The sequence below is a fragment of the Pseudaquabacterium rugosum genome (assembly GCF_038066575.1).
Taxonomy (GTDB): domain Bacteria; phylum Pseudomonadota; class Gammaproteobacteria; order Burkholderiales; family Burkholderiaceae_C; genus Pseudaquabacterium; species Pseudaquabacterium rugosum.
In genome coordinates, this window is sequence record NZ_JBBUTF010000004.1 from 1 (window position 1) to 57,671 (window position 57,671).

Below are 57,671 nucleotides of genomic sequence, written 5' to 3' on the forward strand. Positions count from 1 at the left end.
CGGCCGCGTCCACGGTGTCGCGGCCGCCGCCACGGCCGGCGAAGGCGGCGCCGGCCTCGGGGCCGACCGGGCCGCCGGGGGGCGGTGCCACCGGCAGGCCGGCGTGGGCGGCGGCCGTCGCGGCCGTGTCCGCCGGGCGTCCGGCGGGGCCGGTGTCCGCGCCGGTCTCGCGGCCGGGGGCGTCGGTGGCCGCACCCGTGGCCGCGCCGGTGGCCGATGCCGTGTCGGCGGCCGAGGGCGAGAGGGCGCCGTCGCCCGCCGACCCGGACGCGGCGGCGGCCATCGCCGAGGTCGATGCCGAGGCCGACGTCGACCCGGCGACCGCCGCCGTGCCGTCGCGGGCGCTGCCGCGGTCCGCCCGTCCGGCGCCCGCCCCGCGGCTGCCGCCGCCGTTGCCGTTGCCGATCAGGGCCGCGGTGGCCGTGGCCGCGTCGCCGGCGGCGGCGGCCGCATCGAGGCCGGCTGCGGCCGTCGCGGCCGTTGTTTCCGTGGGCTGGCCACTGGCCAGCGCCTGGCCGATCAGGGCCTGCATCTGCAGCGCCTGGTCCAGGGCCGTGCTGCCGTCGGTCTTCAACGCGTCGTCGGCGGTGGCGGGGGTGTCGTCGGCCGTGGCGGTGGCCGCGGCCGTGCTGTCGCTGGCGGCGGCGGCGGCGGTGGCGGCCGACGGGCCGCTGGCCGCGGCGGTGCGCGCATGGGCGGCCTGGCGCGCACTGGCGCCCGCGTCGTCGCTGCGCGCACGCGGGGCGGGGCGGCCGGTCTGGCGGCTGTTGCGTGTCGATGTCGCGTCGTCGGCCGTCGGCTCGGCGGGGCTGTCCGCGGTGGCGGTGGCCGACGGGGCGGCGGTGGCGGTGTCAGGGTCGACGGTGCTGCTGGTGTTGGCGGCGGCGGGTGCGGGTGTGTTCGCACGGGCGGTGGCCGGCACGGGGCCCGGCGGCAACCCGGCGGGCCGGCTGCCCGTCAGGCCGGCGGACCCGGTGGAGGGGCCGGACCGGGAGGCGAAGGCGGGCGCCGCCGTGCCGTCGCCGGAGGCGCCGCTGCGGCCGCTGGCGGCGGCTTCGCGCGTGGCCAGCGCCAGGGTCGAGCGCGCGCCGGGGGCCGGTGCGGCCGTGGCCGTCGTCAGCGTCGTGGCCGCGGCCGTGGCCCGTGGGTCCGCGGCCTGGCTCGCCTGCTGCAGCAGGCCCTGACGGCTTTCCGCCAGCAGGCGCAGGAAGCGCTGCGTGCCGGTGTCGCCGCTGTCGCCGGGGGTGCCGGTGGCGGCCGTGGCGTGGGCACCGGTGGCGCCCGTGGTGCGGACGCTGGTCAGCAGGAAGCTCGTCGCGATCGGGGTGGCGGACATCGGGGCTCTCGTGGGCGTGTGGGCGTCAGGGTGGGGCAGGGCGGGCTCAGCCGTGCAGGCCGGCGATGTCGCGCTGCGGCTGCGGTTCGCGCGTGGCGCGGGCGCGCTGGGCGGCTTCGTCGGTCTGGCGCTGGTCGCGGCGGTCGGCCTGCAGCCGCAGCTCCTGCTGGCGGCGTTCGATCAGCTTGCGCACGGCGGCCACGCGGCGTTCGCGCTCCAGCAGCAGGTCGGCCGCCCGCTGCACCCGGTTGCCCAGGTTGCGCACCTCGGTCTGCTGCTGGCCGATGGCCAGGTCCAGCCGCTCGCCGAAGGACTGCCGGCAATGCAGCAGCTCGGGCGTGCCCTGGGTGCGGAACTGGCGGGTCCAGCGCTGGTCGTAGTCGCCCCGGTACTGTTCGAGCTGGCGGGCCTGGTGCTGCGCGCGTTCCACCATGGCCTCGGCCTGGCGCAGCGCGGCGCTGGCGGCATCGCGCTCCTGTTCGGCACGTTCAAGCAGGATCTGCAGGGCGGCGATCGGATTCATGAGGGGATTGCAGCGCGCGCAGGCTTGCCGCGGCGGGTGGAGTTGGGGGCGCGTGGCGGTCCTGTTCGGGCCCATGTCGCGGCCGGCCGCGGGTGCCGGCTCCGTGCGGCGCGGCGGCTCAGTTCAGCAGCTGCTGCAGCTGGCGGCGGCTGTCGTCGAGCCCGGCCCGCTGGTGCATGCCCTGCTGCAGCAGCTGCAGCAGCTGCGGCTGCAGGCGTACGGCCAGATCCAGCTCGGCATCGTGGCCGGGGGCGTAGGCGCCGAGCGCGATCAGGTCGCGCGCCTTGGTCAGCTTGGCCAGCAGCGCGCGGGTGCGGCGCGCGGCCTCGATGTGCTCGCGGTCGGCCACGCTGGTCATCACCCGGCTGATCGATTTCTCGACGTCGATGGCCGGGTAGTGGCCCGACTCGGCCAGGTCGCGGCTGAGCACGATGTGGCCGTCCAGGATGCCGCGGGCGGCGTCGGCGATCGGGTCCTGCTGGTCGTCGCCCTCGGACAGCACGGTGTAGAAGGCGGTGATCGAGCCCACGCCGTGCAGGCCGTTGCCCGAGCGCTCGACCAGCTGCGGCAGCTTGGCGAAGCAGCTCGGCGGATAGCCCTTGGTGGCCGGCGGCTCGCCGATGGCCAGCGCGATCTCGCGCTGGGCCTGGGCGAAGCGGGTCAGGCTGTCCATCAGCAGCAGCACGTGGCGGCCCTCGTCGCGGAAGTGCTCGGCGATCGCCGTGGCGTAACTGGCGCCCTGCATGCGCACCAGCGGCGGCGCGTCGGCCGGGGCGGCCACCACCACGCTGCGCTGCAGGCCGTCCTCGCCCAGGATGTCCTCGATGAACTCCTTGACCTCGCGGCCACGCTCGCCGATCAGGCCGACGACGATGACGTCGGCCGCCGTGTAGCGGGCCATCATGCCCAGCAGCACCGACTTGCCCACGCCGGTGCCGGCGAACAGGCCGATGCGCTGGCCGCGGCCCACCGTCAGCATCGCGTTGATCGCGCGCACGCCGGTGTCCAGCGGCTGGCGCACCGGGTCGCGGTCCATCGCGTTGATCGGACGGCGGCTCATCGGCTCGTCGCGCACGCCCCGCAGCGGGCCGGCGCGGTCCATCGGCTCGCCGTGGGCATCGATGACGCGGCCGAGCAGGCCGTCGCCCATCGGCAGGTGCAGGCCGCGGTCCTCGGTGCGGCGCCACAGCGGGTTGTCGCGGCCCAGCAGCGGTGGCGCGTTGGGCGTGGCGCGCGGGCTGACCTTGGCCCCGCTGTGCAGGCCGTGCACCTCGCCGGTGGCCATCAGGAAGGCGCGGTCGCCGTGGAAGCCGACCACCTCGGCCAGCACCGGCGGGCCGCTGTCGCCGCGCACCTCGCAGACCGCGCCCACGGGGGCCAGCACGCCGGCGGCCTCCATCACCAGACCGGTCACGCGCACCAGCGTGCCGTGGCTGGGCAGCTCCTGGCGCCAGCCGGCGCGGGCCTGCAGATCGTCGAGAAAGTGCTGCCAGCGCTGCAGGCGCGGTGAGGCGCCGGGGTCCAGCGGGGATCCGGCGACCGCGTCGGGCGCGAGGTCCGGCGCGCGATCGAGATCGGCATCGAGACGGGCCTGTGGGTCCATGGGCTCAGCGTGCATCGGCGGGGGGCGGATCGGCGGCGGTGTCGGCCGGTGCGTGCCACGGTGTCTGGCCGCCCATGGCCTGCACCGCCTGCGCCCATCGCTCGCCGATGCGCGCATCGACGGTGCCGGCATCGGACTCGACCAGGCAACCGCCGCGCTCGACGGTCGGGCTGGCCACCAGGCGGGCGCTGCGGGCCGTCAGCAGGTCGGCACAGCCGGCCTCGACCAGCGCGAGATCGTCCGGATGCAGGCGCACGCGGATGTGGCGTGCGCCGTGCAGCAGGCTCTGCAGCGCCTCTTCGGCGACCTGGGCCACGCGCTGTGGCTGCAACGCCAGCTCGGCGCGCACCACCTGGCGGCCCAGCTCCAGCGCGATGCGGGTGACGGCGGCGGCCAGCTGCTGTTCGAGCGCACCGAGCTCATCGTCGAGCTGGGCCACCAGACGACCGAAGTGAGCGGCCTGTTCGGCCTGCAGACGCTCGTGCAGCGTGTCGAGCTCGGCCAGCACCTCGGCGCGCACCGCCTCGCGCTGCCCGGCCTCGCCTTCGCTGCGGCCGCGGGCCAGGCCCTCTTCGAGCCCGGCCAGCCGGCCGTCCTCGCGCGCCTGGGTGCAGGCCTCGGCCAGGGCCTGGGCGTGGGCCGCCTCCAGCTCGGCTCCGAGCTCGGCCAGCAGTTCGGCCGCCAGCGCCTCGCGGGGGCTGGGGCGGACCTCGGCCGGGCCGGGGGGCGTGGCCGCGGCGGTGCCGGCGCCCGCACTGGCGCCCGCACCGAGACCCGCAGCCCGGCCTGCGCCGGCCGCCGGGGCCGTCGCGTCCAGGTCGAGCGCGTCCATGTCGGCGGCCCCGATCAGGCCGGCGGCGCGGGCGGCCGCGGCCAGCGCGGCCAGATCGGGCATCTCGCCCGGCAGGCGCGGGCGCGTCAGGGTGGTGGTGCCCGCCGCGGCGCCGAGCTGCGGCAGCAGCGTCTGCTCGCTGGGGCGCGGCCGGTGCTGGCCGCCGAGGTCGGCGATCGGCTGGCCGTGGTCGACCGCCAGCGTCGCCGGCTGGGTGAAGCGGCCCGGGAGCCAGGCGCGGCTGGACAGCTGGCGCAGCTCCTCCTCGGGGATGAAGTTGCCGTAGCTGATGCCGCGTGCGGCGGCTGCGGCCAGCGCCTGGGCGGCCTGCGGATCAGAGGAACTCATCGGCGCCTCCGGTGGCCAGCATGATCGTGCCCTCGTCGACCAGGCGGCGGACGATCTTCAGCATTTCCTTCTGCTCGGACTCGACGTCCGAGACCCGCACCGGGCCCCGGCCGTCCAGGTCTTCCTTGAGCGTCTCGGCCGCGCGGCTGGACATGTTGCGGAAGACCTTCTCGCGCATCTCCGGCGTCGCGCCCTTGAGCGCCAGCACCAGCGATTCGGTCTGCACTTCCTTGAGCACGGCCTGGATGCCCTTGTCGTCGAGGTTGATCAGGTCGTCGAAGCCGAACATGTTGTCCATCAGCTTCTGCGCCAGATCGGCATCGCTCTCGCGCACGAAGTCCATCACCGTGGACTCGTAGCTGCTGCCCAGCAGGTTGATGATCTCGGCGGCCGACTTCACGCCGCCCAGCGTCGACTTGCGCATGCGCTCGCCGCCGGCCAGCAGGTTGCTCATCACCTCGTTGAGGTCCTTGAGCGCCATCGGCTGGATGCCGTCGAGCGTGGCCACGCGGATCAGCACCTCGTTGCGCTGCCGTTCGGTGAAGCACTTGCAGATCGCGCTGGCATGGTCGGGATCCAGGTGCACCAGGATGGCGGCGACGATCTGCGGGTGCTCGTTGCGCAGCAGCTCGGCCACCGTCTGCGGGTCCATCCACTTCAGGCCCTCGATGCCGGTGACGTCGTTGCCCTGCAGGATGCGGTCGAGCAGCAGGTTGGCCTTGTCCTCGCCGAGGGCCTTGCGCAGCACGGCGGTCAGGTACTCGTCGGTGTCGGGCACCAGCGCGGCCTGCTCGATGGCCACCTGCGAGAAGCGCTCCATCACCTCGGCCAGGCGCTTGCGCGGCACGATCTTCAGCCGCGCCATCGTCTCGCCGAGCTTCTGCACCTCCTTGGGCGCCATGTGCTTGAAGACTTCGGCGGCCTCTTCCTCGCCGAGTGACATCAGCAGGATGGCCGCGTCCTCCACACCCTTGTCGTCCATCGTGCGTGCTCCAGTGCGGTCTGTCGGTTCGGTCGTCTCGGGGCCGTCGGGGCTGCCGACCTTGCCATGCGCGCGCCGTCCGGGGCGCGGCGCCTCTGGTCGGCACCCGTCGGGAGATCAGGATTGCGGGGCGCCCGGCTGCTTGCTCAGGTCGACCTCCTCGCCGGCCATCCAGGCCTTGAGGATGTTGGCCACCGCCAGCGAGTTGTTCTTCGCCAGGTCGCGGGCATTGACCAGCCGTGCCTCGATGATCGGCGCCTCCAGCGCCATCGGGTCCTGGGGCTGTTCGTCTTCCTCAGGGGCATCGTCGACGATGGCCTCGAGCTGGGCGATCTCCGGTTCAGGCTCGGGCTCCGGCTCGGGTTCGGGCTTGAGCGCCGGGCGGATGACACCGAAGATCATGACCATCGCGATCAGCGTCAGGGCCGCCGGGATGGCCCAGTCGCGGAAGGTCTGGATCGCCCAGGGCTGCTGCCAGATCGGCCCGCCCACGCCCACCGGGACGTCGACGTGGAAGGGCAGGGCCTCGACCTTGACCGAGTCGCCCCGGTCGGCGCTGTAGCCCACGGCCTCCTGCACCAGCGCGGTCAGCTTCTTGAGGTCTTCCTCGCTCGGGGGCGTCGGCTTGGGCTCGGTCTTGGCCTTGGGGTCGGCCACCGGCGGGCGGTAGTTGACCAGCACGGCCGCGGTCACGCGGCGGATCTGGTGGCCCTGGCTGCGCACGTTGCGCACGGTCTTGTCGACCTCGTAGTTGATCTGGCTCTCGCGCTTGAGGTTGCCGCCGGTGCCGCCCAGCGGCGCGCCCTGCAGTGGTGCCGAGGCACCGGTCAGCGGCGCGGCGGCGGCCGTCGGCGGCTGGTTGCTGGCCGCGCCGGGCACGCCGGTCGGTGCCAGCTGGCCATTGCCCTGGGTCTCCAGGCTGCGCTGGCTGCGCACGGCCGCGTTCTCGGGCGCCTGGTTGGGCTTGTAGACCTCGCTGGCCTGCTCGCTCTCGGAGAAGTCGATGTCGGCGGTCACCGCCACGCGCAGGTTGTCCTTGCCGACGGCCGGCTCCAGGATCTCCTGCACGCGCTTCATGTAGGTGGCCTCGACCTGGGCCACGTGCTGGCGCTGCTTGAGCGTCAGGTCCTCGCGGTTGCGGGCGCCGTCGCCGGTCAGCAGGTTGCCGTCCTGGTCGATCACGTTGACGCTCTTGACCGACAGGTCCGGCACGCTGGAGGACACCAGGTGGATGATGCCGGCGACCTGGTTCTTCTCCAGCATCTGGCCCTGGCGCAGCGTGACCACCACCGACGCACTCGGCTTGACCTGCTCGCGGTAGAAGCCGTTCTGCTGCGGCAGCGCCAGGTGCACGCGGGCGTTCTCGACCGCGGCCAGCGTGCTGATCGTGCGCGTGAGCTCGCCCTCGAGCGCACGCTGCAGGTTGGTGCGCTCCTGCTGCTGGCTCTGGCCGAACTTCTGCGTGTCCATCAGCTCGAAGCCGACCACCGATCCCTTGGGCAGGCCGGCCGAGGCCATCTTCATGCGCAGCTCGCCGGCGCGCTCGGCCGGCACCGTGATCTGGCCGTCACCGCCGACCTTGTAGGGCACGTTGAGCTGGGACAGCGCGGCCACCGCGGCGCCCGAGTCCTTGTCCGAGACCTGACCCGCGAACAGCGGGGCATAGGGCGAGGTCTGGTTGTAGCTGACGAGCGCCACGACGACGGCCACCAGCGCGGCCAGACCGGCCGCGGCCTGCCACTTGCGGCGCGCCGGCAGCTCGCGCAGGCGCTGCAGCGGGCTGGGGGCCAGCGGCGGCGTGGCGTCCGGCGGCAGCAGTTCGAGGCTGCCGGCACTGCCCGCGGGCAAGGTGGAGGCGAGGGCTGAGGCCATGGTGGCGCGGCGTCGGCGAGAGTCGGCGGCAGGACCCCGATCCGGTGGCCACGGTGGACCTGGAGCAGGGCATGAGGGGTATGGCGCCGGATTGTTCGGCCGCGACCCGGGCGAACAAGGGGTGAACAGCCCGCAGTTCCTGCTTCAGTTCGCCGCCACATGGCCGAGCGGGTGCCCCTACAGTCTCGGCAACGGGAGCCCTGCCATGAACGTCTCGCTCAAGCCCTTCGATTTCGCGCGTGCCACCGCGTTGGCGGGCCTGGGCACGGACGGCCGTCCGCTGAAGACGACGGAGGTGGCCCCGACCGAGCAGGGCAGCTTCCAGACGGCGATGGCCGATGCGGTCAAGGCCGTCAGCGACGCGCAGCTCGAGACCTCGGCCCTGCAGCGGGAGCTGCAGCTGGGCAACCCGACGGTCAGCATCGAGCAGACCATGGTCGCGATGAACAAGACGCAGATCGGCTTCCAGGCGGTGCTCAGCGTGCGCAACCGCCTGGTGCAGGCCTACTCGGACATCATGAACATGCAGGTCTGAGGTCGGGCGGCCGTGGCCAGCGCCGCTGGCCGCGCTCGATCCAGTGCTGCAGCCGTCGCCGGTCGTCGTCGCCCAGGTCCACCCAGGCGCAGCCCAGGCGCCGCGCCGGCGCTTCACCGCCCACGGCGGTCACATGCTGCAGCTGCAGCGCCGCGTCGAAGCCGGTCATCTCGTCGAGCGCGATGCGCACCCCGTGCACCCGGATGCCCAGCGGCAGGGGCGGCACGTCGTCGGGCAGCAGCAGGGCGCAGCCGCCGAGTCCGATGTCGACGATGCGCAGCGCCAGCTGCATCTCCGGCCAGCCGGGGTGACGCAGGCGGGCCATCGCGGTCGCGCCGGCCGGGGCTTCGAGCCGGCGCCAGGCCCGGCGCGGAAAGCGGTACACCGAGCGCGGAACCGCCGCCTGCAGCGACACGGCCCGCGGCCGGTGCACCAGCAGCAGGCCCCTGAGGTCGAACTGCAGGCGAACGGCCTGCAGATGGCCGACGACGGTGACCTCGTCGGCGTCGATCAACGCGTCCAGCCCCGGATCCGTCACCTCGACATCCAGGTGCAGGCGGCCGCGTTCATCGTCCAGCGCCCACAGCGTGGCGGGCAGCGGTGCCCCCTGCGGGCCGCACAGCGCCAGCGCGGCGGCCTCGCGGTGCAGCGCCCCGAGCCAGTCGCGGATCTGCTGCGGGTCGTCGCAGCGGAAGGCCGCCCGGGCGTCGAGGGGGTCGTCGGCTGTGCTCATCCGTCGGGACCGTGGACCATGGGCCGGGGGTGGGGAGATCCGGGAGACCGCGTTGCCGCGGCTCAGTGCAGCGTCTTGGGCCGGCCTTGCAGCATCTTGTCGATGTCTTCCAGCCACGGCTCGGCCAGGTGCCGGACCTCGGCATCGTTGACCAGCACGCGTTGCAGGATGCGTGACTTCAGCTGCGCCTCCTCGCTGCTGAGCGCACTGCTGCGTGCGGCGTTCTTCAACTGGCTGATCAGCAGCACACAGGCGCCTTCGAGCTTGATGACATGGTTCCAGTCACCGGCCCGGGCGGCCTCGAGCATGTCGGCGCTGGCCTTCTCGATCGCTTCGTAGTAGCTGAGCAGACTCTGGGTCATGGGGTGTCTCCTGCGCGGACGGCGGGGTCACAGGGCGGCGGCGTGCACGTGGCCGACTTCGTCGGCAATCGCCATCCAGGCCTCGTGCAGCGGTGTGATGAGCGAACAGGCTTCGTCGAGCGCCGTCTCGTCGTTGCGCAGGTTGGCCTGGGTCAGACGCAGCGCGACGTAGGCATACAGATCGGCGAGATCGGCCGCGAGCTTGCCCCCCGCCTCGATGTTCAACGCGGCCTTCAGGCCCTCGTCGACGATGCGCACCGCATGCCCGATGGCCTGGCCCTTGAGGGCCATGTCGCCGTGACGCATCGCGCCGCGGGCCCGCGCCACCGCGGCGAAGAAGCCTTCGAACAGCAGCGCCACCAGGCCATGCGGCGTGGCCGTCGCCACCTGGGCCTGCACGCCCACATGGTGGTAGGCGCCGGCGAACTGGCGGGCACGTGCGTTGGGGCTCATGGGGCTGGCGCTGAACATGGTGTCGTCGGCTGGAAGTGATGCGGCGTGTGGCTGTTTTATCGACCTGCCACCCTGTGACTTGAGTGCAGGCTGCGGGCGCTGGCGGCACCGTCGACGCCCGTGCGGCCACGGTTCCGGCGGGATGGCCGGACGCTGCCGGGTGCTGCCGGGTGCCGCCGGACGGCGGCCGGCTTCCGCGCCGGGGACGCGCCGGTGAAGCGGCGGCGGTGCGGCGGCGGTGCGTGTGGCGGGGAACAGGCGGGGCACGGGCGGCCCCGCGGCAGGCCCGGGGTCGGGCTCAGGACGACGAGGTGAACAGGCTGCTGACGTAGCCGCTGGTCGTGCGCATCTTCGTCATCGTCGAGTCCAGCGACTGGTACTGCTTGCGCAGCCGGGCCTCGGTGTTGTTCAGCCGCTGCTCGGCCGACTCCTGAGACTTGGTGTTGTTGTCCACCGCCCGCTGCAGGGTCTGGTTGCGCGTGGTGATCGCCCCGTCAGAGCCCAGCACCGCGTCGCCGATCTGCTGGAAGCGCTTGGCGAAGCCGGTGCTGGCCGTGCTGTCGCCGCTGTCGGCCAGCAGCTTCCGGAGCTCGCCCAGATTGCCCAGGGCATCGTCGAGCTTGCCGGCGTGGGTCGACAGCGTGCCGTCGGTGCCCATCGTGATGCCGATCTGCGACAGCGTGGACCAGCGGCTGGTGTTGCTGTTGCCCTGGTTGATCGCCGCCCGCAGCTGGGACTGCAGCGACAGCACGCCCTGGTCGCCCTGCAGCGGCCCGCCGGTCTTGGTGCCGGCGTTGTAGGCGGTGGCGGTGCGGATGTAGCTGGCCAGCGTGTTGAAGGTGCTGACGAAGTCGGTCACCGCCTTCTTCACCGCCTCGGTGTCGGTGGCCACCGTGATGTCCACGCTGTCGTCGGCGGCGGTGGTCTTGCGCAGCGTGAAGCTCAGGCCCTCGATGACCTGGCCGAGCGTGTTGCTGGCCGAGCTGACGGCGATGCCGTTGATCGTGGCCGCGGCGTCGACGGCGGTGGCCGTGCGGGTCATGCCCGAGCTGCCGCCGGCGTCATAGGCCAGGCGCGACAGGCCCGCGGCGGTCTCGCCGTCGTCGACCGTCTCGGCCACGCTGACGCGGAAGGCGTTCTCCGCGCCGGTCTCCTTCGAGCGCAGCGACAGCCGGGTGCCGGAGGCATCGGTGACCAGCGCGGCGACGACACCGGCCTCGGACGTGTTGATCGCGTCGCGCACCTCGGCCAGGGTCGATGCCTCGGGCGGGATCTCGATCGACACCGCGCTGCTGCCGGACTTGGCGCTGAAGCTGCCGTCATCGGCATAACGGCCGAGTTCGATCGTCAGCCGGCCCGCGCCCAGGGTCGCGTCCTTGCTGTCCAGCGCCGCGCTGGTCAGCGTCTGCGTGCTGGCCAGACGCTCGACCTTGACGGCATAGCTGCCGGCCGTCGCGCCGCTGCTGGAGCTGACGCTGACGCTGGAGGCGTCCGCGCTGCTGGCCGTCGTGCCTTTCCACAGCGTCAGGCTGCTCAGCGCCTGCGCCTTGTCGCGCAGCGCCGAGAAGTTGCTCTGCAGCTTGCCGACCTCCGACAGCGTGGTCTTGAGCTTGCCGGCGCGCTCCTCCAGGCTGTCGAGGGGGCGGCGCTCGATGGCCATCAGCTGGCTGACGATGGACTCGACATTCAGGCCGCTGCCGATGCCGGCCGAGCTGAGCGTGCCGGTGACGTTGGACAAGGCGCTGAGGTTGCTGGTGGCCATGGTGGCTCCCCGGTGCGTCCCGAGACGGGACCGATGCTGGGTGAATCGGCGGCGGGCGGCCTGACTTGAACGCGGCGTGGCCACCGTGTGCCAGCGCCTGTCAGGAAAACGACAAGGGCCCGGCAGTGCCGGGCCCGATGGACGAGAGGCGGGCGAGCCGGCACCGGGGCCGGCCGCGTCACTGGCCGAGCAGGCGCAGCACCTGCTGCGGCATCTGGTTGGCCTGCGCGACCATCGCGTTGCCGGCCTGCTGCAGGATGTTGGCGCGGCTCTGCGACGCGGTTTCCGACGCGTAGTCGGCATCCATGATCCGGCTGCGGGCGGCCGACTGGTTCTCGACCGAGATCTGCAGGTTGCTGATGATCGAGTCGAAGCGCGACTGCGAGGCGCCCAGCGTCGCCCGCAGGGCACTGACGGTGTCGAGCGCCGAGTCGATGTTGTCGATCACGCCGTGGATCGCGTCGACGTCGGTGGAGAAGTCGATCACCGCCCGGCCGGCGCCGGTGTTGTCGGTGCCGGCCACCGCGGTGATCGTCGGGTCCTGCGTCATGTCCTGCGTCGTCAGGTCGATCGTGTCGCTGGTGTCGGTGTTGGCGCCGATCTGGAAGGTCATCGCCTGGGCTTCGGAGCCCAGGATGAACTTGCCGTTGAAGGTGGTGCCGCCGAGCACGCGCTGCACTTCCTTGGCCAGTTCGCCGAATTCCTTGTCCAGCGAGTCCTTGTCGGAGTCGCTGTTGGTCGCGTTGGCCGACTGCACCGCCAGTTCGCGCATGCGCTGCAGCGAGTCGGCCACCTTGCCGAGCGAGCCTTCGGCCACCTGCGCCATCGAGATGCCGTCGTTGGCATTGCGGATGGCCGCGTTCATGCCGCGGACCTGCGAGTTCATGCGCTCGGCGATCGCCAGACCTGCGGCGTCGTCCTTGGCCGAGTTCACGCGCAGACCCGACGACAACCGTTGCATCGCCACCGACAGCTGGCCCTGCGAGGTGGCCAGGTTGCGCTGCGCATTCAGCGAAGCGATGTTGGTGTTGATCGTCTGGGGCATGGTGCCGCTCCTGATGATGACTCGTGGCCGGGATGGGCCCGACCGGATGGTGCGTCCGCCCGGATCGCCGGTCAGGCGGGTCCTGTGCGGGGGCCTGCGTCGTCGGTGTGCCGGGGCCGTGGGACGTGGGAAGTCCGCGGATGCCGGGCGCGCTGACGATTCAGGCGATGGAGTCGATTGTGGGAACGGCGGCCTGTGGCCGGTGGGCCGATATGCCCGTCAAAGCCGGGCCAGTTCGCGGCCGGTGTGGCCGGTGTGCCCGGCTGAGGCGCGGCCGGCACCCGTGCTGGCGCGGCCGGAAACGACAAGGCGCCAGGCCATGACCGCGCGTTCGTGCGGCCATGGGCTGGCGCCCTGGAGGGGAGAGGGCCTGACCGCGAAGGTCAGGGGCCGCTGCCGGTGGTGGTCAGCGGCCGGCGTCGCGCGTTCAGCGCAGCAGCTGCAGCACCTGGGCCGGCAGCTGGTTGGCCTGCGCGACCATCGCGTTGCCGGCCTGCTGCAGGATGTTGGCGCGGCTCTGGTTCGCGGTCTCGGCCGCGTAGTCGGTGTCCATGATGCGGCTGCGGGCCGCGCTCTGGTTCTCGACGCCGATCTGCAGGTTCGAGATCACCGCCTCGAAGCGGGCCTGCGAGGCACCCATCGTCGCGCGTTGCTCGTTCACGGTGTCGAGCGCGGTGTCGATCTTGTCGATCATCGACGTGGCGGTGGCCGCCGACGCGATGTAGGTCGCGCCCTCCGCACTCGGATCCTCGCCGGTCACGGCGGTGATCGTCGTGTCCTCGGTCAGGTCGGTCATCGCCACCGAGATGGTGTCGTTCTCGCTGTTGTTGGCCCCGACCTGGAAGGTCAGCTCCTCCTGGCTGCTGGCCAGCACCTTCTGGCCATTGAAGGAGGTGCCGCCCAGCACGCGCTGGATCTCCTTGGACAGTTCGCCGAACTCCTTGTCCAGCGACTCGCGGTCCGAGGTGTTGTTGGTCGCGTTGGCCGACTGCACCGACAGCTCCCGCATGCGCTGCAGCGAGTCGGCGACCTTGCCGAGCGCGCCCTCGGCGGTCTGCGTCAGCGAGATGCCGTCGTTGGCGTTGCGGATGGCGACGTTCATGCCCCGCGTCTGGGCGCTCATGCGCTCGGCGATCGCCAGGCCTGCGGCATCGTCTTTCGCACTGTTGACGCGCAGGCCCGAGGACAGGCGTTGCATCGCCGTGTTCATCGCACCTTGCGAATTGCTGAGGTTGCGCTGGGCGTTGAGCGAGACGATATTGGAATTGATGATCTGGGGCACGAACAGCTCCTGGTCACTTGAAGACCCTGGCACGGCGAAAGTCAGCCGCCTTGGCAGGTCTTATCGTCCTTTCGGACCGATGCTTGAGGGTCCTGAGGTGATGAGGGGCACGTCGCCCGGCGCGGTGTTGCCTGGACCACCGGGCGACGTGTGCGGCGCGGTTTCAGCGCAGCAGCGACAGCACCTGCTGCGGCAGCTGGTTGGCCTGCGCGATCATCGCGTTGCCGGCCTGGCCCAGGATCGACGCACGGCTCTGGTTGGCCGTTTCCGACGCGTAGTCCGTGTCCATGATGCGGCTGCGGGCCGAGGACTGGTTCTCCACCGAGATCTGCAGGTTGGCCACGACCGAGTCGAAGCGCGACTGCGAGGCACCCATCACCGAGCGCTCGGTGCTGATGGTGTTGATCGCGGTGTCGATGTTGTCGATGACGCCCTGGATCGTGCTCAGGTCCGCGGTGTTGTCGATCACCGCACGACCGGCACCGGTGTTGTCGGTGCCGGCCACCGCGGTGATGGTGGCCTCCGCGGTCAGGTCGGTCGTCACGATGTCGATCGTGTCATCCGAGGTGGTGTTGGCGCCCACCTGGAAGGTGTGGGCCCCGGCGTCCGCGCCCAGGACGTGCTGGCCGTTGAACGAGGTGTTGCCCAGCACCCGCTGGATTTCCTTGGCCAGCTCGCCGAATTCCTTGTCCAGCGAGTCCTTGTCGGAGTTGCTGTTCGTGGCGTTGGCGGCCTGCACGGCCAGTTCCCGCATGCGCTGGAACGAGTCGTTGACCTTGCCGAGCGCGCCTTCAGCCGTCTGCGACATCGAGATGCCGTCGTTGGCGTTGCGCACGGCGGCGTTCATGCCGCGCACCTGGGAGGTCATGCGTTCGGCGATGGCCAGGCCGGCGGCGTCGTCCTTGGCGCTGTTGACGCGCAGGCCGGAGGACAGACGTTGCATCGAGACACCGAGCGAGAGCTGCGAGTTCGACAGCGCGCGCTGGGCGTTCAGGGATGCGATGTTGCTGTTGATGATCTGAGGCACGGTCGTTTCCTTTCTGGCTGACAAATCCCGGCGGGAGCGCCGGCGTTACTCCGGCGACGGTGGGGTTGCACCGTCTCCTTCGCCTGCCGCCCAGCGGGTTGGCTGTGCGGCACGCCCGCGCTAGTCGCCTCCGGTGATCGGGGATTTGCTGGCTTGCGCCATCCCTCGACTCCGTCGGCCGGCTAACCGGACCGCGGGGGGCTCTTTCAAACCACCCGTTGGTGTGGGTATCGGCCCGTGATCCGTGAGACTTGAGGATCTTCCGCTGCCTTTATCGGGGCGCTGTCAAGATTGAAAACCTTGTCGTTCGTGAGGAACTGGGCGTGAGCGCCCGTGAAAATCGCTCAAGTGGCCGGCGTCGAGGGCGAGAAAGGCGCCCTTCGTCGGGGTATGTCCGGAAGTCTCCGGGGCCCGGGTGGCCGGTGGGCGGCGCTGCCGGGCCGGCTGCGGCGGGTTGGTCCGCGGGGTACAGGACGCGTCGCTGGCCTGTTGGCGGCGCGGGCTCGGCATCCGGCCGGCAACAAGGCGGAACGCCCGCGCCGGGCGGTGCCGGGGCGGGCGTCGGGGGGCACGCGCCGTGGGGCGCGTGTCGGGCAGGGTCGGTGTCGCCGTGGGCCGGCGTGGGCTGGCGTTCAGGTCGCCCAGTCCTCGCGGCCGACCTCGGCCAGCGCGCGCCGCACATCGTTGGGGTTGGCGAAGCGTTCCAGCGTGCGCTCCGGGCGCTGGCGGGCGAGGGCCGCGGCCGGCAGCGATGCCCGGCTGCCCGCGCCCTCGAGCACGAAGTCCAGCAGCTGCACCACGTTCTGGCGCGTGAAGGCGCTGGTCTCGATCTCGGCCCAGGCGCCGGTGCGGGCGTCCAGGCGCTGCTGCATCTGCTGCAGATAGCGCTGCTTCATCTGCACGAAGCGGCCGAAGCGCTCGGCATCGAAGTGCAGCAGGCCGCGGCGCGGGGCCTCGCCGGCCGCCGTCAAGGTGGAGGCGTACTCGGCCAGCAGGTTGTCGCGCACCAGGTGCAGCACGGTCACGCCGGGCTCGTCGATCGCCCAGTCCAGCACCGCCTGGCCGTGGGCCGGGTTCAGCGTCAGGCCCCGCACCGGCACCTCGTGCAGCACGCGGCCGTCGGCATGGTGGCTGCGCGCCAGCATCAGGCGGGCGAAGTAGACCGGATCCTTGGCCCGCACGCCGTAGAGCGCGCCGGCATGGTCCTGGCGCAGGTCCTGGCCGTGCAGGCCGATGGTGTGCGGGTGCATCAGTTCGCCGTCGACCAGCACGTCGGCGCTGCTGTTGAGCAGCCGCAGCAGGCGTTGCGCGCCGGTGTGCGGCTGGGCGATCAGCACCAGCGGACGCTCGGGCATGGGCACCGGCACCATCGCGTCGGTGCCGAACATGGCACCGAAGGGGCCGACCAGTTCGGCGTCCAGCATGCGCAGGCGGGAGTAGGGGCAGCGCACCTCGCTGAGCACGTGCAGACCGCCATCCTGCGTCGCCTCGCCCAGGTGCTGGCGCAGGCCCCAGGCCACCGCGTGCAGGCCCAGGCGGCTGCACAGACGGCCGTCGGCCATGTGCAGCTCGATCGAGCCGTCGCGCACCTGCCACTGGGTCGGCAGCTCGGCCCCGGCGCTGGCCTGGCCGTGGATGCGGCCGCCGGCGCGCAGGCGCAGCAGGCCGATCGGGCTGCCGTTGGCCCGCCGCAGCAGGAACAGGCGGTTCTCGTCGGGCGCCTGCAGCGGCACCGAGCGGCACTGCGCCAGATGGCCGTAGAGCGACAGGCGCACCGGCTCCGGATCGGTGGTGGGCATGGCCAGTGCGGCGGCATGGGCCAGCAGCTCCACGTCGCTGGCGCGGCAGGCATGGCGCATCGCCGCCAGGGCCTGTTCGCAGCGCAGCTCGTCGTCCTGCACCGCGGCGATGGCCTGCAGGTCAGGCACCTCGGTGGCGGCGGGCATCGTCACCGGCGCGCTGGCACGGGTGCTGCCGCCGCGGCGCTTCGCGGCTGGAGGGGTCAGGACCGCGGCGTCCAGGTCTTGGGCCAGTGCGGGGGCATTCATCGGGCAGTCTCCATCGGGCAGGGGACCGTGGTCGTGCCCGAGGGGAGACGGGCCCGGCCGCGGCGCGTCCCGTGAGCCGGTCTCGACCGGGGCGGGGCGCGGGGGTTGCGACAGTGGAGACCAGTCTAGGGAGAGCTTGAGCCCGTCCAGACGTCGAAAAGGCGGGTCGTCACCCGCCAGTCCTGCGCCGTGCCGTGCGGTCAGCGACGGCGCGGCGGCCGTGCTCAGGCGCGCAGGGCGGTGTCGTGTGGCAGTGCCATCAGCTCGGCCACGCGCTGCAGCAGCTCGGCGTCGGACCAGGGCTTGCGGAATACGCCGTCGATCGGGAGATCGGGCGGCAGGCTGCGGCTGGCGTGCTCGTGGCCGCTGATGGCCAGCACCGGCAGGTGTTCGAGCAGGCCGACGGCCTGCAGCTGGCGCAGCAGGCCCACGCCGTCCATCACCGGCATTTCCAGATCGGTGATCAGCAGGCCGCAGCGCTGGCGGTGCAGCACCGACAGCGCCTCCTGCCCGTTGCCGGCCTGCAACACGTCATGGCCGCCGGCCCGCAGGCAGCGGCGCAGGGCGGCGCGCACCGTCGGCGAATCGTCGACCAGCAGGATCGGCAGCGCGGCGCGGCGCAGGGTGACGGGGGCCGGCAGGGGGCTGGCCGGCTCGCCAGCGCCCGGGGCCGCCATGGCCGGGGGCACCGCGACCGGGCCCGGGCGTGGGGCCAGCCCCGCCGGGGGCGACGGCCACGCGGCCGTGGCCGGTGCGGCTTCGGTGGCCGGCGCGGGCGCCGCGGCGTGGGGGAGGGTGACGGGGACCGGGACCGGGACGGCGGGCGGCGCGGTCGGTGCGACCGGCGCGGCGCGCGGGTCGTCGGCCGGCGGCTCCGGCGGGGCGACCATCGTCAGGGGCCAGCCCGAGGGGGTGACCTCGGCCACCTCCGGGCCTTCGTCGCTGCGGGTCAGCGGGTCGTCCGCGGGCAGGGGGCCGGCGGTGGACGGGCGGCGGGATGTGCGGGCGGGCGCGTGGCGTGCGGGCGGGGCCTGGCGGGACGCGCGCCGGCCCAGCACCCGCCACGCCAGCCCGGCGACCAGTGCCGCGACCAGCAGAAGCAGGGGCAGCAGATAGGGCGACAGCGAGAGCACGGACGTCATCGGTGGGATCTTCGGTCGGACGGCAGGGCCCGGATGGCGAGGCTTCCGGCCCGTGACCGGCTTGTGGCAGCGGTCTGGACGTCATTCTGCCAGCCGCCTCGTGGCCGCGCCCCCTCGGACCTAGGGCTGGCGCATCGGTCCGGCATCGGCCCGGCATCAGACCCGCGTCAGACCCGCATCAGCCCCGGATCAGCCCGCCACGCTGACGTGGACGTCCCCCCGCCAGCGGGACCCGCGTGTAGGAATTCGTCTGACACGGGGGACGGAAAAAGCGGGACTCAAGAAGACGCGCCGGCCTGATGTCGCCACCGCCCCCCGGTCCGTAGAGTTCACTCCATCGACACGGCGCCGGCCACCACCCACCGGACGCCAGCCCCTGACCCCGACCGCCACACCCCACGGAGCCCACATGATGAACACCGAACAGATCCTCGCCGAGATCCGCGAAGCCAACCTGTCGTACCTCATGCTGGCGCAGAGCCTGATCCGTGCCGACCGCGACCAGGCCCTGTTCCGCCTGGGCGTCTCCGAGGAAACGGCCAACCTGATCGGTGCGCTGACCCCGGCGCAGATGATGAAGGTCGCCTCCGGCAACACCCTGCTGTGCCGCATGCGCTGTGACGATGACCTGGTCTGGAGCCTGCTGACCAGCCACGGCAAGAGCGCCGCCAACGACGTCAGCCGCCTGCATGCGTCCATCCTGCTGGCCGGCCGCCATCAGGAAGCCGCCTGAATCCATCCCCCCCGAAGCGGCCAAGGCCGCTCCCCCCCCAGGGGGGCGACGCCAGCGGACCGGCAGAGCCGGTTCCGCGGCGTCTGCTGGGTGAATACACGACGCCGATAGGAGAGCACATGTCGCGCACCAAGAGCATCCTGACCGAAGCCCGCCAGATCGAGACCGCGGTCGAGCTGATCAAGCTGGGCGCCCGCCTGCAGGTGCTCGAGAGCGAGACGGATCTCAGCTACGAGCGTCTGCTGCGCCTGTACAAGGAGGTCGCCGGCAAGTCGCCCAGCAAGGGCCAGCTGCCGTTCTCCACCGACTGGTTCATGACCTGGCAACCGAACATCCATGCCAGCCTGTTCCTGAACATCCACGAATACCTGAACAAGTCCTGCGCGCTCGAGGAGATCGAGATCGTCATCAAGGCCTACAAGCTCTATCTCGAGGAGATGGGCACCCAGGGTCTCGAGCCGCAGCTGTCGATCACCCGGGCCTGGCGTCTGGTCAAGTTCGTCGACAACGGCATGCTGACGATGACGGCCTGCAGCCGCTGCGGCGGCCACTACGTCAGCCATCCGCACGAGATCGCCCGCCACTACGTGTGCGGGCTGTGCAACCCGCCCGCGCGGGCCGGCAAGGGCCGCAATGCCGGCGCGATCCGGCTGGGCGCCGAGGCCGAGCTGACGGCCTCCTGATGCCGGGATCCCGATCCGGGCGATGACCGCCCTGCGCGGATCCGGTCACGGTCGCGGCCCTCTGCGGATGGTCGCTCACTCAAGCTGCTATCCTGGGTGCCGATGACCTGTCATCCGCCGGGTGCGGCGTGAGGCAGATTCTTCTTGCGTTGTCTCCTCCTTGCACACTCCCGTGTGTGCTTGCAGGCGGTCATCCTCGCGGATGACCGCCTTTTTCTTTGGGCCCTGCCGATGTGTCGGGCCGATGGCGGTGGCCGGCCGCCGTGTCCTGCGGTTTGGACCGCGCGGCGCCCGCTTTTCGGCCCGCGGCCGTGACCACCGGACGGCCACACTGCGCCGATGCCCGATCCCGATCCGACCGCTCCCGGCGCCGCGCGACCTGCTGCCGGCATCCACGGCCCGCATCCGTCACGCCTGCGGATGCGCCTGCGGATGCCGCCCTGGCCGCTGCCCGCGCTGGCCTGCTGGGCCGGCGGCTGGCTGTGCGCGGCGCTGGCCCAGCAGGCCGGTGCCGGGCCGGCGCTGGCCTGGCTGACGGGATGGCTGCCCGGTGTGGCGGCCGCGCGGCACGAGCCCTTGCGCTGGCGCCGTCTGTGGCTGCTGGCCGGATACCCCGCCTCCAGCCTGCTGGCCGCCGCGCCGGGGCTGCCGGCCTGGGCCTGGGCCGTGGCGGCCGGCCTGCTGGCCGTGGCCTATCCCCGACGAGCCTGGCGCGACGCGCCGCTGTTCCCGACCCCGGCCGATGCGCTGCAGGGCCTGCGCCGCCAGATCCCGCTGCCACCCGATGCCCGGGTGCTCGACGCGGGTTGCGGCCTGGGCCACGGCCTGCGCGCACTGCGCCGGCAGTGGCCGCAGGCCCGGCTCGACGGACTGGAGTGGAGCTGGCCGCTGGCCGTGGCCACCCGCCTGCGCTGCCGCGACGCGCAGGTGCGGCGCGGCGACATGTGGCGCGTGGACTGGTCGCCCTACGCGATGGTCTATCTGTTCCAGCGCCCGGAGACGATGCCGCGCGCCTGGGCCAAGGCCTGCGCCGAGATGGCGCCGGGCAGCTGGCTGCTGAGCCTGGACTTTCCCGTCCCCGGTGTGATGTCCCAGCGCCTGTTGCAGCGCCCGGGGCGCCGGCCGCTGTGGCTCTACCGCATCCCGTCCCATGCGGCGCAGGCTGCCACGCCCGCGGAGCTGGCCCGCGGTGCGCTGGCGCCGATCCGCGACCGTGCGCGCAGCGCCGCCGCCACACCGGCCGCCGGCGCGGCCGTTCAGTTTCCGCTCCAACCGGCCGATAAGGCCTCAGACACCCCGGCCACCCGGCCCGGGGATCGGTCCACCACCTCCGCGCCGGTCTGAGCGCCGACCTCGCAGCCTCGCATCATGTTCGTCATCATCGGTTGGGTCGTCTGCCTGGGCTTCGTGTTCGGGCTGTTCATCGCCCACGGCGGCAACATGGGGCCGATCATCAAGGCCCTGCCCTGGGAAATGGGGATGATCGGCGGCGCCACGCTGGGCGCCTTCATCGTCAACAACCAGATGGGCGTCATCAAGGCCACGCTCGGTGGCGTGGGCATGTGCTTCAAGGGCAGTCCGTACACCAAGGACCGCTACATGGAGCTGCTGGCGCTCATGTTCGACATCCTGCAGAAGGCCCGCAAGGAGGGCCTGATGTCGATCGAGAAGGACGTCGAGGACCCGGGCAGCTCGGCCATCTTCCAGAAGTACCCGACGGTGGGCAACGACCACCACGTCACCGACTTCATCACCGACTACCTGCGCATGATGGTCTCGGGCAACCTCAACGCGCACGAGATCGAGAGCCTGATGGACCAGGAGATCGAGACCCACCACCAGGAGGCCCATGCCCCGGTGGGCGCGATCCAGCGCGTGGCCGGCGGCCTGCCGGCCTTCGGCATCGTGGCGGCCGTGCTGGGCGTGGTGAAGACCATGGGCTCGGTGGGCCAGCCGCCGGCGGTGCTGGGCGCGATGATCGGCTCGGCGCTGGTCGGTACCTTCCTCGGCATTCTGCTGGCCTATGCCTTCGCCGAGCCCCTGGCCGGCCTGCTGGAGCAGAAGCTGGAGGAGGGCGCCAAGGAGCTGCAGTGCATCAAGATGACGCTGCTGGCCTCGATGCAGGGCTATGCGCCTCAGGTGGCCATCGAGTTCGGCCGCAAGGTGCTGCTGTCGTCGGTGCGGCCGTCCTTCAGCGAACTCGAACAGCACGTGAAGAAGAAGTGATGGCCCCCCCCCGTAGCGCCTTCGGCGCTCCCCCCCAGGGGGGCGCCGCCAGCGGCCCGGCGAAGCCGGTTGCGCGGCGGCCGCTTGACCTCGCGTGCGCGCCTGCGGCGCCGCACGGTCGCGTCTTCGGAGGCTGCTGAACATGGCTGGCGACGCGAAGAAGCTGCAGCCCATCATCATCAAGCGGGTGAAGAAGGGCGGCCATGCGGCCCACGGCGGGGCGTGGAAGATCGCCTATGCCGACTTCGTGACCGCGATGATGGCCTTCTTCCTGCTGATGTGGCTGCTGGGCTCCACCTCCGAGGGCGACAAGAAGGGCATCGCCGATTTCTTCCAGAGCCCGCTGAAGATCGCGCTGCTCAACGGCGGTTCGGGTTCGGGCGACAGCTCCAGCGTGATCAAGGGTGGTGGCGAGAGCATCACCCGCAGCGCCGGTCAGGTGAAGAACGGCGAGGTCGAGGCCACCCGCAAGACGATCAACCTGCAGGCCCTCAAGGCCCAGCAGCGCGCCGCCGAGGAGCAGCGCCTGGCCGAGCTGCGCGAGGAGGTCAGCAGCGAGCTGCGCAACAACGCGCGGCTGGCCGAGTACGCCTCGCAGATCAAGCTGGACATGACGCGCGACGGCCTGCGCATCCAGATCGTCGACGACCAGGCGCGGCCGATGTTCGATTCCGGCAGCGCGAGCGTCAAACCGTACATGCGCGAGCTGCTGCGCACCATCGGCAGTGTGCTGGCCGAGGTGCCCAACCGGCTGACGCTGGAGGGCCACACCGATGCCAAGCCCTTCGGCCACGACGGCTCCGGCTACAGCAACTGGGAGTTGTCGGCGGATCGCGCGAATGCCGCGCGGCGCGAGCTGCTGGGCGGCGGGCTGACCGAGGAGCGCGTGCTGCGCGTGCTGGGCCTGGCCAGCAGCCAGCCCTTCAACCGCGACGATCCGCTGGACCCGCAGAACCGGCGCATCAGCATCATCGTGATGAACCGCGATGCCGAGGAGCGCACCTTGCGGCCCACGCTGCGCGACAGCGGCGATGCCGAACCCGAGCCGGGTGCCACGGCGCCGCCCGGCGGCGGGCGCTGAACAGGCCCGTCGGCGGCCGTCTTCTCAGGACTTGAGGCGGCCGGCGGCTGCCTAGCATCGGGCTCATCCCGGTTGGTTCCGGTCTGTCCGTCGCCCACGGCCCGCTGCGGCCGGTGGTGACGTGCGGATCCGCAGAGTCCGACCGCCGTACGCCCGAAAGCCGCCGCGCTCCGCCATGTCCCGATCCGTCGCCCTTTCCATGCACCGCGACGCCACCGCGCCGCGGTCGCTGCCGGTCGCGCCCGACGGAGCCCTGTCCGCCCCGCTCGCGCCGTCCGCTCCGCCGACCGTTCCGCCCTTGCTGGCCTGCCTACCCGCCTTGCTGTCCTGGCACGGGCTGCCGGATCTGGCGGTCCCGGTGCTGGCCCAGCTCGCCGCCCTGCAGGCGCTGGAGCTGCGCCTGGCGCTGCCCTTGCTGCAGCAGTTCGGCCTGCCCGTGCGGCTGCTGGAGCGGCCCTTGCCGGCCTTCGGCGCCGACATGCTGCCGGCCGCGCTCGAGCTGCGTGACGGCGGCGCGTGCGTGCTGCTGGCGCGCAGCCTGAACCTGGCCGGCCAGGCCCAGTGCAGCCTGCTGTTCCCGCCCGGACTGGAGCCCCCGGGCTCCCCGCAGCGGGGCACCGAGGCGGCGCCGCTGCGCGTGCAGCTCAGCGCCCAGGCCCTGGCGGCCCGGTATGCGGGCCGTGCGCTGATCTTCACCGGCCCCGGTGGCCTGCCGGTGCGTCCGCCGGGCCGGGCCGCCACGGCGGGCCGCGAGCCGGCCACGGCGCGTGCGCCATCGACCCGCCGCAGCGTGGCCGTGGCCGCCAGCGCGCGGTCTGCTGCCGCGCCGGATCCGATGGCCCTGACCGGTACCGTCCATCCCGGCGACTGGGTCGCCGCGGCGGCCCCGGTGGGCGCTCCGGCGGGCGAGGTGCCGGACCGGCCGGCCGGATCCGGCGCCCGCGACTGGGTCGAGGCCCGGCTGCCGACGAGCACCACGCCCGCGCCGGGCTGGCGCGACCTGGACGTGCCCATCCTGGCCGAGGTGCCCGAGTCGCGGCCGGCCGTGCCCCCGATGGCCGGCGCCAGCCTGCCGGCCACCTGGGACGACGGGACGCCGCGCCTGGCCGACGATCCGGCACCGGCACCGGCACCGGCATCGGCATCGGCATCGGCATCGGCATCGGCATCGGCATCGGCCGTCGCTCCGGTGGCGGCGCCCGAGCCATCGCCGGCATGGCCGACCGAGGCCGACGTTGTCCACCTGTCGACCGCGCGGGCCACGGCCGTGGCCCTGCCGCCGATGGACGCTCCCGTCCACCCGCACGCCGCGGCAGTGGACCCCGGCATGCCGGCGCCTGCCGCCGCACCGGACTCGATGGCCGAGCGCATCGCCCGGGTGCGGGCCCGCAAGCGGTCGGCACGGGGGGCGGACGGGGCGCTGGATCGGCCGGATGGGCGGGATGTGCGAGATGTGCAGGGTGCGCCGGCGCGGCCCGCGGGGGCCGATGTCGATGCGGGCTCGGCCACGGGCCCTGTGGCCACCGGCTTCGCCGCCGACGGCCTGACCGGGGCCTGTGCCGATGCCGGGCTGGCGGTCATGGCTGATCCGGCCGTGGCCTGTGCGTCCGTTGGTGCCGGTGTCGGTGCTGGCGCTGGCGCTGGTGTCGATGTCGGTGTCGGTGTCGGTGTCGGTGTCGCCGCGGCCGAGGTCCTGTCGGACGCTGCGCCGTCTGTTGCTGGCGCGTCGCCGGCCGGCCGCGGTGGCCGACGGCCGGCCGGCCGTCGGTCCCGTGAGCGTGTCGCCGCCCCCCGGCGCGGGCGGGCGCGGACGCTGGAGGCCGACGGGAGCGCCGCTGACGCTGCCGTCAAGGGCAACGCCGACGCTGAGACCCACGCCAACGCCAACGCCAACGCCAACGCTGACGCTGACGTTGCTGCTACTGCCGTTGTTCCCACGGCCGCTGCTGCTGCCGCTGCTGAGGCGCCTCTCGCTGCCGCCGAGGTGTCCCTCGCCGCCGCCGAGGGGCACTCCGCTGCCGTGCAAGCTGCCGTGCAGGCCGCCGCCCGGACGGCCGTCACGGTCACCGGTCGCGCGGACGAGGCAGCGGCCGCACCGGTTGCCGGCCCGGCGCCGCGGTCCGGCGTGATGCCGGCCGCGCCGCAGGTCTCGCCGCGGACGACCTTGTCGACGGCCTCATCGAAGGCCGCGCCGACGTCCGCACAGACGACTGAACGGACGCCCGCACAGACCTCCGAACTGACGACCGCACAAACGACCGCACAAACGACCGCACAAACGACCGCACAAACGACCGCACAAACGACCGCACAGACATCCGAGCTGACGACCGCCCCGACGACCACGCCGCCCCTCGCCCGCGAGGCCGCACCCCGGACCGCGCCGCTGGAGCGGCCCGGCACGACGTCCGTCTCCTCGGCCCCCCGGGCTGGTGCGGGCCGTGCTGCCGCTGCCGCCGCCGTGTCGCGCTCGGTGGCCTGTGCCGTGGCCGCCCAGGCCGCGCGTCAGGCCGCCCTGGTCGAGCTGGGCGCCGCGGCCGTCCTCGGGGGCCGGCTGGACGGCCTGCTGCGTGACGAGTGCGTGGCCGACTGGTCGCTCGGTGCGGCAGCGCCCGCCGCCACACCGGCCGGCTCGGCCGCCCAGCCGCGCCGCATGCGTCTGCGCCGGCGAGGCCCGGGCCTGCAGCTGCGGGGCCGTGGCCCGCAGGCCACCGCTGCCGCCACTGCCACCGCCAAGCCCGAGGCCACCGCACCGTGCGACGCTGACGGCACCGTGGCCGACGGCGCGTGCCCGACCCTCGGTGCTGGGGCGGCCGCCGTGGCTGCATCGGCCGCTGAGGCCGCCGTCGTCGCCGTCGCCGCCGTGGATGTCGCAGACGCCGAACGTGCCGCAGATGCCGCAGATGCCGCAGATGCCGCAGCCGCCGCGGACACCGCAGTCGCCCTCCGGTCCGACGCGGCCGACCCCTGGCACGCGACGGGCATGCCGGAGACGCACCCGGAGCCGCAGGCCTCACCGCCGCAGCGGCAAGGGCAGGGCGATGACCCGGTGCTGACTGAGGGGCTGCCGGACGGTCTGCCGGACGACCTGTCGGCACCCGTCGCACGGGCCGTCGCGGTCATGCCGACGCGCACGGCGGCCGCGGTGCCGGCCGATGAGGCCATCGTGGCGCCGCCGGCCGAACCCGTGCCGGACGGACCTGACGCACTCAACGCACTCAACGCGCCCGACACGCCCGACACGCCCGACACGCCCGACGCCCCGGAAGCCCCGGAAGCCCCGGCCGCCCCGGCCCTCGACGCCGCCCCGAGCCTCATCGCCAGCCCGGTGCCCGACGCCGCCCCGCTGTCGCTCCCCGTCCGTGCCCCCGCGCCCGAGGCCTTCACGCTGAGCCTGAGCGCACAGGCGCGGGCCGCGGCGGCGGTCGAGATGGCCGCCGCCGCCGGGTCGGCCGCGGCCGTGGCGGCGCCCTTGTTCACCGCCCCGCCGAGCCTGCTGGGCGGCCTGGCGCACTGGCCGCGGCGTCTGCTCCCGCATCGCGCGCGCCCCGACGCCCGTGCCCGCCGCGAACGCCACCGCGCACGGGCCGTCTGGCTGCTGCGCTGGCTGTCGTTCTGCCTGGTGGCCTGGGCCCTCGGGCTGCCGCTGGCCTGGGCCCAGATGCTGCCCGGCCCGGCAGCGCTGCGGCAGGGGCTGCGCCTGCGGGGCGCAGGCGGCCGGACCGCCACCGCGCCGTCCGACGACGCGCCGCCGCCGGCCGACGCGGGCCCCGACGCACCGGTGCGTTGAACCGGCCCACCGAGCTGACCCACTGAACCGGCCTACTGAGCCGGCCCACCGAGCCGGCCCACCGAGCCGGCGGCCCCGGGCGGCGGCATTCCTTCACGCTTGCCGCCCGGGTCCCACCCCGACGCCGGGGTCAATCGATCCCTGGTGCTGCCGATATCTGGAGCAATGCCGGACGCTGCCACCCGGTACACCGCCACCCCGAGGACTGTTCATGAGCCAACCCGCCGATCTGAAGTTTCTCGTCGTCGACGACTTCTCCACCATGCGCCGCATCGTGCGCGGCCTGCTCAAGGAAATGGGCTGCAACAACGTCGACGAGGCCGAGGACGGGGCCATGGCCCTGCAGATGCTGAAGAACGGCCGCTACGACTTCGTCGTCAGCGACATCAACATGCCCAACATGAACGGCTTCGATCTGCTGAAGGCGATCAAGGCCGAGGACAGCCTCAAGCACATCCCGGTGCTGATGGTCACCGCCGAGGCGCGCAAGGAAGACATCCTGATGGCCGCCCAGAGCGGTGCCGCCGGCTATGTCGTCAAGCCCTTCACCAAGGCCACGCTGGAGGAGAAGGTGCAGAAGATCATGCAGAAGCTGGCGGCGACCGCGTGAGGCGGGGCGACGTGTCCAGGCTGTATCCGACCCGTCCCGCATCGCACACCCGAGGGAGCCGAACATGAAGATGGAAGACCTGACCGCCCTGATGCCGGAGCAGCCGGTGATGGCTTCGCCCGAGGTGTTCCAGCAGCTCGGTCTGATCACGCGCCAGCTGCACGACACCATGCAGCAGCTGGGCGTGATGCCCAAGCTGCAGCAGGCGTCCGAGGGCCTGCCCGATGCCCGCAGCCGCCTGACCTACATCGCCAACAAGACCGCCGCGGCCGCCGACAAGGTGCTGAACTCGGTCGACCAGGCCAAGGCCGAGCACACCGAGATCGCGGCGATGACACGCCGGCTGGCCGATTCGCTGGTCCACGATCCGGTCAAGGCCGTGGCCTCGGGCGCGGTGATGAACTTCGTCAGCGAGGTCGAGGCCCGGACCAAGGTCATCGACGACCACCTGACCGACATCATGCTGGCACAGGACTTCCATGATCTGACCGGCCAGGTGGTGGCCAAGGTCGTCGGCCTGGCCAACGAGCTGGAGGACAGCCTGGTCAAGCTGCTGGTGCAGGTGGTGCCGCCCGAGCACCGCGAGAAGGTCGATCCCAGCGTGCTGCAGGGACCGGTCGTCACCGCCGAGGGCCGCACCGACGTGGTGACCAACCAGGGCGAGGTCGACGACCTGCTGGCCAGTCTCGGCTTCTGACCATCGGCCGCCGGGCGCTCGCCCGCTGAGCCTGTCGAGGGTGCCCCGCGCAAGCGGCGCACCCTCGCGTCGTTGAGGCTTCCCCACAGGCGATGGGGAAAAACAGTGCGGCTTCTGCGGGTCAGTTGCAGGCTTGCCGCGGCGCGCCGACTTCCACAATCGTCGGGTCGATCACGTCCACCCGTCGCGCCCATGTCCACCTCGCCGCAGCTCCAGGATCGCCAGCCCGCCGCCATGCCGCCGCTGGTCGAACTGATGCACCAGGCCACCCAGCTGCAGCAGCAGGGCCGCAGCGATGCCGCGGTCACGCTCTACCAGCAGTGGCTGCAGGCCCAGCAGGCCGGCGGGCCGCAGCAGGCGCTGCGCCATGTGGCCTGCTTCAACCTCGGCACCCTGCTGGGCAGCCTGAACCGCACGCCGGAGGCCGAATCGGCCTACCGCGAGGCGCTGGAGGCGCACGGCGACTTCCCGCACGCGCGGCTCAACCTCGGCCATCTGCTGGAGCGCAAGGGCGACAGCGAGGGCGCGCTGGCCCAGTGGCGGGCGGTGCTGGCGATGGACGTGGCGCTCGATCTCAAGATCCACGCCTGGAACAACAGCGGCCGCCTGCTGGAGACGCTGCGCCGCTACCCCGAGGCCGAGGCCGCGCTGCGCGCCAGCCTGGAGGCCGATCCCGATCAGCCCAACGTCGTCCAGCACTACGTGCATCTGCGCCAGAAGCAGTGCAAGTGGCCGGCCTGGGAGCCGGTGGGCCGGCTCACGCTCAACCAGCTGGTCACCGGCACCTCGCTGCTGGCGATGATGAGCCTGTCGGACGATCCGGTGATGCAGCTGATGGTCGCCCAGCGCTTCACCCACGAGCGCGTGCCCAAGGCCGCCGCCGTGCCGCTGCACACGACGATGCCGGCGCGCACCGGCAAGATCCGCGTCGGCTACCTGTCGGGCGATCTGCACATGCATGCGGTCGGGCTGCTGACGCCCGAGCTGTTCGAGCTGCACGACCGTGAACGCTTCGAGATCTGGGCCTTCTGCTGGACACCCGAGAGCGAGATGCCGCAGCGCCAGCGCCTGCGCCAGGCCTTCGACCATCTGGTGCGGCTGCAGGGCGTCGATGACCTGACGGCCGCCCGCCTGATCGCCGAGGCCGGCATCGACGTGCTGGTCGACCTGCAGGCGCTGACCAACGGCGCGCGGCCGGCCATCCTCGGCCACCGTGCGGCGCCGGTCCAGGTCAGCTACCTCGGCCTGCCGGGCACCTCGGCGCTGCCGGGCGTCGACTGGATCCTGGCCGACGACTTCGTGATGCCGCGCGCGCTCGAACCCTACTGCACCGAGCGGCCGATCCGCCTGCCGCACTGCTACCAGGTCAGCGACCGTCAGCGCGAGGTGGCGCCCAGGCCGCCGCGCAGCGCCTACGGCCTGCCCGAGGACGCCTTCGTCTACTGCTCGTTCAACAACAACTACAAGTTCACGCCCGAGGTCTTCGGCGCCTGGCTGCGCATCCTGCATGCGGTGCCCGGCAGCGTGCTGTGGCTGCTGGCCGACAACGACACCGCGCGCGAGCAGATGCAGGCCGCCGCACGGGCCGCCGATGTCGATCCCGGCCGGCTGCACTTCGCCCCGCGCGTGGCCCCGCCGGAGTACCTGGCGCGCTTCCAGTGCGCGGACCTGATGCTCGACACCTTCCCCTACAACGCCGGCACCACCGCCAGCGATGCGCTGTGGATGGGGCTGCCCATCCTGACGCTGGCCGGCCGCAGCTACATCAGCCGCATGGCCGGCAGCCTGCTGACGGCCGTCGGCCTGCCCGAGCTGATCACCGACAGCCTGGCCGACTACGAGCGCCTGGCCATCGCGCTCGGCCGCCACCCGGCCCGCGTGACCAGTGCGCGCCGCTATCTGGCCGAGCACGGCCGCACCAGCCCGCTGTTCGACCTGCCGCAGATCGTGCGCGACATCGAGGCCGAGTTCGAGCACCTGGCGCTGGCCGCCCGTGCCGGCCAGCCGCTGCGCACGCTGCGCTGAGCCACCCGCCACTGACCCGGAGCCATCGGCCAGGCCGGATCCATGTCCCCACCCGCGACGCCCGCCCAGGTCGGGCTCGACGATGACGCGCTGGCCCAGGCCCTGGTCTGGCTGCTGCGCCATCACGGCCACGAACGCTCGGCGCCGTCCCTGCTCGCCTCCCAGCTGATCGACGGTCCGCTGGGGCCGGACCAGGCGCTGCGCGCGCTGCATGACGCGGGCTGGAATGCCGCGCTGGCCCGGCGCTCGCTCGCCGAGCTGCCCGACCAGCTGCTGCCGGCCGTGCTGCTGCTGAAGAACGGCGATGCCGCCGTGCTGGCCGGCCGCACCCGTTCGGCCGATGGCCGGGTGCAGATCTGCCAGGTCGTGCTGCCCGGGCTGCAGGCCCAGCAGTTGCAGGCCAGCGAGGCCGAGCTCGATGCCGAGTATTCCGGCCTCGCGCTGCTGGCCACGCCCGGCGCCGAGGCCGATGCCACGGCGCGCGCGGCCGGCCAGTCCGGCCAGGCCGGCGATGCACTGGGCGACGTGCTGGCCGGCGACGGCAGCCACTGGCTGTGGGGCACGATGCGCCGCTTCGTGCCCTACTACCGCGGGGCGCTGCTGGCCGCGCTGCTGTCGAACGTGCTGATGATGGTCACCGGCCTGGTGATCTCGGTGGTCTACGACAAGGTGATCCCGCACCAGGCCTTCGCCACGCTGTGGGCGCTGGCGGCGGCCGGGGGCCTGGCCCTGCTGTTCGACTTCGCCGCCCGCCAGCTGCGGGCCCACCTGATCGACCTGGCGGGCAAGAAGAGCGACCTGCTGGTCAGCGCCACGCTGTTCCGGCAGGCGCTGGGCGTGCGCATGGAGCACCGGCCGGCCTCGGCCGGCGCGTACGCCCACATCGTCGGTCAGGTCGAGCTGGTGCGGGAGTTCTTCTCGTCGGCCACGCTGTCGGCGATCTCGGATCTGCCCTTCATCGTCGTCTTCATCGGCATGACCTTCATCATCGGCGGCCCGCTGGGCTGGGTGCTGGTGCTGGCGGTGCCGGCCATGCTGCTGTTCACCGCGCTGCTGCAGGCCCGCCTGCGGCGCGCGACCCAGGCCAATCTGCAGCAGACGGCCGACCTGCACGGCCTGCTGGTCGAGGCCGTCGAGGGCATCGAGGACCTGAAGGCCACCGGTGCCCAGGGGCGCTTCCTCAACCGCTTCGAGCAGGCCTCGGCCGCGGCCACGCAGACCACGCTGCGCTCGCGCCGCATCACCAGCCTGACGATGACGGTGTCGACGCTGTTCAACCAGGTCATCACGCTGGTGATGCTGGTCTGGGGCGTCTACCTGATCGACGACAAGATCATCTCCGGCGGCGCGCTGATGGGCGCGGTGATGTATGCCGGCCGGGCGATCGCGCCGCTGACCTCGGTGATGATGCTGGCCACGCGCTACCAGTCGGCCCGTGCGGCCATGCATTCGCTGGACCAGCTGATGCGCCAGCCGGTCGATCGCGAGCCTGGCCGGCAGTACCTGCCGCTGCGTCAGCTGCGCGGCCAGATCCAGCTGCTGGACGTGGGCTTCGGCTATCCGGCCCCGCCGGGCCAGAAGGCCCCGCAGGTGCTGCGCAACGTCACGCTGCGCTTCGCGCCGGGCGAGCGGGTGGCCATCCTCGGGCGCATCGGCTCGGGCAAGAGCACCATCCTGCGCCTGGCCGCGGGCCTCTACCGCCCGGGCGAGGGCGCGGTCGAGATCGACGGCATCGACCTGCGCCAGATCGATCCCCACGACTACCGGGCCCATGTCGGCTATGTGCCTCAGGATCCGCGTCTGTTCGCCGGCACGCTGCGCGACAACGTGCTGCTGGGCCGTGCGGCCGCCGATGCCGGACGCCTGGCCGATGTCGCCCGGCTGACCGGCCTGTCCCGCGTGGCCGAGGCCCATCCGCTGGGCTGGGACATGCCGGTGGGCGAGAGCGGGGCGCTGCTGTCGGGCGGCCAGCGCCAGCTGGTGGCGCTGACGCGCAGCCTGGTCACGCGGCCGCAGGTGCTGCTGATGGACGAGCCCACCAGCTCGATGGACGCCCAGAGCGAGCTGGGCTTTCTGCGCCAGCTGAAGGAATCGGTCGGCGACTGCACGCTGATCGTCGTCACCCACCGGCCGGCGGTGCTGGAGATGGTGCAGCGCATCGTCGTCGTCGATGCCGGCCGCGTGGTGATGGACGGCCCCAAGGCCCAGGTGCTGGCCGCGCTGTCGGGTGCCCGGCCGGCGGCCCAGGCCGCGGCCGGCAGCGAGGTGCCCCCGCCCAACGTCCACCGCCATCCCAGCACCCAGCCGGCCGAGCGCCGGGCCGCGGTCTGACGGCCGCCACCGCGCTGCCGGCCCGGCCCGCGGCCTTCCGCCATCGACCGCTTCCGCCCCACGTTCCGCCGCCATGACCCCCCTGCCCATGCCCGACCCCCTCGACCTCTGGCGCAACCTGCGCACGGCGGTGCGGCAGTGGCGTGCGCTGGATGCGGACCCGACGGCGCCGCAGACCCCGTCCGCCGCGGGGCCGCGTGGCCGTGCGGCGGCCGCGTTGCGGCCGGAAGACCTGGCCTTCCTCAGCCCGACCCAGGCCGCCGAGGTGCTGGAGCCCGCACGGGCGGCGCTGTGGGCCGTCTGGCTGATGCTGGCGGCCGTGGTCGCGGCCGTGGCCTGGGCCGCACTCGCCCAGGTCGACATGATCACGCGGGCCCCGGCCCGCATCGTGCCCGAGGGCCGCGAGCAGGTGATCGCCAGCCTGGAAGGCGGCATCCTGCGCGAGCTCAAGGTGCGCGAGGGCCAGGCGGTGGAGGCCGGCCAGGCGCTGGCCTCGCTCGATCCGACCCGGGTCGAGGCCCAGCAGGGCGAGAGCCGGGCCCGCCGCATGAGCCTGATGGGCCAGCTGGCCCGGCTGGACGCCGAGGCGGCCGGCACGGCGCTGCGCTTCCCGCCCGAACTGGCCTCGGCCCCGGCCGTCACCCGCGGCGAGACCGCCTCCTACGAGGCGCGCCAGCGCGCGCTGCAGCAGGCCGTGGGCATGGTGCGGGCCAATCAGGGCCTGCTCGAACGCGAGCTGCGCCTGGCCAGCGACATGGCCGGCCGCGGCCTGATGAGCGATGTCGAGGTCATGCGGCTGCGGCGTCAGGTCAACGAGATGAGCCTGCAGGTGCAGGAGCGCATCAACCGCTACCGCCAGGATGCGGCGGCGGAGCTGGTCAAGGTGCGCAGCGAGCTGACCGTGCTCGACGAGCAGCAGGTGGTGCGTGACGACCAGCTCAAGCGCACCGTGCTGACCTCGCCGGTACGCGGCCTGGTCAAGAACATCCGCGTCAACACCGTCGGCGGCGTGGTGGCCGCCGGCGCGCCGGTGATGGAGATCGTGCCGGTGGGCGACACGGTGCTGGTCGAGCTGCGCATCAAGCCGGCCGACATCGGCTTCGTGCAGATCGGCCAGCCGGTGGAGATCAAGCTGAGCGCCTACGACTTCTCGGTCTACGGCAGCCTGCACGGCCAGGTGCAGACCCTCAGCCCCGACGCGCTGGGGGATCCCAATGCGCCGGCCGCTCAGGACAACAGCTATTACCGCGCGCTGGTGCGGGCCGAGCGCCATGCGCTGAAGGCGGGCGACCGGCTGTTGACCGTGCTGCCCGGCATGATGGGCACGGCCGAGATCCGCACCGGCGAGCGCACGGTGCTGACCTTCCTGCTGCGTCCGATGATGAAGGCCACCGAGGCCTTCAGCGAGCGCTGATCCCCGCGCTCGCACGGCGTGCGCGTCAAGCGGGTCGAGCAGCCGAACAAGGCGCTCCGCACCCCGGCTTTCAGCCGATCCGGTGCCGCCCGCCCGCAGTCTACTGAGGGCTCCCGAACCGTGCCGGTCCCTGCCCAGGGGCCGCTGTGCCGGGGCGACCACCGCCGGTGGTCCGCCCGGGCCGCGATGGAGTCTGACGTGATGAATCCCTCCTGTTTCCTGCGCCCCGGACTTGTGGCCGGTCTGTGGCTGGGCGCCAGCCTGTGCGGCCTGGGGCCGGGCGCCCGCGTGCAGGCGGCCGGCACCGCTGTCGCTGTCGCCGAGGCCGCGGACAGCGCCCCGGCACGGACCGCCCGCGCCAGCCGCCCGGCCGCCCGCATGGCCACGCCGCGCAGCGCGGCCGTGGTGCCCGGCGGCGCGCCGGCGACCGAGTCCTTGCCCAGCCTGCCCGTGCGCTGCATCGACGAGGACCGTGCCGCCGACGGCGAGCCCCGGCCCGGCGCCAGCGCCAGCGCGAGCGAGCAGGCCGCCCAGGCCGGCGCCACCGCCGAGCCACGCCAGCTGCTGCTGCAGATGGTGCAGGACGCGCTGGCCCGCAGCCATGCGGTCGGCGCCTCCCGCCTGCTGGCCGATGCCGCACGCGCCGACCAGGAGCAGGCCGAGGCCTCGCGCAAGCCGCAGGCCTCGCTGGTGGCCAGCGTGGCGCCGGCCCTGATCCACACCAGCAGCAGCAGCGGTGCGCAGCTGCAGGCCCAGGTCGGCGTGCAGTTCAGCCAGGTGCTCTACGACGGCGGGCGCATCGACCGCACCGTCGACTGGCGCCAGCAGCAGGCCGAATCGGCCCGCCTGGGCATGCTGACCGTGCAGGAGCAGCTGACCCTGGCCGTCACCTCGCTGGCGCTGGAGCGCAGCCGCTACCGGATGCAGGCGGTGATCTACGGCCACAACGTGCGCAAGATGGCCTGTCTGGTGCAGGCGCTCGAAGGCATCACCACCCTCGACAAGGGCCGCATGAGCGAGCTGGTGCAGGCGCGCAAGCAGCAGCAGCAGGCCGAGCTGTCGCAGGCCCAGGCGGTGTCGCAGTCGCGCCAGGTCGAGGCCCGGCTGCGGCGCCTGGTCGGTGACGGTCTGCCCGGCACCGAAGGCTTCGCCAGCCTGCTGATGGCCGTGCCCGAGCTGCCCGAGCTGCTGGCCGGTGCCGAGCGCACCAGCGACATCGCCGCCCTCGATGCCGGCGCCGCGGCCGCCCGTGAACTGGCGCGTCTGAACGAGACCGCCAACCGGCCGCAGCTGAGCTGGAACGTCGGCACCAGTGCGGCGCTGGTGCGCGGCACCGGCGCGGCCCACAGCGGCGGCCTGAGCGCCGGCGTGCAGCTCAGCATCCCGCTGCTGAGCCCGACCACCGATCCCGGCATCCGTGCCGCCCGCCAGCGCGCCGAGGCGGCCACGCTGCAGCGCGCCGATGCGCTGGAAAGCAAGCGCCAGCGCCTGGTCGACACCTGGGAGCAGTCGTCCCATGCCTTCGACCGCGTGCGCCGCGTCAGCGGCGTGCTGCGCGACAGCGAGCGCCTGCGCAACTACACGCTGCAGCAGTGGCAGCAGCTGGGCCGGCGCAGCCTGTTCGACGTGCTGTCGGCCGAGAGCGAGCACTACAACCTGCGCGTGCAGTACGTCAATGCGCTGCATGACGGCCAGCAGATGAACGCGACCCTGTTGTCGCTGGGCAGCGGCCTGGCCAACTGGCTGCAGTGACGCCGCGCGCGAGGACACCGATCCCATGAAGACCCTGTGCGTCGAAGGCTGGCGCGGCATCAATCACTCGATCGCGATGGTCAACCAGCACCAGCTGCTGGCCTTGATGGATGCCCCTGACATCCAGCTGTATCACCGCGACTGCCCGTATTTCATGAAGCACTGGTCGCGCCAGACGATGTCGGCCGGCTTCGCGGCCGAGGCCCAGGCCCGCATCGACGCGCTGGCCGAGCCCCCGGCCGGCACGCGCGAGGACGTGCGCATGCGCCTGACCTCGCCGTTCTCCAGCCGCATCGAGCCGGGCGTGCGCACGCTCACCTTCATGGTCACCGAGGTCGGGCTGGTGCCCGAGTGCTTCGATGCGCCGCCGCAGGACGTGGCGGCCTACACCCGCGACGGCAACCGCGTGTTCACGCCCTCGACCTGGAGCCGCGACCGTCTGGTCGACTACGGCATCGATCCGGCCGGCATCGCCATCGTGCCCCACGGCATGAAGGCCGAGGCCCTGGTCGAGCCGTCGGCCATCGAGCGCGAGCTGCTGCGCCGGGCGATGGGCATCGCGGCCGACGAGACCGTCTTCCTCAACGTCGGCGTGGCGACCTGGAACAAGGGCCTGGACCTGCTGGTGCGGGCCTGGGCCCGGCTGCGCCAGCGCCAGCCGCGGGTGCGGCTGCTGTTGAAGGACCACAAGTCGCTCTACAAGGTCGGCGTCGAGCATGTGCTGGCGCAGGTCTCGCGCGCCCATCCCGGGCTGCTCGGCGACGGCGCGCTGGCCGGCGTCTCGGTCATCTCCGACAGCCTGGACCAGGCGCAGATGCGCGCGTTGTACGCGCTGTGCGATGCCTATGTCTCGCCCTATCGGGCCGAGGGCTTCAACCTGCCGGTGCTGGAGGCGATGGCCTGCGGCGCGCCGGTCATCGTCACCGAGGGCGGGGCGACCGAGGACTTCTGCCCGGTCACGCTGGCGCAGCGCGTGGCCTCGCGCCCGGGCCGGCCCGAGGATGCACCGCAGGTCGACGGTTGCTGGCGCGAGCCCGACGAGGAGGCGCTGCTGGAGGCCATGGCCGCGGTGGCCGACGGCCGGGTGCGGCGCGACGATCCTGCCCGCGACGCCGCCCGTGCCCGCCTGCGCGCCGACCATGCCTGGCCGGCCGTCGTGCGGCGCGCGCTGCTGCCCCTGATCTGATCCACCCGAGGCCCCGATCCTGACTGCCGAAGCGAGCCCCCATGCGCTACCGCCTGACCAATGACGACGCCCGCTTCCTCACCGGCCTGACGCTGCAGGTCGACGGCACTGCCGTGCGCGAGCTGCGCATCGGCGTCTCGCGCGTGCGCGAGCCCAAGGCCTGGCAGCACCTGGCCTGGCGCCTGGAGCGCGACGGGCCGCAGCTGCACGTCCATTTCGAGCGCCCCGACAACTGGGCCGTGGTCGGCATCGACCTGGTCTGCGAGGGCGGCGATCCACAGCCGCGCGCCCAGCTGCACGCACTCCAGCCCGAGGACGAGGCCAGCGTGCGCCAGCGCCTGGCCGGCGCCCGCATCGCCTTTCTCGGCACCGCGCGCAACTGCGGCGCCGCCTTCGCGCCGGCCATCGACAAGCTGTGCGCGCTCGGCGGCCTGTTCGCCCACCACGAGATCCACGTCTTCGAGAACGACTCGACCGACGCCACCGGCAGCCAGCTGGCCCAGTTCGCCCGCGACGGCCTGGTGCACGCGATGCAGGACCAGGGCGTGGACGCGGTGATGCCCCGGCGCACCGAGCGCCTGGCCTGGGCCCGCAACCGCCTGCTCGACCAGGTGCTGGCGCGCGGCCCCTGGGACTACATCGCCTGGGCCGACCTCGACGGCCTGGTCGGCGCACGCTTCAGCGAGGCCGGCTTTCTCAGCAACTTCGCGCTGGAGCCGGTGTGGGACGCGGTGTTCCCGCTGACCTGGCCGCTGTACTACGACATCTGGGCCCTGCGCGAGGACCACATCTGCCCCGGCGACTACGTGGCCGACGGCCGCCACACCCTCAATGCCGTGCTGGCCGAGGGCAAGGAGATCCATGCCGCCACCCAGATCCTGGCACCGCAGCGCGTCAAGGGCTGGGTGCCGGTGAAATCGGCCTTCGCCGGCTTCGGCCTGTACAAGGCCGGTGCCGCCCGCCTGGGCCGTTACGTCGGCCTCATCGACGGCGAGGAGGTGTGCGAGCACGTGCCCTACCACGCCCAGCTGGTGGCCGGCGGCGCCCGGCTCTGGCTGAACCCGCAGTGCCTGACCCACATCGTCTGAGCTCCCTTCCATCATGAGCGCCCTGACCCTCGTCACCCACGTCTACAACGACCAGGCCAATGTCGACACCCATGTCGCGCACTGGAAATCGTTTCCGCCGGCGCTGCGCCGGCACCTGAGTTTCCTCGTCATCGACGACCACTCGGACGAGCCGCTGCGCATCGACGCCGGTGAGCTGGACCTGCGCCTGGTGCGCGTGAGCGACGACATCGACTGGAACATGCCCGGCTGCCGCAACCTGGGCGCGCTGCTGTCGCGCACCGAGTGGATGCTGTACTTCGATGCCGACAACATCACCTCGGCCGACAACATCGCCCGCCTGGTGCAGGCGCTGCCCACGCTCGACGCCAGCCGCCTCTACGTGTTCCGCCGCACCCAGGACGGGCGGGACGTCGATCCCCACATCAACACCTACCTGATCACCCGCAGCGGCTTCTGGCAGGCCGGCGGCTACGACGAGGACTTCAGCGGCCACTACGGCTACGAGGACGTCGTCTTCCGCGCGATGTGGCGCCAGCACTGCGGCGGCGAGACCCTGCTCAGCGACATCGCCTTCGAGCAGATGCACTGGCGCACCCAGGGCCTGGACCGCGACACCACGCGCAACCAGGCGCTGGCGCAGTACAAGCTGGCGATCGGGTTGCCGAAGCCGCAGGGCTTCGTGCGGTTCCGGTGGGAGGCGGTGGCGGTCGCCGCCCCCGCCGCCGCTGCTTCCGCCCCGCCCGCGGCGGGTCCCGAGCGCTCCGCCGCGGCGGTGGCCACCGCATGACCCCCCCGGTGCGCCGGGTGCTGGCCCTGCACCGGGTCGATCTGGCCCCGGCGCAGCAGCTGGTCGCGCAGCTGGCCGCGGACCAGGGCGAGGCGCCGCTGCTGACGGTCTGTGATCCGGTGCTCCACCACCATGCGATCACCCAGGGCCTGACCGAGGTGCGGCTGCTGCCGCTGCCCGACGCCCGGATCGCCGTCGACGTGGCCGCGCGCGCCCATGCCGCCACCCGTCTGCTGCAGGCCGACTGCGACGCGCTGCTGGCGCCGGTGATCCCGGCAGCCGTCGGTTGCGGCTGGCTGTCGCACTGGCTGCGCCAGTTCCACACCACGGCCTACGGCTATGCGCGCATCGGCCAGCTGCTGGCCGAGCGGCTGGTCGGTGACACCGTGGCCCTGCTGATGCCCGACCAGCCGCACCGCTACGGCTACCACTCCTGCGTGCCGGCCCTCAAGGTGGCCGAGTCGTTGCGCGCGGCCGGTCAGGCCCCGCGCCTGTACCAGACGGCGCTGCAGCCGCCCGACGACATCCTGGTGCCCGACCTGAGGGCCTGGCCGGCCGCCGGCGACGAGGCGCCCCAGCTGCTGGTCCACCTGCCGACCTGCTTCTACGATGCGGCCCTGTTCGCGCGCGAGACCCAGGCCAGCGGCCTGCGGGCCCTGGTGCTGCCGGCGCCGCTGTTCGACGTGGAGCTGCCCGGCCTGCCGCGCCTGCCGCTGTGCCCGCCCGAGGCGCTGGACACGCTGCTGGACGCACCGCAGCGGGCCGCGCTGGAGGCCGTTTGCACCCGCCTGCTGCCCACGGTCGAGCGGGCGATGCGAGCGGCTCTGGGCCAGGAGGAGGCGGCCCGCAGCCAGGCCCGGGCCCTGGTCGATGCGGTGCGCCTGCAGGCCCGCTGCTATGCCGCCCTGCTCAAGGCGTTGGCCGGCCGGCCGCTGCCGCAGGCGCTGCTGCTGAGCAACCACGACGCGGGCCTGCACGGCGCCTGGCTGGCCTGGGCGCGCGAGCGCCGCGTGCCGGTGCTGTGCGTGCCGCACAGCAAGGTGCACAACCAGCGCCTGCCGGTGTCGGACCTGCCGGGCCTGCGCTGCCTGCACCACGGCCTGCAGGGCGGCGTTCCGGTCGATCTGGATGACAACCCGGTGGCCTGCGGCGTGCTGGACTATGCCGAGGACCTGGACTGGCCGGGCCGCGCGCCCGAGCGCCTGCGCACGCTGGGCCTGGTGCTCAACGGCCTGGCGGCCAACGCGATGTGCCTGGTCGACCTGCGCCACTACCTGCACGAGCTGCAGCGCCTGCGCGACTGGGCACGGCGCCAAGGGGTGGACTGCCGCATCCGCTGCCGGCCCAACGAGAGCATCGCCAGCGTGCTGGCCGCCGAGCTGGGCGTGCCGGTGCGCGAGCTGCTCGACGGCCAGGCCGGCAGCCTGGTCGACTTCGCCCGTGGCTGCGATCTGGTGATCGGCATCGACCAGCCGACCAGCGGCAGCGCCGAACTGCTGCGCGCCGGCATCCCGATGCTGCAGGCCCTGGTGCGGCCGCTGGCGCCCGAGGAATGGCGCATCGTCGATGCCGGTGTGGTGCCGCAGCTGCCGGTCGATGCCGTGCTGGCCCGACTGCAGGACTGGGCGGACACGCCGCTGGGCCTGTGGCAGCACGCCCAGGCCCAACGCCGGGCCTGGATGGACAGCCAGGCCGACGCGCGACCGCTGCGCCACTGGCTGGGCGCAGCCGTCGGGCGCTGACTCAGGCCTGCCGGCCTGGCGCCGGCTGCAGCAGCAGCGTGAAGTCACGCAGCCGCCCGCCCGGGCGGCTGGTGTCGTCCAGTTCGCACAGCGACCAGCCCAGGCGGGTGTACGGATGCGGCGCGGCCGGTTCGTGCGTGAGCATCGGCTGGGCGGCGCAGCGTGCCGGATCCCAGCGCAGGTCCAGCAGCGGGCCCTGACTGTCGTGCAGACGCAGCTGGCCGGCACCACCGCCGAAACCCCCGCTGCTGGAGACCAGGGCCGAGACCGCCTGGCCATGGCGCACCGGCCGGTCGAGCGCCAGGCGCTCGGCCACCGGACCGCCCTGGGCGATCTCGATCGACAGCGGATGGCGGTGGGCATCGGGGCCCAGCGTCAGCTGGCCCACGCGCAGCGTGCCCAGCGGCCGGCTGACACCGTCGAAGCCATCGTGCAGCGCGAGGGCGCCGTCGTGCAGGCGCACGGCCACGCGCTTGTCCAGCGCGCCGTCGGCCAGGGGCAGGCGCGCGCCCAGCAGCAGCCAGCCCTGGTGCAGGGCCCAGCGGGGCTGCACCCGTTCCAGGTCGGTCAGGCGCTGGCGGCTGCCGGGCACCTCCATCAGCAGGCCACCGCTGTAGAAGTCGGCGGCCAGCGCGATGCCGTCGAAATGACCCTGCGGCAGGTTGACCAGCAGGGCCCGGCCGTCGTGGGCCGTCCAGGCCACCCGGTGCAGGGTCAGCCCGCGCCTCAGATCGAGCGTCAGGTCGAGTGCGGCGTGGGTGATGCGCAGGCGCTGTCCGTCGGCCTCCAGGCGGGTGGTGATCTCCTGGCCTGCGGACCGCAGCTGCAGCCGGCCGTCGGCGGGCAGGGGCTGCCAGTCCAGGCCGTCCGCGGCGACCTCGCCGAGTGATTCGAGGGCGCCGGGTCCGGCCGGATCGGCGGTGACGGGTTCAGCGGCGCTGCTGGCGGTCAGGGCCTGTTCCAGCCGCTGCAGCGCCTGTTGCCAGCGGCCGTCGGTGATGTGGGTGCGCAGGTCGCTGGCCCACAGCTCGCACAGCAGCGCCCAGTCGGGCGTGTCGCCGGCGCCGGCCTGTCGCATCAACTGACGGGTCAGTTGATGGCACTGGCTGTTGAGCCACAGATCGTCGCGGCCGGTCACGCTCCAGCGGTTGAGGTTGTACTTGGCCTGCTTCTTCACCGGGACCGGATGGGCGATCGAGCCCAGCGGCGACGGGCGTGCCGGGCGTGTGGCCTGATCGATCCGCAGGGCCTGCGACGGCAGCCGCCACTGCAGACCCCGCTCGTCGCGCAGGCGCCGGCACAGGGTGGCCAGGCGCTGCCATTCGCCGTCGGCCGGTGCGGTCTCGGTGTGGAAGCGCCCCGGGCGGAAGTCGAACACCTCGGCGTCGTTGCAGTAGATCGGCAGCGGCAGGCCGTCGTGGCCGGCCCGGTGCTCGACATAGGCCAGGTACTCGTCGGCCGGCCGGTCACCATGCACCGCCCGCTGCAGGTTCTGGAACAGGTTGGAGTCGGTCCACAGCACCGGCAGCTGGCGCCCGTCCGGGCCGAGCGCGGCGGTGGGCAGCGCTCGCATCGGCTGGCCGTGCAGATCCTGCGCCAGGCGGATGTTGTCGCGGTCCATCAGCAGGCCCTGGTAGCCGGCATCGGCGTACACGCCCACCAGGCTGTCGGCCCAGGCCATCTCGTTGACCAGCGCCAGCTGCGGCGCCACGCCCAGATGGTGCACGCAGGCCTCGCGGCCCAGGCGCTGGTTGTGGCGGTTGACCTCGGCCGGTGCCAAGGGGCCGATCAGCTGGGTCCAGCCGCTGCCGATCAGCTCGATGCGGCCGGCGGCCAGCAGGGCGGCGCAGCGGCGGATCCAGGCCGGGTCCAGCTCGGCGATGCGTGCCAGCGTCCAGCCGCTGAGCTCGACGCCCACCGGCAGGTCGTGGTGTTCCGCCAGATCCAGCAGCGGGTGGTAGCAGCGGGCGATGACCTCGGGTCGGCGCTCGGGCGCCACCGACGAGAAGGCCAGGTTCAGATGGAAGAAGAGGAAGGCGTCGCGCATCGCAGTCGGCCCGCTGGGCCCGGTGTCAGGCGGCCGGGGCCGCGTTGGTCGTCGGGAAGGACAGGGCGGCCAGGCAGCCGGCCAGCCGTGCACCGCCACCGCCCACGCCGCGGCCGCGGGCCTGCCGGGCGAGGCGGGCCGATGCCACCGGATCGTCCAGCAGCGTGGCCAGACGGGTGGTGGCCGTCCGGGCATCGGCGGCCACGGCGAGCAGGCCGGTGGCGGCCAGCTCGGCCAGCTCGGACCGGTCCTTGTCGCCATAGGGGGAGAACACCACGGTCGGCACACCGTGCTGCAGCAGTTCGAAGGCGCTGACGCCGAAGACGGTCACCGCATGGCTGCAGCGCTGCATCAGCGGACCCAGGCCTGCAGGTGCGTCGTGCCAGTGCCAGTCGCAGCGGGTCGGGCCGTGCGGGACGCAGGGCGCGCTGGCCCAGGGCCCCCGCACCCAGTGCAGCCGGCTGCCGGCCGGCAGCGTCGCGTCCAGCAGCGTCGGCCAGTGGGCACCGAGTCCGGTGGCGTCGCTGCCGCCGGTCAGCACCAGGACCTCCGGGCGCGCCGGAGGCTGCCAGACGGCCGGCGGCGCATCGAGCGGGGGCAGCAGCAGGCAGTCCCAACCCCAGATCACCGGAGCCGTGCCCGACGCGCCGTCCAGCCAGGGGGGCTGGCGGAAGCTGGGCATGAAGATGCCGTCCAGGTGCGGGTGCAGGGTGGCCGGGCCGTCGATGCCGATGCACGGCACACCGTGGCGGCGCCAGCGGTCCAGCGCCGGGGCCAGGCCTGCGGGCAGGGCGCCCGCGGCCAGGTCCAGCAGCAGTGCGTCAGGCCGTGATGTGCCGTCCACCGGGTCCGACAGCCGGGCATCGATGGCCGCGACCAGCTCAGCCCCGGTCGGCAGCAGCGTCCAGGGCGGATCGTCGGCCCGGCGGTCGGCGCCCCCGTGCACCAGCAAGCGCGGCGTCAGGCCGGCGGCCGTCAGGGCCTGCGCGGCGACCCGCATGCGGCTCAGATGACCCAGGCCGATGCCGGGGCCGGTCTGGCAGACCAGCAGCGGATGCTGCGGGCCACCGCGGCGCGGCGCGGGGCGTCCGGCCTGCACCACGGCGTCAGGCCGCGGCGCGCCAGGTCTGGCGCAGCTGCTTGAACGGCCGCAGGCCGTCGCTGGGATCGGCCCGCCACAGGCGGTCCGGCAGCTCGGAGGGCACCGGCACCTTCACGCCGTCGCCATCGGCCCCCAGACCGTGGCGCACGTCGCGGATCACCGCACCGATCTGCGCCGGCAGCCAGCAGTGGCCGGCCGCGTACTCCTCACCCTGGCCGTCGAGGTCGAGGTGGAACTCGATCACCGGTGCGCCCCAGCGGTGGATGGCACGCTGGATCACGCCGGGCTCGACGGTGTGGTCCGACCAGCCGACCTCGCAGCCGGTGGCCTCGCGCAGCGTGGCGATGGCGGCCAGATTGGCTTCGCCGTAGGGCGTCGGGTAGGCCGAGGTGCAGTGCAGCAGCGTGGGCCGTGCACAGCCGTGATCCTTGAGCACCTGCACCGCATGCCCGATCTCGTCGAGCGTGGCCATGCCGGTGGACAGCACCACCGGCTTGCCGGTGGCGGCACAGGCGGCCAGCAGCGCGTCCCACAGCAGCTCGTAGCTGGCGATCTTGTAGAAGTCCACGTGCGGGGCGAGCTCGTCGACGGCGTCCAGATAGAACGGGGTGCACGAGAACTGCACGCCACGGTCGCGGCAGCGCGCGGCGATCTCGGGCAGGAAGGACAGCGGCAATTCCCACTCACGGCGGCGGCGGTGGCGCTCGGACTGCGCCAGGATCTCCGGCGCGAACAGCGCGTCGATGCGGAAGAGCTGGAACTTCACCGCCTGGCAGCCGGCCTCGGCGGCCTGGTCGACGAACTGCAGGCAGCGGCCGAGGTCACGGCTGTGGTTGCTCGAGACTTCGGCGATGAAGAGCGGGTCCATGGTGTCGGTGCGGGCGATGGGTTCAGGGAGGCGGTACGGGGCCTGACGGCTCAGATCAGGTGCAGGCGATCGCCTTCGCGGACGATGGACACCACGGCGCTGTCGCGTGCCAGGCTGCGGTCGGCGGCCTCCAGGATGGCCGTCACGTGCTCGCTCTCGGCCAGCGTGGGCAGGTGCAGGTCATCGGCCGCGCCCCGGCCGGCGGCGGCCAGATCGACGAAGTGGGCCACGCTCTGGTAGCCGTACTTGGTCGTCAGGTTCCAGCCGCCCAGCAGGCTGCGCGAGAGGTTGAAGAAGTGCGGGTTCGGCGCCTGCGGGCCGCTGGCCTCCAGCACCTTGCGCGTGCCGCGCAGGCGCTGGTCCGAGAAGACGTGGCCGTTCTCGGTCAGCAGGTGCATCTGCTGGTAGGTCATCGACTCGGTGCGGCCCGGATCGGCCCAGCCGGCGATGTGGTGGCTGGCGAAGACGTGGCCGTCGGCCGCACGCCAGCGGATCTGGGTCTGGATGGTGTCGGCCACCGCCAGGCCCCAGGCTTCGCGGATGTGGCCGAACTGCTGGGTGGCTCGCACGTCCAGCGGCACGGCACCCGTCAGGAAGCCGGTCATGTGGATGTAGTGCGAGCCCAGGTAGTGGTTGATGTTGCAGCGCGGGTTGGCGCGCAGCCAGCGCTCGTAGATGCGGATCATGTCGCGGCGCTGGCTCATCAGCGACGAGACGTGGTGCACCCGGCCGTAGGCCTGCTGGCGCAGGTCATCGAGCAGCAGCAGATTGGCCTCGTCGAACACCTTGTGGTAGTCGATCATGCCCAGCAGGCCGGCGGGCATGGCCTCGCGCACCCGGTAGTAGTCGTCCAGCGTGGTGACCGCGGGCTTGACGATCAGGAAGGGGATGCCGCGTTGCGCGCAGGCCAGCATGGCCTCGGCATGCAGGGCATCCGGCAGGGCGATCAGCGCGGCACACGGTTGTGGCAGCGTGTCGAGTGCCCGGAGCCAGGCCTGCGGATCGTGCTGGCCGGGGCCGGGGAAGGCCTCGAAGCGTGGGTCGATGCCCGGGTCCTGCGCCCAGTGCCCGATGCGGGCCTGGATGTCCTGCAGCTTGTCGCCGTCCTGGCCGCAGACCGCGATGCGCCCGACCTTGCCCTGGGCGCGCAGGAACAGCGCGCTGGGCAGCAGCACGCCGGTGTCCTTGTCGGTGGGGGTGCGGCCCGACAGCGCGGTCTGGCCGGTGGCGTAGTGGCCGCTGCCGATCAGCACCAGGTTCAGCGGCGGGGCATCGGGCGCAGGGCGGAAGGCGGGCGTGTTCATGCGGGGCTGACCTCGGTGTGGATGGCGGCGATGGCGGCCTCGGCGCGGGCGATGGCCGCCTCGCGCGTCGGTGCGGTGCAGATCACCTGGGCATGGCGTTGCGCGTGGTGTTGCGCCTTGTCCAGCCGGGTGCCGGGCGCCGGAAAGAAATGGTTGAAGCGCTGCACGCCGGGCATGCCGGCCACGGCGTCGAGGCCGTCGGCATGGCGGAAGATGCCGGGACCGCGCGGGATCCAGTAGCGCTGCGCGCAGCCCAGCTGGCGGGTCGGTGTCAGGGCGTCCAGATCGGGCGTCAGGCCGAGCGCCATCTGCATCAGCGGGCGCAGCGCGTTGACACCGGTGGCCGCCGGGATGCTGCCGGCGCCGAACCAGCCACCCGAGGTGCGGCAGGCCATCTCGATGATGTGCGGCACGCCGTCGTGGATCAGGATGTCGCCCTTGGCCGCACCGAAGTCGATGCCGAGGGCGGCCACCGTGCGCTCGACCAGGGCGTGCACCGCCTGCTGCTGCGCGGCCGGCAGGGTGCTGGGGAAGTCGATGCCGTCCTCGATGAAGTACGGGGCCCAGAACGCGGGCTCGGCGTAATGGCGGTCGGCGAAGGCGAAGGTGTGGACGCGGCCCTGCCAGACCACCGACTCGGTCGAGATCTGCGGGCCCTGCAGCACGCGCTCGATCAGCACCTCGGCGCTGCGGCTGTGCTGCATGGCCTCGTCGTAGGCGATCCGCAGCGCGGCCTCGTCGTGCACCACCTGCACGCCGCGCGAGCCGGCGTTGTCCACCGGCTTGAGCACCAGCGGAAAGCCGAAGCGGCGGGCGGTCTCGACCAGTGCCTGGCGGTTGTCGACAGCGGCGAAGTCGGCCACCGGGATGCCGGCGGCGCGCAGCGCGGCGATGCGGGTGGCCTTGTGCGTGCAGCGGTGGGCGGTGGCCGGCGCCAGGCCGGGCAGGCCGAGCGCGCGGGCGACCTCGGCCACCACCTCGGGGATCTCGACGGCGTGGCAGAACACGCCTTGCACCTGCTCGGCGCGACCGATCCCGACCAGCGCCGCCACGTCGCGGATGTCGGCCACATGGCCCGCGTCGGCCAGGGCCAGGCCGGGCGCCTGCGCGCTGCCGTCGACGGCGACGGTGCGCCAGCCCTGGCTGCGGGCCTCGTCGATGGCGATGCACTGCTCCTGGCCGGCGCCGAGCAGCAGGATGGTGGGACGGTTCATGGACGGGGACTCCGCAGGATGATCGTTCGGTGAGCGGCTGGCCCCGGCGTCAGTCGCCGCTGCGCCGGGCATACAGCAGGATCTCGCGCCCCATGCCGAGGCCGGCGAACGCGCGCCGCATGCCGGCCAGCAGCTGGCGGCCCTCGGCGCCGGCGCCGTGCAGGTTGCGCTCCAGCGTCTTGCGCCAGCCGTGGGCCTGGCGGCCCTTGGCGTCGTCGCCGATGTAGTGGTGGCCCATCAGCAGGAAGAGGTCGATCGGGAAGGTGGTCTCCTGATGCTCGACGGTGTAGCCGCAGCGCGAGACCAGCGCGGCCAGCGAGGCCGCGTCGAAGTAGTTCAGGTGGTGCGGCGGCGCCACCCACCACGGCGCCACGCCCAGGTGGCGGTGGACGATGCGCTGCACCGGGTTGTCGTCGTTGGGCACCACCAGCACCAGCAGGCCGTCGGGTGCCAGCAGGTCGTGGGCCAGGCGCAGCATGGCGGCCGGATCGCTCAGGTGCTCCAGCACCTCGCCCAGGTGCACCACGTCATGGCGGCCGAGCGTGGGTGCGCTGTCGGCATCCAGGAAGCCGTTGACCACGTCCAGGCCCAGTTGCTCGCGGCTGTGGCGGGCGGCCTGTGTCGAGGGCTCGATGCCGCGCACGCTCCAGCCGCGGTCGCGGCCACTGGCCAGGAACAGGCCCGGGCCGGAGCCGACGTCCAGCAGCCGGCGGCGCGTGGCCGGCAGCGCGGCCTCCAGCCACTCATAACGCTCGGTGTAGACGCACTCCCACCAGTCGCGGTCCTCGAGGTAACGCTCGATGTAGAGCGGCTTCTCGGTGCGGTAGTAGTCGTGGGCGTAGACCTCGGCCAGCGCCTGCGGCGTGGGCAGCGGCAGCACGTGGCGGAAGCCACAGTGCGCGCAGTCGACGACGTCGAAGCCCTGCACGCGGTGCAGCACCGCGCCGGCATGGGTGCAGCCGGCGGCGTCGGTCCAGCTCGCCTGCGGCGGCAGGTCGCTCAGGTCGCTCATCGTGCTCACTCCCGCGTCAGGCGCTGGAAGCCGCTGTGGTGTGGCGGGGTGCTCAGCAGGTCGGCCGGGCTGAGGCCGGCCAGCAGGCCGAAGACCTCGTCGCAGGCCGTGGCGTACTGGTCGAGGTCGGCATCGGCGTGGGCCAGCGAGGCCTTGAACTGGCGGAAGCCCAGGATGCCCCGGCGCAGCATCTCGATCGTGAAGCGCGTGTTCAGCGCCACCGCCTGCGGGTGGTCGAAGCCGAAGGCCGCCAGCGTGGGCAGGCCGCTGATGCGGATCGTCAGGCCGGCGCGCGCTGCGGCGTCAAGCCAGATGCGCTGGCAGCGCTGGCCGAGGGCGATCAGGCGCGTCTCGGCCTGCTCGCGGCGGTACTTGCGCAGCGTGGCCAGCGCCGCGGTGGGGCCCACGCGGTCGGTCCAGTTGGTGCTGCTGATGAAGGTGGTCTGCGCGGCCTGCATCACCGTCTCGGTGCCCAGCACCGTGGCCATCGCGTAGCCGTTGGCCATGCTCTTGGCGAAGACCGCGATGTCGGGGTGAATGCCGTAGCGGCGGTGGATGCCGCCGGCGCACATGCGGAAGCCCGAGGTGATCTCGTCGAAGACCAGCACCGCGCCGAGTTCGCTGGCCGTCTCGCGCAGCGCGCGCAGGTACTGGTCGGGCGCGTCCTCGCCGCGGGCCGGCTCGATCACGATGGCGGCGATGCGGTCCTCGCGGCCACGCACGGCCGCGCGCAGCGATTCGATGTCGTTGACCTGGAAGGGGATGGCCGTGCCGGCCAGGCCGCGCGGTACGCCGGCGGGCTGCAGGCCGGCCATCAGCTGGCCGTCGAGCGCGTCGGTCTCGCCCAGGTTGGCGGCCAGGTACCAGTCGTTCCAGCCGTGGTAGCCGGAGAACAGCACCACGTCGCGCCGGGTGTGGGCGCGGGCGATGCGCACGGCCATGCCCATCGCCTCGCCGCCGCTGCGCGCGTAGCGCACCATGCCGAACCAGGGGTGCAGCTCGATCAGCGCCTCGGCCAGTGCCACCTCCTCGGGGCAGTTCAGCGAGGCGTTGACGCCGCCGCGGATGGCGGCGACCACCGCGTCATCCACCTCGTCGTCGGCATAACCGAGGATGCAGGCGCCCACCGCCATGATCGACATGTCGAGGTACTCGCGGCCGTCGAGGTCCCAGACGCGGGCGCCCTTGGCGCGGCTGTAGTAGGCCGGCCAGACCTCGGGCGCGAACATCTCCGGCCGCTTGGACAGCAGCTGGGTGCCGCCGGGAATCAGGCCGCGGGCGCGGCGGTAGAGCGCCGGGCCCTGGCCCTGGATCAGCGCGTCGAGTGAGTGCATGTCGGTCGGGCTCCGGATGGGGGTGTGCGGATCGGGCGTGTGCGGCGGCCGGGCTCAGGCGGCCGGCCGCACGGCCTGCGCGTCCTCGGCCAGCGACTTCAGGTAGCCGGCGTTGCGCACGATGTCGGTGTTCAGCTGCATCAGCTGCGGCTCGCGCGCCAGCAGGGCCAGCACCTCGCCGGCGCCGAAGGGCGGTGCATCGGGGCCGCGGTCCAGGCGCTCGAAGACCTGCTGCAGGAACAGGTGGTCGCGCGGTTCGTCCAGCGTCCAGCGGTGGTGGGCCAGGCCGCGGAACTTGTGCAGGCCGCCGTTGCGGAAGAGCTGCGGCTGGTGCTCGATGTAGGGGCCGACGTGCTCGCGCTGCGAGGGCAGCGTGGCCTCGCGCCAGGCGCGCGCCAGGGCGCGGGCGGCGAACACGGTGCAATCCAGGCCGTCGGGGAATTCGCCGGCCAGACCGTAGAAGTCATGGTCATCCGCGTGGAAGCCGCGGACCACCTCGTCGACGAGGGCCGGATCGATCGCCGGGCAGTCGGCGGTGATGCGCACCACCGCGTCGGCACCGAGCGTGGTGGCGGCCTGGTGGTAGCGGTCGAGCACGTCGTGCAGGCTGCCGCGCACGCAACGCACGCCGGCCTGCGCGCACCAGCGCTCGATCGGATCGTCGCTGGCGTCGGTCGAGGTGGCCACGGCGATGCCGTCGAGCGTGCGGCAGTGGCGCAGGCGCTCGACCACGTGGGCCAGCACCGGGCGTCCGGCCAGCGGCATCAGCACCTTGCCCGGCAGGCGGGTGGAGCTCATGCGGGCCTGGATGATGGCGACGGTGTTCATGCGGGCATTCCGGCTGGGAAGGCCGGGCCCGGAGGCACGACCGATGCAGCCCAGTATGGGCGGCCGACCGTGACGGAATGCGCGGGAAAAGGGCGGGGGTGGCGCCGTTGTTCGGGGCATCGCCCGCGGCCTGCGGCCTGCGGCGGGCCGGTCCGTCCGGTCCGCCCACGCGGGCCCGGGGATCGGCGCGCGCCGCGCGCGCCTTCAGCCGGCCGGTGGCCAGCGTCGCGGATCGATGGCCGCCGGCTCGTCGCAGGCCAGCGCCGGCACGTGTTGCGGCCGGGCGGCGCGCCAGGCGCGCTGCAGCGCCTGCCACTGCGCGAGGCTCTCGACGCCGACCAGGCAGGCGGCCACGCCGGGCAGGGCCTGCACCGCGGCGAAGGCCAGCCGGGCGGCGGTGTCCTCCGTCGTCCTGTCCGTGGCCACCGGCGGCTGGCCGGCGCACCAGTCGGCCCAGCGCGCCAGTGCTGAGGTGGCCGCCGGTACCCGGGCGGCACCGCGGCCGGGCGCCAGCAGCAGGCCCTGCAGCAGCGCGGAGCGCACGTGCAGCGTCAGGCCCTGCAGGCCGGCGGCGCGCTGCGGATCGGCCAGCACGCGGGCCAGCCGCTGATCCAGCGCATTGGCCGGCAGTTGCGCCCAGTGCAGGCCGTGGCGTCGGTGCAGCGCGATCAGCTCGTCCGGTCCGTAGGCCGAGACGCCCAGGCGCAGCGGTCGGCCATCGGCCGGCACCGCATGCTGCGCGGCGGTCTCGCAGGCGGCGGCCCACAGCCGGTCGCCGTCCGGCCCGGCCAGATCCTCGACCCGGTGGAACAGCAGCGCGTGCAGGCGCGGGCCCAGCCGCTCGCAGGCCTGGCGCACGCCGTCGCGCACGCAGGCTTCGCGTTGTTGCGCGGTGGCGGTGTCGGCCGCCGGCAGCGGCGCCAGCTTGCTGACGATGGCGAACGGATGCGGGCCGCACAGGCCGGCCAGGCGGGACTCGATGTCGCCGTAGGCGGCAGCCGTGTCCAGCCAGCGCACGCCGTCGTCCCAGGCGGCCGCCAGGATGGCGCGTACCTCGTCGGGTGCCACCATCCGGCCCTGGCCGACGGCGCCGTAGGCGAGGCCGAACTGCACGGTGCCGAGGGCCAGCTGGCAGCCCTGCGGTGTCGTGCCCGCGGGTGTGGTGGTGGCCAGGCTCACCGGCCGCTCTCCAGCGCCGTGCGCAGCACGTCCACCACGCGGTCCTGCTGCGCCGCCGTCAGCCCCGGAAACAGCGGCAGCGACAGCGCCTGCGCATACCAGGCCTCGGCCGCCGGAAAGTCGCCGGGCGCGAAGCCGCGCGCGCGCCACCAGGGCTGCAGGTGGATCGGGATGTAGTGGACGTTGACGCCGATGCCGGCCCTGCGCAGCGCGCGGTAGACCTCGGCGCGCGGCGGGGCGTCGGCGTCCAGCGCCACCGCGTACAGGTGCCAGGCGCAACCACGGTCGGCCAGGCGGGGCGGGCGGCGCAGCGGCAGGCCGTCCAGCCGCGCGTCATAGCGGTCGGCCTGTGCGCAGCGGTCGGCGTGCATGGCCGGCAGGCGCTGCAGCTGGCTCAGGCCCAGCGCCGCCTGCATCTCGGTCAGCCGCAGGTTGTGGCCGAGGGCCTGTTGTTCGTAGACCCAGGGCTCGGCCGGCAGCTGCTGCAGCCGCTGCGGTTCACGCTCGACGCCGTGGCTGCGCAGCAGGCGCAACTGGCGGGCCAGTTCAGGGTCCTGGGTGACGACCATGCCGCCCTCGCCGCAGGTGATCACCTTGACGGCATGGAAGCTGAACACCGTGGCATCGGCCCATTCGGCACCCACCGGTGCGCCCAGGTAGTCGGCGCCGGTGGCGTGCGAGGCATCGGCCAGGATGCGGAATCCGTGGCGATCGGCGAGCGCGCGCATCTCGCGCAGGTCGGCCGGCAGGCCGGCGAAGTGCACGGGGATCAGCAGATCGGGCAGCGTGCCTTCGCGCGCCGCGCGCGCCAGCTTGTCGGCCAGCGCCGGCACGCCCAGGTTGCGGGTGTGCGGATCGATGTCGACGAAGTCCACCGTCGCGCCACAGTAGGCGGCGGCATTGGCCGAGGCCAGGAAGCTGTTGGGCGAGGTCCAGACCCGGCGGCCGGGCCCGATGCCGAGGGCCAGGCAGGCCAGGTGCAGCGCGGCCGTCGCGTTGGTGACGGCCACCGCGTGGGCCACGCCGTGGGCCTGGGCGAAGGCGGCCTCGAAGGCCGGCACCACCGCGCCCTGGGTCAGGAAGTCCGAGCGCAGCACCGCCACCACGGCGGCGATGTCGTCCTCGCTGACCTGCTGGCGGCTGTAGGGCAGGGTGACCGGCGGCAGGGCGGGTGCAGCCATCGCGCCGACCTCAGCAGGCCGCGCCATGGCTGGCATGGGTGTCCAGCAGGTCCTTCAGCTGGCTCACGCTCAGGAAGTCGGGGTTGTCGCCGCTGTTGTAGCTGAAGCCCTGCGGCACGCGCTGGGCGCCGGTGGCCGCGCAGTAGTCGTCGATGCCGTAGGCCGAGCCCACGCCGCCCGCCGGCAGGATCGCGTAGTAACGGCCGAGATCGACGGTGTTCGGGCTGTCGGAGGCGGTGATCATCTCCTCGTGCAGCTTCTCGCCCGGGCGGATGCCGACGATGTCCTGCCGGCAGTCCGGGGCGACCGCGCTGGCCACGTCGGTGATGCGGTAGGACGGCAGCTTGGGCACGAGGATCTCGCCGCCCCAGGCGTGCTCCAGCGCCCACAGCACCATCTCCACCCCGCCGCGCAGCGGGATGTTGAAGCGGGTCATGCGCGGATCGGTGATCGGCAGCGTGCCGCTGGCCGCCCGCTCCTGGAAATAGGGGATGACCGAGCCGCGGCTGCACATCACGTTGCCGTAGCGCACCACGCTGAGCTTGATCGGCCGCGCGCCGCGGATGTTGTTGGCGGCGACGAACAGCTTGTCCGAGCACAGCTTGGTCGCGCCGTAGAGGTTGACCGGCGCGGCCGCCTTGTCGGTCGACAGCGCCACCACCTTCTGCACCCCGGCATCGAAGGCGGCCTCGATCACGTTCTGTGCACCGAGGATGTTGGTCTTGATGCACTCGAAGGGGTTGTACTCGGCCGCCGGCACCTGCTTGAGCGCGGCTGCGTGGATCACGATGTCCACGCCTTCCATCGCGCGCTGCACGCGCTGCGCGTCCCGCACGTCGCCGAGGAAGAAGCGCAGCTGCGGGTAGTCCTTGGCCGGATAGGCCTGGGCCAGCTCGTACTGCTTGAGCTCGTCGCGCGAGAACACCACCAGCCGGCGCACCTGCGGCCAGCGGGTGAGCACGGTGTGGATGAAGGCCTTGCCGAAGGAGCCGGTGGCGCCGGTGACGAGGATGGACGTGCCGTTGAGCATGGTGCGGGCCTGGTGCGAGCTGCGTGGACCTGGGGCCCGGGCCGCGGCCCGGGTCTGTCTGTCCGCACTGTCGACCAGAGCGACCGTCACCGATCGCGGGAACAGGGCCGCCGGGCGGCGCCTGTTCCCCTCCACACTCAGATCAGCGGGTTCTGCGACTGTGCCTTCAGCAGTTCCTCGTCCAGGCTGGTCGTCGGGCGCTGGACGGCGGCGGTGGTCACCGAGACCGTGCCGCTGCTGCCCTCGGGCGGCGTGCCGCTGCCGTCGAGCAGGGCCGGCGCGTCGGCCAGCAGGTCGGCGATCTGCGGCGGCACCGCCTCGCCCTGGCGGAACCACACGTCGGCGGCGGCATGGGTCGTGCCGTCGGTGGCCGTGTAGCTGCCGGTCAGGCCGAGCTGGTTGCCGTTGTCGCGTGCCGTCGAGCTCACCGCGTCGAGGTTGATCGCGGCCACGCCCATCTCGATCAGGCCGTGCAGCTCGCCCGCATCGGTGATGCCGTCGCTGTTGGCGTCGACCCAGACCTGCAGGTCCTGGTAGGCGCTGTCCTTGGCATCGATGCGGCCGTCGTGGTTGCCGTCGAGTTCGGCCAGCGCCTGGTAGCCATCCTTGGCGGTGGAGCCGTCGGCCAGCTTCGTCGCCGAGCCGAACAGTTCCGTGCCGTTCTCGATCTTGCCGTCGGCGTTCAGGTCGCGCACCAGCAGACCGTCGGTGGCACTGACCCAGCCGGTCTTGCGCACCTCGCCGTCGGCATTGACGTCGAAGGCCACGCCGCTGCCCACCGACAGCGTCGAGACGCCGTTGCCGTCCAGGTCCAGCACGATCGGGGAGACCGGCATCACGGCCAGTTCCTCGGTCGAGAAGGCCGCGGACTTGCTGGCCGTCAGGTAGTCGGCCTGTTCCATCGACAGCCCGGCCAGATCCTGCGTCTCGATCACGCCCAGCAAGGTGTTGGTCATGCCCGAGAGCTGGTTGGTGGCCAGCTGCTGGATCTGCTCGCCGGTCATCGCGACGATGTCCTGCGTGCCCATCCAGTTCAGCTGCTCGGTCGACAGCGCGGCCACCTGCTCGTTGCTGAGGTTGGCGATGTCACCCGAATCCAGGCCGACGATCTGCGCCTGGCTGAGCGCGCGGATCTGGGCGGTGCTGAACTCCTGCAGGTCGTTGCGGCCGAGGGCGGCCAGATCGGCCGTCTCGATGGCCCGCACCTGCGAGGTCGACAGCCCCTGGATCTGGTCGTTGGACAGCGCGGTCAGCTGGGCCGAGTCGAGGGCTGCCACGTCCTCGGTGCCGAAGGCGCGCAGCTGGGCCGTCGACAGGGCCTGCAGATCCGAGTTGGTCATCTTGCCGACCTGCTCGGAGGTGATGGCCGCGATCTGGGCGGTGGCCAGGGCCTGGAACTGCACGTCGGTCAGCGTGTTCAGGTCCGCCGTGTCCATCTTGGCGATCTGCTCGGTCGTCAGGCCCGGCAGCTGGCCGTCGGACAGGCCCTGCAGCTGGTTCACGCTCAGCGCACCGATCTGCTCGGTGGTCATCGCGCCGATCTGCACGCTGGTCATCTCGGCCAGGCGGTTGACCGACAGGCCGGGCAGGTCCACCGTCTCGATGGAGCGCACCTGCTCGGTGCTGAAGGCCGCCAGCTGCTCACCCGACAGGGCGGCCAGATCGGAGGACTCCAGCGCCACGATGTCGGCCAGGTCCAGCGCCCGGATCTGGGCGGTGGTGAAGGCCGCCAGGTCGGTGGTCTCCAGCGCGGCGACCTGTGCCGAGGTCATCGCCTTGATCTGGGCCGTGTTCAGCGCCTGGAACTGGGTGTTGGTCAGCGCATTGAGGTCCGCGGTGTCGAGGTTGACGATCTGCAGCGTGGTGATGCCGGCCAGCTGGGCCTCCGACAGCGCCCGGATCTGGTCACTGCCCAGCGCACCGAACTGCACCGTCGACAGCGCGCTGATCTGGGTGCTGGTCAGCTCGACCAGACGGGCCGGCAGGATGGCCGCCACGTCCTGGCTCTCGATCGAGCGCACCTGGGCCGTCGACAGGGCGGACAGCTGTTCGCCGGTCAGGGCCCGGATGGTCTCGGACTCCATCGCCACCAGGTCCCGCGTCTCGATGGCGCGGATCTGCTGGGTCGACAGGCCCACCAGGTCGGCGCTCTCGATCTTGGAGAACTGCAGCGTGGTCAGGTTGGCGATCTGCTCGGTGGACATCGCCAGGAACTGCGAGGCCCGCAGCGCGTTGAGATCCGCCGTGTCGAGCGCGGCCAGCTGCGTGGTGCTGAGGGCGAGCACCTGCTCGTCGGACAGCGCCTGCAGCTGCTCGCTGCTGAGCGCGCCCAGCTGGGCGGTGGTCAGGGCCCGCACCTGGAGCGTGGCCAGCGAGGCCATCTCACCGACGCTGATGCCGCCCAGGTCCTGCGTCTCGATGGCGCGGATCTGCTCGGTGGTCAGGCCCGAGAGCTGGTCACCGGTCAGGGCCGCGATGTCGGCCGAGTCCATGGCCGCGATCGAGCGGGTCTCGATCGCCCGCAGTTGCGTCGTCGACAGGGCGGCCAGGTCGGTCGATTCCAGCGCGGACAGCTGCACCGAGCTCAGGGCGCCGATCTGCTCGCTGCCCATGGCCTGGAACTGCGTCTGCGTCAGCATGTTCAGGTCGGCCGTGTCCAGGCTGCGCAGCTGCTGCGTGGTCAGCGCACGGATCTGCTGCTCGGTCAGCGCCTGCAGCTGGTCGGTGGCCAGGGCGGCGAGCTGGGCCGTGGTCATCGCCGGCACATCGGCGCTGCTTAGGCTGGCCAGCTTGATGGCGGCGATGGCGGTGATGTCCTGGGTCTCGATGGCCCGCACCTGCTCGCTGCTGAGGGCCTCGATCTGCTCGGCCGTCAGCACGCCGACGTCGGCGGAGTCGAGGGCGACGATGTCACGCGTCTCCATCGCCCGCACCTGCTGCGTGGTCAGGTTCATCAGGTCCGCACTCTGCATGTTGGCGAACTGCAGCGTGGTCATGGCCACGATCTGCTCGGTCGTCAGCTGGCGGAACTGGCTGTCGGTCAGCGCGTTGAGCGTCTCGCTCGACATCGAGGCGATCTGCTGCGTGGTCAGCGCCCGCACCTGGGCCTCGCTGAGCGCGCCGATCTGGTCGGTGCCCAGTGCCGAGACCTGCAGCGTGGTCAGCGCCGCGACCTGCAGCGTCGACAGCTCGGTCATGCGGCTGGCGCCGATGCCCGGCAGGTCGTTGGTCTCGATGGCCCGGATCTGCTCGGTGGCGAGGGCGACCAGCTGGTCACCGCTGAGGGCGGCCAGGTCGGCCGAGTCCATGGCCGCGATGTCACGCGTCTCGAAGGCCCGGATCTGCTGGGTCGTCAGCGCCTGCAGGAAGGCGTTGTTCAGGTTCGAGACCTGCAGCGTGGTCAGCGCCGCGATGTCGTCGGTGCCCAGGTGGCGGATCTGGTCCTCCGTCATCTGGTTCAGGTCGGCGGTGTCGAGCGCGGCGGTCGCGGCCGTGCTGATGGCCGCGAGCTGGGCGGTGCTCAGCGCCTGCAGCTGGTCACTGCTCAGGGCCAGCAGCTGGGCCGAGGTCAGCGCGGCCATCGCGGCCGTGCCCAGGCCGGACAGGGCCGAGACCTGGATGCCCTTGACGTCCTCGGTCTCGATGGCCCGCACCTGGGCCGTGCTCAGCGCGGCGATCTGGTCCTGGCTCAGCGCGCGGATGTCGGCCGAGTCCATGGCCGCGATGTCGCGGGTCTCGATGGCGCGGATCTGGGCCGTGGTCAGCGCGGCCAGGTCGGCGCTGTCCATCGCGCTGATCTGCAGCGTGGTCAGGGCGACGATCTGCTCGGTCGACAGGCCCTTGATCAGCTCCTCGTTCAGCGCGTTGAGGTCGGCGGTGTCGAGCGCGGCGATCTGGCGGCTGGTCAGCGCCCGCAGCTGGGCGGTCGACAGCGCGGTGAGGTCGGCGCTGTCGATGGCGGCGATCTGGCGCGTGCTCAGCGCGGCGATCTGGTCGGTGCCCAGGCCGGCGAACTGTTCACCGGTCAGGGTGTTCAGGTCGGCGGTGTCCAGCGTGCTGATCTGCAGCGTGCTCAGGCCACGCAGCTGGGCGGTCGACAGGGCGACCAGCTGATCGGTGCTCAGGCCGGCCAGCTGGGCCGTGGTCAGCGCGTCGATCTGGGCGGTCGGGATGCCCAGCAGGCTGGCAGTGGCGATGCCGACGATGTCGTCGGTGCCGATGGCCCGCAGCTGCTCGCTGGACAGCCCCGCGATCTGCGACGAGTTCAGTGCACGCAGGTCCGCGCTTTCGAGTGCGGCGATCTGGGCCGTGCCCACCGCCCGCAGCTGGGCGGTGGTGAAGGACGCCAGATCGGCCGTCTCCAGGTTGGCGACCTGGCGGGTCGTCAGCGCGGCGATCTGCTGCGTGGTCAGACCTTCGAACTGTGCCGTGGTCAGCGCGTTCAGGTCCTCGGTGGTCAGGTTGGCGATCTGCAGCGTGCTCAGGCCGCGCAGCTGGTGCGTGCCGAGCGCCTGCCACTGGTCGGAGCCCATCGCGTTGAGCTGGGCCGTCTGGAAGGCG

The 57,671-nt window shown here is 72.6% G+C and carries 43 protein-coding genes and 1 pseudogene (1 of these 44 running past the window's edge); 17 read left to right on the forward strand and 27 right to left on the reverse strand.

Going from position 1 to position 57,671, the window contains the following annotated elements:
* From AACH11_RS04435 to fliF, 6 genes and pseudogenes are all read right to left on the reverse strand, one after another.
* Positions 1-1,336: pseudogene (locus AACH11_RS04435) on the reverse strand (hypothetical protein); the annotation flags it as partial.
* 46 nt (positions 1,337-1,382) lie between these two features.
* Positions 1,383-1,859 (reverse strand): flagellar export protein FliJ, encoded by a 477-nt coding sequence (fliJ, locus tag AACH11_RS04440; protein WP_341372997.1) that lies wholly within the window; start codon positions 1,857-1,859, stop codon positions 1,383-1,385.
* Between the two features lie 118 nt (positions 1,860-1,977).
* Positions 1,978-3,477, reverse strand: coding sequence for a flagellar protein export ATPase FliI (gene fliI / locus AACH11_RS04445; RefSeq protein ID WP_341372998.1), 1,500 nt, complete (start codon positions 3,475-3,477; stop codon positions 1,978-1,980).
* On the reverse strand, positions 3,467-4,642 hold the full coding sequence (locus AACH11_RS04450; protein WP_341372999.1) for a FliH/SctL family protein: 1,176 nt from the start codon (positions 4,640-4,642) through the stop codon (positions 3,467-3,469). The genes fliI and AACH11_RS04450 overlap by 11 nt, the downstream gene beginning before the upstream one ends.
* Positions 4,629-5,624 (reverse strand): flagellar motor switch protein FliG, encoded by a 996-nt coding sequence (gene fliG / locus AACH11_RS04455; protein WP_341373000.1) that lies wholly within the window; start codon positions 5,622-5,624, stop codon positions 4,629-4,631. Before fliG ends, AACH11_RS04450 begins: the two co-directional genes overlap by 14 nt.
* Positions 5,625-5,741: 117 nt before the next feature.
* Positions 5,742-7,496, reverse strand: coding sequence for a flagellar basal-body MS-ring/collar protein FliF (fliF, locus tag AACH11_RS04460; RefSeq protein ID WP_341373001.1), 1,755 nt, complete (start codon positions 7,494-7,496; stop codon positions 5,742-5,744).
* A 205-nt stretch (positions 7,497-7,701) separates the two neighbouring features.
* Here fliF and fliE point away from each other — a divergent pair, with 205 nt between their 5' ends.
* Positions 7,702-8,031: a flagellar hook-basal body complex protein FliE gene (gene fliE, locus AACH11_RS04465; protein ID WP_341373002.1), complete on the forward strand. Its 330-nt coding sequence runs from the start codon at positions 7,702-7,704 to the stop codon at positions 8,029-8,031.
* Here the strand turns inward: fliE and AACH11_RS04470 are convergent.
* The 9 genes from AACH11_RS04470 to AACH11_RS04510 form a co-directional block, all read right to left on the reverse strand.
* Positions 8,012-8,764: a flagellar brake protein gene (locus AACH11_RS04470; protein ID WP_341373003.1), complete on the reverse strand. Its 753-nt coding sequence runs from the start codon at positions 8,762-8,764 to the stop codon at positions 8,012-8,014. The genes fliE and AACH11_RS04470 overlap by 20 nt on opposite strands.
* Positions 8,765-8,826: 62 nt before the next feature.
* Positions 8,827-9,126 carry a flagellar protein FliT gene (locus tag AACH11_RS04475; RefSeq protein WP_341373004.1) on the reverse strand — a complete coding sequence of 100 codons (300 nt, stop codon included), beginning with the start codon at positions 9,124-9,126 and terminating at the stop codon, positions 8,827-8,829.
* A gap of 27 nt (positions 9,127-9,153) precedes the next feature.
* Positions 9,154-9,579 (reverse strand): flagellar export chaperone FliS, encoded by a 426-nt coding sequence (gene fliS, locus AACH11_RS04480; protein WP_341373005.1) that lies wholly within the window; start codon positions 9,577-9,579, stop codon positions 9,154-9,156.
* Between the two features lie 298 nt (positions 9,580-9,877).
* Complete coding sequence (gene fliD / locus AACH11_RS04485) at positions 9,878-11,341, reverse strand: flagellar filament capping protein FliD (protein WP_341373006.1); 1,464 nt, start codon at positions 11,339-11,341, stop codon at positions 9,878-9,880.
* Positions 11,342-11,519: 178 nt separating this feature from the next.
* Complete coding sequence (locus AACH11_RS04490) at positions 11,520-12,386, reverse strand: flagellin N-terminal helical domain-containing protein (RefSeq protein WP_341373007.1); 867 nt, start codon at positions 12,384-12,386, stop codon at positions 11,520-11,522.
* 427 nt (positions 12,387-12,813) lie between these two features.
* Positions 12,814-13,668 carry a flagellin N-terminal helical domain-containing protein gene (locus tag AACH11_RS04495; protein WP_341373008.1) on the reverse strand — a complete coding sequence of 285 codons (855 nt, stop codon included), beginning with the start codon at positions 13,666-13,668 and terminating at the stop codon, positions 12,814-12,816.
* A gap of 163 nt (positions 13,669-13,831) precedes the next feature.
* Entirely contained in the window at positions 13,832-14,695 is an 864-nt protein-coding gene (locus AACH11_RS04500) for a flagellin N-terminal helical domain-containing protein (protein ID WP_341373009.1), read from the reverse strand.
* A gap of 632 nt (positions 14,696-15,327) precedes the next feature.
* Positions 15,328-16,743 (reverse strand): hypothetical protein, encoded by a 1,416-nt coding sequence (locus AACH11_RS04505; RefSeq protein WP_341373010.1) that lies wholly within the window; start codon positions 16,741-16,743, stop codon positions 15,328-15,330.
* A 224-nt stretch (positions 16,744-16,967) separates the two neighbouring features.
* Entirely contained in the window at positions 16,968-17,885 is a 918-nt protein-coding gene (locus AACH11_RS04510; protein ID WP_341373011.1) for a response regulator, read from the reverse strand.
* 412 nt (positions 17,886-18,297) lie between these two features.
* Here AACH11_RS04510 and flhD point away from each other — a divergent pair, with 412 nt between their 5' ends.
* The 16 genes from flhD to AACH11_RS04590 all read left to right on the forward strand — a co-directional run bounded on the left by flhD (position 18,298) and on the right by AACH11_RS04590 (position 40,012).
* Positions 18,298-18,618 (forward strand): flagellar transcriptional regulator FlhD, encoded by a 321-nt coding sequence (flhD, locus tag AACH11_RS04515; protein ID WP_341373012.1) that lies wholly within the window; start codon positions 18,298-18,300, stop codon positions 18,616-18,618.
* Positions 18,619-18,737: 119 nt separating this feature from the next.
* Complete coding sequence (gene flhC / locus AACH11_RS04520; protein WP_341373013.1) at positions 18,738-19,301, forward strand: flagellar transcriptional regulator FlhC; 564 nt, start codon at positions 18,738-18,740, stop codon at positions 19,299-19,301.
* A 339-nt stretch (positions 19,302-19,640) separates the two neighbouring features.
* Positions 19,641-20,645: a class I SAM-dependent methyltransferase gene (locus tag AACH11_RS04525; RefSeq protein ID WP_341373014.1), complete on the forward strand. Its 1,005-nt coding sequence runs from the start codon at positions 19,641-19,643 to the stop codon at positions 20,643-20,645.
* A 24-nt stretch (positions 20,646-20,669) separates the two neighbouring features.
* Complete coding sequence (gene motA, locus AACH11_RS04530) at positions 20,670-21,527, forward strand: flagellar motor stator protein MotA (protein ID WP_341373015.1); 858 nt, start codon at positions 20,670-20,672, stop codon at positions 21,525-21,527.
* A gap of 142 nt (positions 21,528-21,669) precedes the next feature.
* Entirely contained in the window at positions 21,670-22,608 is a 939-nt protein-coding gene (gene motB / locus AACH11_RS04535) for a flagellar motor protein MotB (protein ID WP_341373016.1), read from the forward strand.
* Positions 22,609-22,783: 175 nt separating this feature from the next.
* Complete coding sequence (locus AACH11_RS04540; protein WP_341373017.1) at positions 22,784-26,398, forward strand: cysteine peptidase family C39 domain-containing protein; 3,615 nt, start codon at positions 22,784-22,786, stop codon at positions 26,396-26,398.
* Positions 26,399-26,609: 211 nt separating this feature from the next.
* Positions 26,610-27,008, forward strand: a complete 399-nt coding sequence (gene cheY, locus AACH11_RS04545; RefSeq protein ID WP_341373018.1) for a chemotaxis response regulator CheY — start codon at positions 26,610-26,612, stop codon at positions 27,006-27,008.
* A gap of 64 nt (positions 27,009-27,072) precedes the next feature.
* The gene (locus AACH11_RS04550; RefSeq protein ID WP_341373019.1) at positions 27,073-27,705 is read left to right on the forward strand and encodes a protein phosphatase CheZ; all 633 of its coding nucleotides are present in this window, start codon (positions 27,073-27,075) and stop codon (positions 27,703-27,705) included.
* A gap of 192 nt (positions 27,706-27,897) precedes the next feature.
* A complete protein-coding gene (locus AACH11_RS04555; protein WP_341373020.1) occupies positions 27,898-29,730 on the forward strand; it encodes an O-linked N-acetylglucosamine transferase, SPINDLY family protein in 1,833 nt (610 codons plus the stop codon).
* Positions 29,731-29,772: 42 nt separating this feature from the next.
* Positions 29,773-32,061 (forward strand): type I secretion system permease/ATPase, encoded by a 2,289-nt coding sequence (locus tag AACH11_RS04560; RefSeq protein WP_341373021.1) that lies wholly within the window; start codon positions 29,773-29,775, stop codon positions 32,059-32,061.
* Between the two features lie 73 nt (positions 32,062-32,134).
* Positions 32,135-33,475, forward strand: a complete 1,341-nt coding sequence (locus AACH11_RS04565; protein WP_341373022.1) for an HlyD family type I secretion periplasmic adaptor subunit — start codon at positions 32,135-32,137, stop codon at positions 33,473-33,475.
* Positions 33,476-33,676: 201 nt separating this feature from the next.
* Entirely contained in the window at positions 33,677-35,227 is a 1,551-nt protein-coding gene (locus AACH11_RS04570) for a TolC family protein (protein ID WP_341373023.1), read from the forward strand.
* A gap of 25 nt (positions 35,228-35,252) precedes the next feature.
* Complete coding sequence (locus AACH11_RS04575; protein WP_341373024.1) at positions 35,253-36,413, forward strand: glycosyltransferase family 4 protein; 1,161 nt, start codon at positions 35,253-35,255, stop codon at positions 36,411-36,413.
* A gap of 41 nt (positions 36,414-36,454) precedes the next feature.
* Complete coding sequence (locus tag AACH11_RS04580) at positions 36,455-37,501, forward strand: hypothetical protein (protein ID WP_341373025.1); 1,047 nt, start codon at positions 36,455-36,457, stop codon at positions 37,499-37,501.
* A 13-nt stretch (positions 37,502-37,514) separates the two neighbouring features.
* Positions 37,515-38,270: a glycosyltransferase family A protein gene (locus AACH11_RS04585; RefSeq protein ID WP_341373026.1), complete on the forward strand. Its 756-nt coding sequence runs from the start codon at positions 37,515-37,517 to the stop codon at positions 38,268-38,270.
* Complete coding sequence (locus AACH11_RS04590) at positions 38,267-40,012, forward strand: hypothetical protein (protein ID WP_341373027.1); 1,746 nt, start codon at positions 38,267-38,269, stop codon at positions 40,010-40,012. Before AACH11_RS04585 ends, AACH11_RS04590 begins: the two co-directional genes overlap by 4 nt.
* Position 40,013: 1 nt before the next feature.
* On the opposite strand, the gene AACH11_RS04595 is transcribed toward AACH11_RS04590, so the two are convergent.
* From AACH11_RS04595 to AACH11_RS04650, 12 genes are all read right to left on the reverse strand, one after another.
* The gene (locus AACH11_RS04595; RefSeq protein WP_341373028.1) at positions 40,014-42,059 is read right to left on the reverse strand and encodes a hypothetical protein; all 2,046 of its coding nucleotides are present in this window, start codon (positions 42,057-42,059) and stop codon (positions 40,014-40,016) included.
* A 25-nt stretch (positions 42,060-42,084) separates the two neighbouring features.
* The gene (locus AACH11_RS04600; RefSeq protein WP_341373029.1) at positions 42,085-43,161 is read right to left on the reverse strand and encodes a hypothetical protein; all 1,077 of its coding nucleotides are present in this window, start codon (positions 43,159-43,161) and stop codon (positions 42,085-42,087) included.
* Positions 43,162-43,165: 4 nt separating this feature from the next.
* Positions 43,166-44,029, reverse strand: a complete 864-nt coding sequence (locus AACH11_RS04605; RefSeq protein WP_341373030.1) for an N-acetylneuraminate synthase family protein — start codon at positions 44,027-44,029, stop codon at positions 43,166-43,168.
* Between the two features lie 50 nt (positions 44,030-44,079).
* Positions 44,080-45,333, reverse strand: a complete 1,254-nt coding sequence (locus AACH11_RS04610; protein ID WP_341373031.1) for a hypothetical protein — start codon at positions 45,331-45,333, stop codon at positions 44,080-44,082.
* Positions 45,330-46,547 (reverse strand): ATP-grasp domain-containing protein, encoded by a 1,218-nt coding sequence (locus AACH11_RS04615; RefSeq protein ID WP_341373032.1) that lies wholly within the window; start codon positions 46,545-46,547, stop codon positions 45,330-45,332. Before AACH11_RS04615 ends, AACH11_RS04610 begins: the two co-directional genes overlap by 4 nt.
* 49 nt (positions 46,548-46,596) lie before the next feature.
* A complete protein-coding gene (locus AACH11_RS04620; protein ID WP_341373033.1) occupies positions 46,597-47,559 on the reverse strand; it encodes a class I SAM-dependent methyltransferase in 963 nt (320 codons plus the stop codon).
* Positions 47,560-47,564: 5 nt separating this feature from the next.
* Positions 47,565-48,893 carry an aminotransferase class III-fold pyridoxal phosphate-dependent enzyme gene (locus AACH11_RS04625; protein WP_341373034.1) on the reverse strand — a complete coding sequence of 443 codons (1,329 nt, stop codon included), beginning with the start codon at positions 48,891-48,893 and terminating at the stop codon, positions 47,565-47,567.
* Between the two features lie 54 nt (positions 48,894-48,947).
* Positions 48,948-49,721 carry a cytidylyltransferase domain-containing protein gene (locus AACH11_RS04630; protein ID WP_341373035.1) on the reverse strand — a complete coding sequence of 258 codons (774 nt, stop codon included), beginning with the start codon at positions 49,719-49,721 and terminating at the stop codon, positions 48,948-48,950.
* Between the two features lie 204 nt (positions 49,722-49,925).
* Positions 49,926-50,900: an aldo/keto reductase gene (locus tag AACH11_RS04635; protein ID WP_341373036.1), complete on the reverse strand. Its 975-nt coding sequence runs from the start codon at positions 50,898-50,900 to the stop codon at positions 49,926-49,928.
* A complete protein-coding gene (gene pseC / locus AACH11_RS04640; protein WP_341373037.1) occupies positions 50,897-52,081 on the reverse strand; it encodes a UDP-4-amino-4,6-dideoxy-N-acetyl-beta-L-altrosamine transaminase in 1,185 nt (394 codons plus the stop codon). Before pseC ends, AACH11_RS04635 begins: the two co-directional genes overlap by 4 nt.
* A gap of 10 nt (positions 52,082-52,091) precedes the next feature.
* Positions 52,092-53,111: a UDP-N-acetylglucosamine 4,6-dehydratase (inverting) gene (pseB, locus tag AACH11_RS04645; protein WP_341373038.1), complete on the reverse strand. Its 1,020-nt coding sequence runs from the start codon at positions 53,109-53,111 to the stop codon at positions 52,092-52,094.
* Positions 53,112-53,248: 137 nt separating this feature from the next.
* Positions 53,249-57,671: the 3' portion of a beta strand repeat-containing protein gene (locus AACH11_RS04650; RefSeq protein WP_341373039.1), read on the reverse strand. Its footprint extends 8,318 nt past the window's final position; only the last 4,423 of its 12,741 coding nucleotides appear in the window; its start codon lies off the right edge, out of view — the gene reads right to left on this strand; its stop codon occupies positions 53,249-53,251.

What these genes read in the sequence shown, in the direction of transcription:
- fliJ (WP_341372997.1), bottom strand. Translation starts at nt 1,859, where the DNA reads ATGAATCCGATCGCCGCCCTGCAGATCCTGCTTGAACGTGCCGAACAG.
- fliI (WP_341372998.1), bottom strand. Translation starts at nt 3,477, where the DNA reads ATGCACGCTGAGCCCATGGACCCACAGGCCCGTCTCGATGCCGATCTC.
- AACH11_RS04450 (WP_341372999.1), bottom strand. Translation starts at nt 4,642, where the DNA reads ATGAGTTCCTCTGATCCGCAGGCCGCCCAGGCGCTGGCCGCAGCCGCC.
- fliG (WP_341373000.1), bottom strand. Translation starts at nt 5,624, where the DNA reads ATGGACGACAAGGGTGTGGAGGACGCGGCCATCCTGCTGATGTCACTC.
- fliF (WP_341373001.1), bottom strand. Translation starts at nt 7,496, where the DNA reads ATGGCCTCAGCCCTCGCCTCCACCTTGCCCGCGGGCAGTGCCGGCAGC.
- fliE (WP_341373002.1), top strand. Translation starts at nt 7,702, where the DNA reads ATGAACGTCTCGCTCAAGCCCTTCGATTTCGCGCGTGCCACCGCGTTG.
- AACH11_RS04470 (WP_341373003.1), bottom strand. Translation starts at nt 8,764, where the DNA reads ATGAGCACAGCCGACGACCCCCTCGACGCCCGGGCGGCCTTCCGCTGC.
- AACH11_RS04475 (WP_341373004.1), bottom strand. Translation starts at nt 9,126, where the DNA reads ATGACCCAGAGTCTGCTCAGCTACTACGAAGCGATCGAGAAGGCCAGC.
- fliS (WP_341373005.1), bottom strand. Translation starts at nt 9,579, where the DNA reads ATGAGCCCCAACGCACGTGCCCGCCAGTTCGCCGGCGCCTACCACCAT.
- fliD (WP_341373006.1), bottom strand. Translation starts at nt 11,341, where the DNA reads ATGGCCACCAGCAACCTCAGCGCCTTGTCCAACGTCACCGGCACGCTC.
- AACH11_RS04490 (WP_341373007.1), bottom strand. Translation starts at nt 12,386, where the DNA reads ATGCCCCAGACGATCAACACCAACATCGCTTCGCTGAATGCGCAGCGC.
- AACH11_RS04505 (WP_341373010.1), bottom strand. Translation starts at nt 16,743, where the DNA reads ATGAATGCCCCCGCACTGGCCCAAGACCTGGACGCCGCGGTCCTGACC.
- AACH11_RS04510 (WP_341373011.1), bottom strand. Translation starts at nt 17,885, where the DNA reads ATGACGTCCGTGCTCTCGCTGTCGCCCTATCTGCTGCCCCTGCTTCTG.
- flhD (WP_341373012.1), top strand. Translation starts at nt 18,298, where the DNA reads ATGAACACCGAACAGATCCTCGCCGAGATCCGCGAAGCCAACCTGTCG.
- flhC (WP_341373013.1), top strand. Translation starts at nt 18,738, where the DNA reads ATGTCGCGCACCAAGAGCATCCTGACCGAAGCCCGCCAGATCGAGACC.
- AACH11_RS04525 (WP_341373014.1), top strand. Translation starts at nt 19,641, where the DNA reads ATGCCCGATCCCGATCCGACCGCTCCCGGCGCCGCGCGACCTGCTGCC.
- motA (WP_341373015.1), top strand. Translation starts at nt 20,670, where the DNA reads ATGTTCGTCATCATCGGTTGGGTCGTCTGCCTGGGCTTCGTGTTCGGG.
- motB (WP_341373016.1), top strand. Translation starts at nt 21,670, where the DNA reads ATGGCTGGCGACGCGAAGAAGCTGCAGCCCATCATCATCAAGCGGGTG.
- AACH11_RS04540 (WP_341373017.1), top strand. Translation starts at nt 22,784, where the DNA reads ATGTCCCGATCCGTCGCCCTTTCCATGCACCGCGACGCCACCGCGCCG.
- cheY (WP_341373018.1), top strand. Translation starts at nt 26,610, where the DNA reads ATGAGCCAACCCGCCGATCTGAAGTTTCTCGTCGTCGACGACTTCTCC.
- AACH11_RS04550 (WP_341373019.1), top strand. Translation starts at nt 27,073, where the DNA reads ATGAAGATGGAAGACCTGACCGCCCTGATGCCGGAGCAGCCGGTGATG.
- AACH11_RS04555 (WP_341373020.1), top strand. Translation starts at nt 27,898, where the DNA reads ATGTCCACCTCGCCGCAGCTCCAGGATCGCCAGCCCGCCGCCATGCCG.
- AACH11_RS04560 (WP_341373021.1), top strand. Translation starts at nt 29,773, where the DNA reads ATGTCCCCACCCGCGACGCCCGCCCAGGTCGGGCTCGACGATGACGCG.
- AACH11_RS04565 (WP_341373022.1), top strand. Translation starts at nt 32,135, where the DNA reads ATGACCCCCCTGCCCATGCCCGACCCCCTCGACCTCTGGCGCAACCTG.
- AACH11_RS04570 (WP_341373023.1), top strand. Translation starts at nt 33,677, where the DNA reads ATGAATCCCTCCTGTTTCCTGCGCCCCGGACTTGTGGCCGGTCTGTGG.
- AACH11_RS04575 (WP_341373024.1), top strand. Translation starts at nt 35,253, where the DNA reads ATGAAGACCCTGTGCGTCGAAGGCTGGCGCGGCATCAATCACTCGATC.
- AACH11_RS04580 (WP_341373025.1), top strand. Translation starts at nt 36,455, where the DNA reads ATGCGCTACCGCCTGACCAATGACGACGCCCGCTTCCTCACCGGCCTG.
- AACH11_RS04585 (WP_341373026.1), top strand. Translation starts at nt 37,515, where the DNA reads ATGAGCGCCCTGACCCTCGTCACCCACGTCTACAACGACCAGGCCAAT.
- AACH11_RS04590 (WP_341373027.1), top strand. Translation starts at nt 38,267, where the DNA reads ATGACCCCCCCGGTGCGCCGGGTGCTGGCCCTGCACCGGGTCGATCTG.
- AACH11_RS04595 (WP_341373028.1), bottom strand. Translation starts at nt 42,059, where the DNA reads ATGCGCGACGCCTTCCTCTTCTTCCATCTGAACCTGGCCTTCTCGTCG.
- AACH11_RS04605 (WP_341373030.1), bottom strand. Translation starts at nt 44,029, where the DNA reads ATGGACCCGCTCTTCATCGCCGAAGTCTCGAGCAACCACAGCCGTGAC.
- AACH11_RS04610 (WP_341373031.1), bottom strand. Translation starts at nt 45,333, where the DNA reads ATGAACACGCCCGCCTTCCGCCCTGCGCCCGATGCCCCGCCGCTGAAC.
- AACH11_RS04615 (WP_341373032.1), bottom strand. Translation starts at nt 46,547, where the DNA reads ATGAACCGTCCCACCATCCTGCTGCTCGGCGCCGGCCAGGAGCAGTGC.
- AACH11_RS04620 (WP_341373033.1), bottom strand. Translation starts at nt 47,559, where the DNA reads ATGAGCGACCTGAGCGACCTGCCGCCGCAGGCGAGCTGGACCGACGCC.
- AACH11_RS04625 (WP_341373034.1), bottom strand. Translation starts at nt 48,893, where the DNA reads ATGCACTCACTCGACGCGCTGATCCAGGGCCAGGGCCCGGCGCTCTAC.
- AACH11_RS04630 (WP_341373035.1), bottom strand. Translation starts at nt 49,721, where the DNA reads ATGAACACCGTCGCCATCATCCAGGCCCGCATGAGCTCCACCCGCCTG.
- pseC (WP_341373037.1), bottom strand. Translation starts at nt 52,081, where the DNA reads ATGGCTGCACCCGCCCTGCCGCCGGTCACCCTGCCCTACAGCCGCCAG.
- pseB (WP_341373038.1), bottom strand. Translation starts at nt 53,111, where the DNA reads ATGCTCAACGGCACGTCCATCCTCGTCACCGGCGCCACCGGCTCCTTC.